Origin of the sequence: Daejeonella sp. (assembly GCF_030684675.1) — a bacterium.
In the GTDB taxonomy this organism is placed as follows: domain Bacteria; phylum Bacteroidota; class Bacteroidia; order Sphingobacteriales; family Sphingobacteriaceae; genus Daejeonella.
Genome location: NZ_JAUXXZ010000009.1, coordinates 115,343 through 173,013 on the forward strand (window position 1 = coordinate 115,343; position 57,671 = coordinate 173,013).

General features: G+C 41.5%; 37 protein-coding genes (2 of these 37 running past the window's edge). 34 read left to right on the top strand and 3 right to left on the bottom strand.

Translation table 11 applies throughout. The annotated features are described in order from the left end of the window. From Q8M41_RS01600 to Q8M41_RS01750, 31 genes are all read left to right on the top strand, one after another. Positions 1–167: the final stretch of a D-TA family PLP-dependent enzyme gene (locus Q8M41_RS01600; protein ID WP_305363484.1), read on the top strand. The gene continues 946 nt to the left of window position 1, outside the view; only the last 167 of its 1,113 coding nucleotides appear in the window; its start codon lies off the left edge, out of view; the stop codon is at positions 165–167. Positions 168–194: 27 nt separating this feature from the next. Beyond that, a complete protein-coding gene (locus Q8M41_RS01605) occupies positions 195–3,191 on the top strand; it encodes a hypothetical protein (protein ID WP_305363485.1) in 2,997 nt (998 codons plus the stop codon). 438 nt (positions 3,192–3,629) lie between these two features. After that, entirely contained in the window at positions 3,630–5,732 is a 2,103-nt protein-coding gene (locus tag Q8M41_RS01610) for a PQQ-binding-like beta-propeller repeat protein (RefSeq protein ID WP_305363486.1), read from the top strand. Positions 5,733–6,217: 485 nt separating this feature from the next. Then, positions 6,218–7,219, top strand: coding sequence for a ThuA domain-containing protein (locus tag Q8M41_RS01615; protein WP_305363487.1), 1,002 nt, complete (start codon positions 6,218–6,220; stop codon positions 7,217–7,219). A gap of 520 nt (positions 7,220–7,739) precedes the next feature. Continuing rightward, positions 7,740–10,775: a TonB-dependent receptor gene (locus Q8M41_RS01620; protein ID WP_305363488.1), complete on the top strand. Its 3,036-nt coding sequence runs from the start codon at positions 7,740–7,742 to the stop codon at positions 10,773–10,775. A gap of 18 nt (positions 10,776–10,793) precedes the next feature. Beyond that, positions 10,794–12,416 carry a RagB/SusD family nutrient uptake outer membrane protein gene (locus tag Q8M41_RS01625; protein WP_305363489.1) on the top strand — a complete coding sequence of 541 codons (1,623 nt, stop codon included), beginning with the start codon at positions 10,794–10,796 and terminating at the stop codon, positions 12,414–12,416. A 195-nt stretch (positions 12,417–12,611) separates the two neighbouring features. Further along, positions 12,612–13,652 (top strand): SUMF1/EgtB/PvdO family nonheme iron enzyme, encoded by a 1,041-nt coding sequence (locus Q8M41_RS01630; protein WP_305363490.1) that lies wholly within the window; start codon positions 12,612–12,614, stop codon positions 13,650–13,652. Between the two features lie 230 nt (positions 13,653–13,882). Further along, complete coding sequence (locus Q8M41_RS01635) at positions 13,883–14,905, top strand: Gfo/Idh/MocA family protein (RefSeq protein WP_305363491.1); 1,023 nt, start codon at positions 13,883–13,885, stop codon at positions 14,903–14,905. An 81-nt stretch (positions 14,906–14,986) separates the two neighbouring features. After that, a complete protein-coding gene (locus Q8M41_RS01640) occupies positions 14,987–16,009 on the top strand; it encodes a Gfo/Idh/MocA family protein (RefSeq protein ID WP_305363492.1) in 1,023 nt (340 codons plus the stop codon). A 19-nt stretch (positions 16,010–16,028) separates the two neighbouring features. After that, on the top strand, positions 16,029–16,808 hold the full coding sequence (locus Q8M41_RS01645; RefSeq protein ID WP_305363493.1) for a PIG-L deacetylase family protein: 780 nt from the start codon (positions 16,029–16,031) through the stop codon (positions 16,806–16,808). Between the two features lie 46 nt (positions 16,809–16,854). Then, positions 16,855–17,787 (top strand): hypothetical protein, encoded by a 933-nt coding sequence (locus tag Q8M41_RS01650; RefSeq protein ID WP_305363494.1) that lies wholly within the window; start codon positions 16,855–16,857, stop codon positions 17,785–17,787. Between the two features lie 47 nt (positions 17,788–17,834). Beyond that, positions 17,835–20,930: a PVC-type heme-binding CxxCH protein gene (locus Q8M41_RS01655; protein ID WP_305363495.1), complete on the top strand. Its 3,096-nt coding sequence runs from the start codon at positions 17,835–17,837 to the stop codon at positions 20,928–20,930. A gap of 75 nt (positions 20,931–21,005) precedes the next feature. Next, entirely contained in the window at positions 21,006–22,025 is a 1,020-nt protein-coding gene (locus Q8M41_RS01660) for a Gfo/Idh/MocA family protein (protein WP_305363496.1), read from the top strand. Positions 22,026–22,238: 213 nt separating this feature from the next. After that, entirely contained in the window at positions 22,239–23,078 is an 840-nt protein-coding gene (locus Q8M41_RS01665; protein WP_305363497.1) for a class I fructose-bisphosphate aldolase, read from the top strand. A gap of 65 nt (positions 23,079–23,143) precedes the next feature. Then, positions 23,144–24,268 carry a Gfo/Idh/MocA family protein gene (locus tag Q8M41_RS01670; protein ID WP_305363498.1) on the top strand — a complete coding sequence of 375 codons (1,125 nt, stop codon included), beginning with the start codon at positions 23,144–23,146 and terminating at the stop codon, positions 24,266–24,268. Between the two features lie 384 nt (positions 24,269–24,652). After that, the gene (locus tag Q8M41_RS01675) at positions 24,653–25,678 is read left to right on the top strand and encodes a carbohydrate kinase family protein (RefSeq protein ID WP_305363499.1); all 1,026 of its coding nucleotides are present in this window, start codon (positions 24,653–24,655) and stop codon (positions 25,676–25,678) included. A 609-nt stretch (positions 25,679–26,287) separates the two neighbouring features. Beyond that, the gene (locus tag Q8M41_RS01680) at positions 26,288–27,025 is read left to right on the top strand and encodes a (Fe-S)-binding protein (protein WP_305363500.1); all 738 of its coding nucleotides are present in this window, start codon (positions 26,288–26,290) and stop codon (positions 27,023–27,025) included. After that, entirely contained in the window at positions 27,022–28,386 is a 1,365-nt protein-coding gene (locus tag Q8M41_RS01685) for a lactate utilization protein B (protein WP_305363501.1), read from the top strand. The genes Q8M41_RS01680 and Q8M41_RS01685 overlap by 4 nt, the downstream gene beginning before the upstream one ends. Before the next feature lie 2 nt (positions 28,387–28,388). Continuing rightward, positions 28,389–28,964 (top strand): LUD domain-containing protein, encoded by a 576-nt coding sequence (locus Q8M41_RS01690; protein WP_305363502.1) that lies wholly within the window; start codon positions 28,389–28,391, stop codon positions 28,962–28,964. 158 nt (positions 28,965–29,122) lie between these two features. Then, on the top strand, positions 29,123–30,394 hold the full coding sequence (locus tag Q8M41_RS01695) for a Gfo/Idh/MocA family protein (protein WP_305363503.1): 1,272 nt from the start codon (positions 29,123–29,125) through the stop codon (positions 30,392–30,394). 52 nt (positions 30,395–30,446) lie between these two features. Next, a complete protein-coding gene (locus Q8M41_RS01700; RefSeq protein WP_305363504.1) occupies positions 30,447–31,937 on the top strand; it encodes a hypothetical protein in 1,491 nt (496 codons plus the stop codon). A 94-nt stretch (positions 31,938–32,031) separates the two neighbouring features. Further along, a complete protein-coding gene (locus Q8M41_RS01705) occupies positions 32,032–33,510 on the top strand; it encodes a neutral/alkaline non-lysosomal ceramidase N-terminal domain-containing protein (protein ID WP_305363505.1) in 1,479 nt (492 codons plus the stop codon). After that, positions 33,507–35,033 (top strand): hypothetical protein, encoded by a 1,527-nt coding sequence (locus Q8M41_RS01710; protein WP_305363506.1) that lies wholly within the window; start codon positions 33,507–33,509, stop codon positions 35,031–35,033. The genes Q8M41_RS01705 and Q8M41_RS01710 overlap by 4 nt, the downstream gene beginning before the upstream one ends. A gap of 201 nt (positions 35,034–35,234) precedes the next feature. After that, positions 35,235–36,704, top strand: a complete 1,470-nt coding sequence (locus Q8M41_RS01715) for a neutral/alkaline non-lysosomal ceramidase N-terminal domain-containing protein (RefSeq protein ID WP_305363507.1) — start codon at positions 35,235–35,237, stop codon at positions 36,702–36,704. A gap of 26 nt (positions 36,705–36,730) precedes the next feature. After that, complete coding sequence (locus Q8M41_RS01720) at positions 36,731–38,299, top strand: neutral/alkaline non-lysosomal ceramidase N-terminal domain-containing protein (RefSeq protein WP_305363508.1); 1,569 nt, start codon at positions 36,731–36,733, stop codon at positions 38,297–38,299. A gap of 205 nt (positions 38,300–38,504) precedes the next feature. Next, on the top strand, positions 38,505–41,480 hold the full coding sequence (locus tag Q8M41_RS01725) for a PVC-type heme-binding CxxCH protein (protein WP_305363509.1): 2,976 nt from the start codon (positions 38,505–38,507) through the stop codon (positions 41,478–41,480). A gap of 326 nt (positions 41,481–41,806) precedes the next feature. Continuing rightward, a complete protein-coding gene (locus tag Q8M41_RS01730) occupies positions 41,807–43,402 on the top strand; it encodes a N,N-dimethylformamidase beta subunit family domain-containing protein (protein WP_305363510.1) in 1,596 nt (531 codons plus the stop codon). Positions 43,403–43,479: 77 nt separating this feature from the next. After that, entirely contained in the window at positions 43,480–46,635 is a 3,156-nt protein-coding gene (locus Q8M41_RS01735) for a PVC-type heme-binding CxxCH protein (protein WP_305363511.1), read from the top strand. An 18-nt stretch (positions 46,636–46,653) separates the two neighbouring features. After that, positions 46,654–47,478, top strand: coding sequence for a DUF1080 domain-containing protein (locus Q8M41_RS01740; RefSeq protein WP_305363512.1), 825 nt, complete (start codon positions 46,654–46,656; stop codon positions 47,476–47,478). A gap of 380 nt (positions 47,479–47,858) precedes the next feature. Beyond that, on the top strand, positions 47,859–49,220 hold the full coding sequence (locus Q8M41_RS01745) for a DUF1080 domain-containing protein (RefSeq protein WP_305363513.1): 1,362 nt from the start codon (positions 47,859–47,861) through the stop codon (positions 49,218–49,220). Positions 49,221–49,421: 201 nt separating this feature from the next. Continuing rightward, entirely contained in the window at positions 49,422–50,708 is a 1,287-nt protein-coding gene (locus Q8M41_RS01750) for a Gfo/Idh/MocA family protein (RefSeq protein WP_305363514.1), read from the top strand. Positions 50,709–50,815: 107 nt separating this feature from the next. Here the strand turns inward: Q8M41_RS01750 and Q8M41_RS01755 are convergent, their stop codons facing one another. After that, positions 50,816–51,814, bottom strand: a complete 999-nt coding sequence (locus tag Q8M41_RS01755) for a Gfo/Idh/MocA family protein (protein ID WP_305363515.1) — start codon at positions 51,812–51,814, stop codon at positions 50,816–50,818. A gap of 100 nt (positions 51,815–51,914) precedes the next feature. Beyond that, positions 51,915–53,150, bottom strand: a complete 1,236-nt coding sequence (locus Q8M41_RS01760; protein WP_305363516.1) for an MFS transporter — start codon at positions 53,148–53,150, stop codon at positions 51,915–51,917. 340 nt (positions 53,151–53,490) lie between these two features. On the opposite strand from Q8M41_RS01760, the gene Q8M41_RS01765 reads away from it, so the two are divergent. Next, on the top strand, positions 53,491–54,426 hold the full coding sequence (locus Q8M41_RS01765; protein WP_305363517.1) for an AraC family transcriptional regulator: 936 nt from the start codon (positions 53,491–53,493) through the stop codon (positions 54,424–54,426). Positions 54,427–54,554: 128 nt separating this feature from the next. On the opposite strand, the gene Q8M41_RS01770 is transcribed toward Q8M41_RS01765, so the two are convergent. After that, the gene (locus tag Q8M41_RS01770) at positions 54,555–55,940 is read right to left on the bottom strand and encodes a LutB/LldF family L-lactate oxidation iron-sulfur protein (protein ID WP_305363518.1); all 1,386 of its coding nucleotides are present in this window, start codon (positions 55,938–55,940) and stop codon (positions 54,555–54,557) included. Between the two features lie 258 nt (positions 55,941–56,198). On the opposite strand from Q8M41_RS01770, the gene Q8M41_RS01775 reads away from it, so the two are divergent. Continuing rightward, entirely contained in the window at positions 56,199–56,825 is a 627-nt protein-coding gene (locus Q8M41_RS01775) for a hypothetical protein (RefSeq protein WP_305363519.1), read from the top strand. Positions 56,826–56,960: 135 nt separating this feature from the next. Further along, positions 56,961–57,671, top strand: the 5' portion of a protein-coding gene (locus tag Q8M41_RS01780) for a hypothetical protein (RefSeq protein WP_305363520.1). It continues 489 nt past the right edge of the window; the window shows 711 of its 1,200 coding nt (coding positions 1–711); it begins with the start codon at positions 56,961–56,963; its stop codon lies beyond the right edge, outside the window.

Below are 57,671 nucleotides of genomic sequence, written 5' to 3' on the forward strand. Positions count from 1 at the left end.
TTGAGGTAGCTAAGAATCATAATTTTAAGATTGGAGATATTTTATATGCGCTCCCGATTCATATATGCCCTACAGTCGCACTTTACGACCGCGCGGTAATTATAAAAGATGGAGAAGTGTGTGATACATGGAAAGTGGTTGCCAGAGACCGACAGATTAATTATTGACAATTTACACGTCCTAAAATAATTATTATGGTTGCAGCCATCTTGCTGAATACAAGGTCTAAGATTTTGTATTCCTTTCTCCGGTCTTTACATTCCGGGCTTATCCTTCTGCCAAATGCTTTTTTCAAAATATTCCTGATCACATTATTGGGATTAATTTTTGAATCTGCCGATCCTTTGTTTGCTGCTGATATCATTATTCAGAATGATAAAATCGAATATGCCATTGATGATCAGGGAAAGAACCTGCGTTTTATCGATAAAGCAAGCAAAACGGATTATCTCGATAAAAAATCAGCTTCTTATATTGCCTCCATAAAAAAAGATGGCAGGGAGTTTCCTGTTAGTGCTGTTTCCTTAAGAGGCAATCTTTTAAAACTGGAGTTTAAAACTGCTGGACTGACTGCTGATCTTCTTTTGGATATTGAAAAGGATCGTTTCAGACTGGAAGTTGTGAATGTAAGTGGTTCTGTTGAATCCCTTACCTTTATAAATATTCCGCTCAAGCTGGAAGGAATGCCTTATGAACCTTTTGCTGCTTGCGTGCTATCCATGAATCCGCAGACTCATGTTTTTGCACTTCCCGCTTTACAATCTCATATGAAAGCCACTGCTTACGAGCGTTTTGGGATGAAAGGTGCAAAGGTGACGGTTTTGGGTGTTCCTCAAAAAGAGATGCTTCCTCTGATTCGGGAGGTGATGATTAATGCCACAGATATTCCACATTCCAATGCCGGTGGAGCCTGGGCACAGCAGTCGAAGGAAGGTTTCGGCTCTTATCTGATGAATTTTGGAACACTCACTGAAGATACTGTGGATGAATGGATTAAAATGTGCAAAAGCCTTGGCTTTACTCAGATTGATAATCATGGTGGTGGGAAATTTTTCAGGTTTGGAGATTTTGAACTTGACCCTGAAAAATGGCCGGATGGATGGGATAATTTCAAGCGAATCAATAAGCGCCTTCATGATGCAGGGATCTCTTCCATTTTTCATACTTATGCCTTTTTCATCGATAAGAATTCAAAATATGTGACGCCAGTCCCTCGTGAGGATCTGGGCTATTTTAACTCTTTTACCATCGCTAAAGCAATAGGTGAAGCGGATACTGAAGTTGAAGTTCAGGAATCGACAGCGGATATTTCATTGATTACCGGATTTTTTGTTAGGAATAGCCGTACTATAAGGGTGGGAACCGAATTGATTGAATTTGACGGCATAAGCAAAAATGCCCCATATAAATTCACCGGACTCAAGCGTGGGGCAAACGGAACAAAAGCATCAGCACATACGGTCAATGAAAAGGCCTACCATCTGAGGGAAATGTTTGGCAGGTTTGCACCTGGTGTTGAAACACCCTTATTTAGTGAGATCGCTAAAAGAACCGCTGAAATTGTGGAACAGGCAAATTTCGACGGAATTTATTTTGATGCGATTGATGGGAGCGATATTCTTGCCGGGCCTGAAAATTTCTGGTATTATGGAGGTAAGTTCGTTTTTGAAGTTGCTAAAAATTTGAAACGCCCGGTAGGCATGGAAATGAGTTCCATGATTCACCATTGGTGGCATTATCGCTCCAGGTGGCAGGCATGGGACCGCCCTACACGGGGTTATAAACGCTTTATTGATATTCATTCATCTTCCATTAAGTCGGATGAGTATGAGCATGGTTTATGGCGCGGAAATGTAGCCCAGATCAATAAAATTGCACCTGCAGAGAATGGCGGGCTTTTACTTCCGCTGCAGTTGGGCTGGTGGGCACATCAGACCTGGAATCCTCCGCAGGTAGAGCCGACTTTCTCAGACGATATTGAATATTTGGGAAGCAAAATGATCGGAAATAATGCCGGTTTGGCGATGCTGGGTGGTTTCGATGAGAAAGCCCTGAATGAAAATCCGGCATTCAGGAGGTTGAATGCAATCATCAAGCAGTATGAGGAATTGCGTCATCAGAATTATTTCAGCGATAGTATTAAGCAACAGCTGAGAGTCCCGGGCAAAGATTTCTCTCTGTTCCAGTCGGCCGATGGGGCCTGGAAGTTCAAACCCATGAGTTACCAGAAGCACAAAGTTTCAGGTCTTGACCATCCTTCTGCTATTTGGAAGGTTAAAAATGAATTTGCAGCACAGCCTTTGCAATTAAGAATCGAGCCGCTTATGTCTGTCAAATCATACGATGATCCCGAAAATATGGTTTTGTCCGATTTCTCAGGTATATCTGAGTTCAAGCAGGATTCTACAGCAAAAGGAATCAGCGGGGGATTAAAGCCCGCATTGGAGAAGACACTTGCTGGTGAATCGGCGATTTCTTTTACTGCTCAAAGCACAGGGGCATCAGCAAGGGATGCATCCTGGATCAATATGCAGAAACAATTCGAATCAATCCTGGATCTGAAAAACAATAAAGCTTTAGGCGTTTGGGTAAAGGGAGATGGTAATGGGCAGCTTTTAAACCTGAGGATTGAGAGCCCACATCATATCTCACATGGTGCCCGCGGTGATCATTACATAAAAATCGATTTTGTCGGCTGGAAGTATTTTGAGCTTGTAGAAATTGAATCTTCCGAATTCAGCAATTATGTATGGCCGGCACCCTATTCAAGTGCCAGCTTCTATGTGTATGATTCATACCGCCATGAAGTGGCATTCGATAAAGTTGATAAGCTGCAAATATGGTACAACAACCTGCCCGCGGGTAAGCAGGTTGAAACGCTGATCGGTCTGGTGAAAGCTTTACCCATCGTTTCAAATACGATTGTCAATCCTTCGATTATGATCGGTACTGAAAAGATCATTTTCCCGGTCAGCATGGAATCGGGTATGTATCTGGAATTCAAGTCCGAAACAGATTGTAAACTTTACGGACCTAAGGGCGAATTTATAAAAGAGGTTCAGGTTCAGGGCAAAGTTCCGGCGCTTAGGACAGGGGAAAATCAGATATCATTTGGTGCTGAACCCAATAGTGGAGTTAAACCCCGGGTGCAGCTGACGATTATTACTGAGGGGAAGCCTTTGTTGAATTAAGTGCCCATTATCCAAATAACCGCTTGTTTCTTGTGATTGCTAGCGCATGCGTGTCGCGTGTGCTCTTTCCATTATGTTTTTAGGGACGATGGAACACGCGGCACGCGTGCGCTAACAGCGAACATCCTTAGCCGCAATTGTGAAAACCTTTCCCTATAAGATCATTTTTAATCCAAATCAATTTCTGTAAAATAGTATTACTAATGTAAAAGGAAGTATCAGCTTGTCCTCTTGCTCCAGCTTATTTTTGAATTAATTCCTGTCTTTTAAGCCAGAAAGAAGATTAAAACAGTATTTTTTTGATTTACAAGCTTCAGACATTTGCAGATGATCTGTACAGGTACACGGCATGGGATTTAATCTTCCCTATCATATACTCCCTGTCTGATATTCTTCATAAGGGAGAAGAATCATCTCTAAAAAATTTTAAATATTGATATGAAAAAATTGCTGCAGTTTCTCTGTATTCCATTATTTGTTGTATTTGGAATATTCGCATTTACCAATCAGATTGATGATGGGGAAGATTGGCCTTCATATCTCGGAGGACCAGAAATGAACCACTATTCTTCGCTTGATCAGATCAACAGATCGAATGTTAGCAGGCTTGAAGTGGCATGGCAATATAATACACTTGATTCAGGGGTATTTCAGTGTAATCCGATAATTATTAAGGGGGTTTTATATGGGATCTCTGCGGCTGGAAATGCATTCGCATTAATTGGAGCCACCGGAGAAGAGAAATGGCGATTTAATCCGGACACTGTTAAAAGATTCCTTGTAAACCGTGGAGTAACTTTTTGGGAGGATGGGGAAGATAAGCGCATTTTATTTAGCTATGATCAGTGGTTGTATGCTCTTGATGCAAATACCGGAAAACCGGTCAAGGAGTTTGGTATCGATGGCCGGGTGAGTTTAAAATCTGGTTTGGGGAAACCTGAAGCACTCGAAAAGAAATATTTAATGTCTAGAACACCGGGCACCATTTATAAGGATCTTCTCATAATGCCTACGGTGATGATGGAAAGTGCCGGAGCAGCACCCGGTTTTATCCAGGCCTTCAATGTCAGGACCGGGAAGATAGCATGGGTTTTTCATACGATACCCTTGCCGGGGGAGTTTGGCTATGATACCTGGCCTGTTGATGTACATGACAGGGGAATTGTTGGTGGTGCGAATAACTGGACCGGAATGGCGATTGATAAAAAGCGGGGCATAGTTTATGCGCCGACGGGAGCAGCGGCCCCCGACTTTTTTGGCGGAAGCAGAAAAGGAGCAAACCTATTTGCCAGTACACTGCTTGCTTTGGATGTTAATACAGGCAAGAGGATATGGCACTATCAGTTCGTAAGACATGATATCTGGGACCGGGATATTCCTTCACCACCGAATTTGATGACCATCAAAAGAAATGGCAAAAGTATTGACGTTGTAGCCCAGTTTACAAAATCTGGTCATGTCTTTGTTTTTGACCGGGAAACAGGGAAGCCAATTTTCCCAATCAGGGAAGTTTCAGTGCCAAAATCACCTGTTGCAGAAGAGGAGGCCTGGCCTACCCAGCCGCTTCCAACTATGCCGGCTCCAGTCTCAAGGAATTTAATAGCTGAATCTGACCTGAATACAGCGTCCCCTGATTACGATTCTTTGCTTCAGGTATTCCGTGGAACCTTGAAGGGTATATTTCAGCCTTTCAGTGATAAACCTACGCTAGTAGTGCCGGGATTAAACGGTGGTGCAGAATGGGGTGGCGCAGCAGCAGATCGGGATGGTATTTTATATGTCAATTCTAATGAAGTACCATGGATTGTGACCATAAAGTCTAACACAGGCTTTGGCGAAATGAGTCGCGGGCAGGCGATGTATGTACAAAACTGTAGTCCCTGTCATGGTGTAGATAAATTTGGGAACCTGGCAAGTGGTTTTCCAGCTCTGAGCACTATCAAAAACAAGTTGAAAAAGTCTGAAGTTCATGAGATTATTGCCAGTGGTAAAGGAAAGATGCCCGGCTTCCCTCAAATTTCGGATGATGACAGAAAAGCGATCTTAAACTATTTATTTGATGAAGAGAGTGAGAAAGATAAGCTTGCTTCAGCAAAGAATGTGTTCGGTGCAGTTGAGCCCTGGGATCTGAAGGGTTACAGCAAATTTCTGGACAGCAATGGAGATCCGGGAATAAAACCGCCATGGGGAATCCTTACTGCAGTTGACCTGAATACCGGCTTGCATAAGTGGAAGGTACCATTGGGGGATGTTAAAAAATATAAGGATCAGGGGCTTGCTACCGGGACTGAGAACTATGGTGGTCCGATAGTTACAGCAAGTGGTTTATTATTCATTGCCGCAAGCAAAGATGCCAAATTCAGGGTATTTGATAAGCTAAACGGAAAATTGTTATGGGAAGCTGATCTTCCAACGGCAGGGTATGCAACTCCGAGTACCTATATGGTTAATGGTGTACAATATGTTGTGGTATCATGCGGAGGGGCAAGATTAGGGGCTCAAAAAGGCGATCATGTTGTTGCATTCAAGCTGCGTAAATAAGAATCACCAGTGTCCGTGGAAAGCTTGAAATGGAATTTCCTAAAAATTTAGGAGGTTCCAGCTTTCGCTGAATGACAGCCTATGGGGTGGGATTGGGAATACGGCCTTCGCCGGAATCTGATTGGTATCAATTTCTATTTTTAATGCAGGGGCTTTTTCAGGCACTACGATCCTGACGAATTCAGGATCTCCCCAATACTAAAAAAATGCATGTCATTCCCGAAAGCTGGAACCTCATTTTGCTTATCCTATAATTTTGATAAAACAGGAGGGCATGCTTTTAAAAACGTTAATAAATTTTTCTGCTGTTCGGGATGTTAGCCTGCGCATCCCGTACTCCAGATAAAAGCGGGTTTAAAACCCGCATCATCTGAAATTCGACATGCCTTGCAGAACATGTCGAACAGCGGTTTCTCATATCTCATATCTCACATCTCAACATGAATACACCAATGAACACAACTTTAAATAGAAATTCAATTCTGATGAAATATTTCTTAACCAGTATTTTAATTCTTTCAATGCATTTCTCCTTCGCTCAAAAGGAAGGCCCATGGCTTCATTTTTCTCCTCCTGCCGGACAGTCTAACGGGAAATATATAGTTCTTGTTGGCGGGGATGAAGCTTACAGATCTGAAGAATCATTGCCGATGCTGGCTAAAATTTTAGCTGAGCGTCATGGGTTCCGCACCACGGTATTATTTGCTATTAATCCTGAAACAGGATTTATTGATCCGAATTATCATCAAAATATTCCCGGTCTTCAGTTTTTGGCTAAAGCTGATCTGATGATAATTGCGACCCGGTTCAGAGAGTTGCCGGATGATCAGATGCAGCACATTCATAATTATTTTGTTGCGGGGAAGCCGGTAATCGGCTTGCGGACTGCCACGCATGCATTTCATTATAGCCGAAATCCGAATAATAAATACGCGAAATATGGATTTAAAAGTAATGAGAAAGGCTGGGAGGGTGGTTTCGGGAAACGTATTCTGGGAGAAAACTGGGTGAATCATCATGGAGCCAGTGGAAAGGAAGGCACCCGGGGATTAATAAATGGACTTGAAGTGGCGGATGCTAACCCGATCTTAAATGGAATTAATGACATCTGGACAACAACAGAGGTTTACGGTATTAAAAGTCTTCCTTCAAATTCTAAGGTTTTGCTTTGGGGCCAGGGAACAGAAGGCGTATCTCCTGCAGGGCCGGGAATCTGGAAAAGATCCATTATGCCGGTTGCCTGGACGAGAACTTATTTAAGTGAATCGGGTAAAAAGGGCAGAGTGTTTACAACTACCATGGGCGCCGCAATTGATTTTACCAATGAAGACCTTCGGCGCTTAGTTGTGAATGCATCATACTGGGCTGTAGGTTTAGAGAAAAATATTCCTGCGAAGGGCAATGTTGATTATGTCGGAAAATATGAGCCTACAATGTTCGGAATGGATGGTTTTCAGAAGGGTAAAAAGCCGCTGGATTATAAATAATTAGGTATCATGTGCGATAAGTTCGCCTTTGCTTTCGAAAGAGCGAGGACTTACGAACTTACTTAGGCGACATGCAAGATAAGTTCGTCAGTCGCCTCCCAGATATGTGACTAACGAAATCTACTTTCCACTCGTTTAGGTGATTTCGCGAGTCTGAGAGTAAAAACTCTGCTGTTCGGGATGTTAGCCTGCGCATCCCGTACTCCAGATAAAAGCGGGTTTAAAACCCGCATCATCTGAAATTCGACATGCCTTGCAGAACATGTCGAACAGCGGAGTTTCGCGAGTCTGAGAGCGAATACTTAAGCCCCCGTCTCTTCCCGATTTGGATTGATTTCTATGGGATAGTTAGTGTCAAATAAACACTCTAAAAGGGAATCTATGAAGGAAATGTTATGAAATAGGGTAATTTCTTAATTAGCTGACTTTTTGGAATATAGTATTATTAATGTAAAGAGAAGTACTGGATTGAGGCTTATACGAGAGTTAAATTTGATTTCACCTTAAACAATAATTAATTATGAAAAGTATTTTACTACTATTTCTCGTGTTGTTTAGTACCTCGTACTATGCAAGTGCGCAAAGCCGAACCGTTACAGGGAAGGTAACTGATACGAAAGGGGAAACTCTACCGGGTGTCAGTATTAAGTTAAAAGGAACCTCAGTTGGGGCTACTTCTGGTATGGATGGAAGGTACTCGATCAATGTATCGGGTAACAACAGTGTTCTTGTAGTTACTTACATCGGTTTTGTAACTCAGGAAATTGCCGTAAACAATCAAACTTCACTTGATATTGCTTTAGTTAGCGATGTTCAGGGACTGGAAGAAGTCGTTGTTGTAGGTTATGGTACACAGAAGAAAGTGAATCTAACAGGTTCAGTAGCTTCGGTAAGTTCCGAGCAATTGGAGAAGAGAGCGGTAACAAAATCTTCTCTTGCCCTGCAGGGTCAAATGAGTGGTATCCAGGTGCGTCAGGGGGGAGGAAATCCTGCAAGCAACGGAGCTTCTCTGGTTATCAGAGGACAAGGTACATTTAGTGGTGCGGGCAATAGTCCACTCGTCCTAGTTGATAATATCGAAGCTTCCCTGGATCTCGTGGATCCTAACGATATTGAGAGTGTTTCAATTTTGAAGGATGCTGCTTCTGCTGCAATTTTTGGTTCAAAAGCTGCAAACGGGGTTATCTTAGTTACAACAAAGAAGGGAATTGCAGGGAAGCCGATATTTACCTATAATTCCTATATAGGTAAGACAGAAGCAACCATGGTTCCTGAGATGATTAATTCATGGGAATATGCAGAAGTTATTAATCAGGTTTTTGTTGATGCTGGCGCAGCAAAGAGGTATTCTGACGCTGACATTGAAAAGTTCAGATCTGGAACAGATCCGGTGAACTTTCCAAATTTCGATCACATTGGTAATTTATTTAATTCAGGTAATGGTATTTCAACCCGGCATGATATTTCTGCCCGTGGTGGATCGGAACAAACACAATATATGTTTTCTTTAGGTTATTATAATGAAAATGGTATAATCACAAAAAATGATGCAAACCGCTATAATATTCGTGTAAACCTTGACAGCAGATTAAACGATAAGCTAAAGTTTAGTCTTAAGATGGCAGGAAATTTAAGCAGGAATAACCAACCTTCCGGTGTAAATGGCCTGGGCCTTGGAACTATCGTAGGGGGTGCTATGCGTAATGCAAATTCTATCCCTGGAAGAATGCCCGATGGGTTTTATGGAAGAAATGAGACACTTCATCCGGAAGCAGATTTAGAAAGCGCTTCATTTCTGCAAAACAGAGGCACTAATTTTTATACCAATGGTAGTGTAATATGGGATGTTTTTAAAGATCTTAAAATTACCGGACAAATTGGTCACACTTATGGTTTAGATCAATCTAAAGCTTATGTAGCTAAATATGCAATTACCCCTACTTATGGGAATGCTTTAAATAGTTTAAATGAAAATTGGTATCAGGGAACTGCTTTGACTCTTCAAACTATAGCCGAATACAATAAAAAGGTAAAAGATCATAACTTCTACCTGCTTGGGGGTGTTTCAGGTCAGACATATGATGACAAAAGTCTTGGTGCTTTCAGGGATGCATTTCCAAACAATAGTATTTATGAAATTAATGCAGGATCAACAAGCCGTGGAAGACAATCAGGAGGTGCATCAAGAAATACATTGCAATCCTATTTTGGAAGATTTAATTACAACTTCCGTGATAAATACCTATTCGAGGCAAATGCCCGTTATGATGGATCTTCACGTTTCCCACAGGACAGCAGATGGGGCTTATTTCCTTCATTCTCAGCAGCATGGAGAGTATCACAAGAGAGCTTTTTCAAGGATGCAAAGGATGGAATGCCATGGTTAAGTGATCTTAAATTCCGTGCTTCATGGGGTAAATTAGGTAATCAATCGATCGGAAATTATCCGTATCAGGACTTGCTCTCTCTTGCGCCGGTTTACCCATTTGGCAGTACACTAAGTGCCGGTGCAGCCGTAACTACACTAGCTAATAAAAACATTACCTGGGAGACTACAACAATTAATAATGTTGGCCTTGATTTGGGTCTCTTTAATGATAAATTATCCCTTTCAGCGGATTACTTTGTTAAAACTACAGATGATATTCTTTATAGTGTTTCTGTATCCAATATGTTGGGAGCTACTCCTGCACTAACCAATGCAGGTTCAGTTGAAAACAGAGGATGGGATTTCAATCTGAATTATAGAAATGTTGTTGGAGAGTTTTCCTATGGGGTCTCCGCTATTGTTTCATTTGTTAATAATAAGGTAACTAAATTATCAAAGATCGATCGGGATATTGCCAGGGGACTTTTCGTGGGATACCCTATTGGTAGTGCTTACGGATTTAAAAGTGATGGTTTATTCGGAAGCAATGCAGACGTTGCCGGTTATGCAACCCAACCATTTGCAGATCAGGCTCAGGGTGGAGGAATTAAGTATTTAGATATTAGCGGCCCAAGTGGTGTGCCTGACGGTGTTGTGAATGCAACATACGATAGGACTATCATTGGAAAACCACTTCCTACATCAACCTATGCTTTAACCTTAAACGGAGGATTTAAAAATTTCGATTTTAATTTGATGGTGCAGGGAGAAGGCGGAAGAAACGATCAGGTCAATCTTGGCCAGTTCTTCTTCCCGCTTGAAAACAATAGTAATGTGCAACGGGATGCTTATGAAAACAGATGGACACCTCAAAATCCAAATCCGAATGCAGCATATCCTAAATTGCGTAACATAGCTTCCGGATTTTTTAACACCAACCGTGTTGATTTCTGGTATCGCGATGCTACCTTTTTAAGACTTAAAAATGCTCAGATTGGATATACTTTGCCTAAGAAGCTAATAAGCCGTGCAGGTATGAGCAGTTTACGTCTTTATGTTAGCGGTGAAAATCTATTTACTCTTTCAGATTTCTATAAAGGTTGGGATCCTGAAATGCAAACAGGTGGTTCTGCCTGGTATTACCCGCTAAGCAAATTGTATGTTGCAGGTATAAGTTTGAAATTTTAATCAATTAAGATAATGATTATGAAAATATATAATAGAATAAGGATAGTAAGTGCATGTGTACTGATTTCTTTAGTCAGTCTATCCGGATGTCAAAAAGATTTGCTGGATCAGCAGCCATTAACAGAACTATCAGAGGGTGCTTTTTGGGAAAGCGAAGGGGATGCGATGCTGGCCCTGACCGGAATATACAACGGAAGTAGTGTTGGTAATAATGCTTATAATAATGAGCTGCTTATTTTGGCAAGTATGACCGATGATTCAGACTATAAAAATAGTAAAGTAGGACTCATTTATAGTGGTTATGTGGTTTCAAGTGATGGGCAAGTAGTGGGCTCCATCTGGCAAAGGGCTTATCGTACGATTTTTAAAGCCAATTATTTTCTTGCGAATGTTGACAAAGTAAAAATGGATGCTGCTAAGAAAGCTGAGGTGATTGCTGAAGCCAAATTCTTAAGAGCTTATGAGTACTGGCAACTTGCTATGTATTATGGGGGTGTTCCATTGGTTAAACAGGTTTTAAGTATTGATGATTCGAACAACCAGGTTCGTGCTACCCTAGCTGAAGTTACTGAATATGCTAAAACTGAACTTGTGGCAGCATCTAAAGATTTACCAGCAAGTAGACCAGAGAATCAAAAGGGCCGTGTTCTAAAGGCTGCAGCACTTGCTGTTAAGGGAAGGTTAGATTTAATGGATAAAAAATGGGCAGATGCAGTTAAAACCTATAAAGAAATTATCGATCTGAATGCTCATATTATTGATCCCCGTTATAAAGCGATTTTTGAAGAAAGAGGAGAAAATAGTAAGGAGATTATTTTGTCTACTAACTGTATAGCTGGCCTTTATGGAAATCCTCAGAATCAATTGGGTTATCATCCGGATGTTTATGGTGGTTACCAGGAAGATGGTGCATTGGAAGAGTTGGTTAGTAGCTATCTGATGAAAGATGGATTGCCTATTGAAACATCACCGTTATATGACCCGGCTAATCCTTTTGCAAATCGTGACCCTCGTATTTATGCTACTATCTTTCTGCCAAATTATACTGTATTTAACGGTGTAAAATTCACAACAGCAAATAGCGGAATAGGTAAGCTGGTCGGTGCTACAGGATATGGCTGGAAGAAGTATGTTACTGAAGGTTATGCAGGAGCTAATAATTCTTCTGGTGATGACATTATTCATATACGTTATGCAGAGGTGCTTTTAAGTTATTTAGAAGCTAAAATTGAAAATAACGAAGCTATTACACAGGCCCTGCTTGATGAAACAATTAACAAGGTTAGAGGTCGGGCTGAAGTAGCTATGCCTAATGTTACTGAAACAGATCGTACAAAACTACGGGAAATAGTTCGAAGGGAAAGAAGGATTGAATTCGCTCTGGAACGTGTTATCAGATACATGGATATTCGGAGATGGGGTATTTGGTTTGATGTTATGGAACAACAATTTCATGGTATGAAACTTACCGATGACCCTGCTAACTATACTGCTTCAAAGGTTGAACTTACAGGAAAATATAAAGGTCACTTGATGACGATTAATAAAAAGGGAACCCATAAACGAGGCTGGGCACTGCTTCCTATTCCTTTAACTGAAATACAGTTAAACCCAAAGCTAATCCAAAATCCTGATTATTGATTTGTTAGCTTAACTATGCTTTTTTAAAAAATATTATAGAATTTCCGGCCTGCATTTGCAGGCCGGAAATTCTATAATATGATTGTTTAGCAATTTACTCCTACTATCAAAGTCAATATTATGAAAAGGACATTGTTGTTTATTTTATTTTTTGGAATTATTGTCTTTTTGAGTCCACAATCCATAACGGGGCTTATGGCAACAGCTCATGGAAACAGTAATAGTTTCCGTTCGGATCTAAAACCCAAACAGAATACTGTAAAAAAGCTAGATTTAGGAGGAGGCGTTTCACTTGAAGTGCTATATATCCCACCCGGAGAATTTAAGATGGGCAGTACAGCAGCAGAGAAAGCCTGGGCAACTGGCATTGAAGGCGGAGCAACACCAGGAACTGCACGAGAATCCTATGAAGGTGAAAATCCACGCCCAATGCGTGTAAAGGATGGTTTCTGGATGGGACGTACAGAAGTTAGTGTTGGTCAGTTTAAACGTTTCGTTGAAGAAAGTGGTTACATTACAGATGCAGAGAAACCGGGCGGTAAAACCCAGGTTTTTGATCCTGAATGGAAGATCACTGCCAAGGCACCACCTCATCCCTGGATCTCAGTAAGTGGCAAGAGCTGGCGCGATCCCAATTTTGGTTTCCCGCTGAGAAATGATTATCCAGTAGTTTGTGTGAGTTGGAATGATGGTAAAGCATTTTGTGAGTGGCTGACTAAACGGGAGAGGGCCGCAGGCCGCCTTCCAAAAGGACTAGAATATCGTCTGCCTACTGAAGCGGAATGGGAATATGCAGCCAGGGGAGGTCTTGAAGGTACCTATTACTGGTGGGGTAATGATCTGAGTGATGGCGAAGGTCGTTTAAATATTTCTGCTATTGACTTTTTGCCTGGCCGGAATAAGACATGGCCATTAGCTAAAGCACCCTGGAGTGATGGTTTTGCATTCGTATCTCCCGTTGATCATTTTGGAGAAAGAGGAAGAAATGGTTTCGGATTGGCGGATATGTGTGGCGGTGTATGGGAAATTGTATTAGATCATTTTGATCCCAAAGGGGGCCATGAGGAGCCTCTTTTTACTGATCAGAACTATCGTCCTGTCTGCCGTAGCGGAAATTATTTTGACGTTCCGGGGAATGCACGTATAGCGGTTCGCCTGGGACTTCAGGGGGTTAGTTATTCCGATTCCAGGGATGGTTTTCGAATCGCTTTAGGAGTAGCACGCGACAAAAAGTAACAGGTGCTTTTTGGGGATACCGATCCTGAACTTTAATGAGATTAAGCAATCCAAAATAGCCGTATTGCTTAATCTCATTTTATAAATTAGAATTATATTTAATTACAATAAATGGTACAATCTTCTATGTCGATAAATTTATAGAAAAAAGTATCATTAATGTAAACAGGAGTATCTGATTAATTTGTCAAAGAAAGTGAAATTTGATTTCCCTTAAATCCATTTATTAAATGAAGAACAGAATTCAACGTCGTGATTTCCTTAGGACCGCAAGCTTAGCAGGAATTGGTATTGGACTGAGCAGTATGTCCCAAATGTTATTTGCAAATGATGCTTCTCAGAAAAAGATCAGAATAGGTATTATCGGACTATCAGTACATACTGAGGCTTTTTCAGAAATGCTTAATGCGGAGGTAGTTGATGCGGATATCGCGGGCTTCAGGGTTGTTGCTATCTATCATCCCAAAGGTAATCCTGATGTCGAGTTCAAAGCTGAGATGCTGGCCGACTGGGCCGCAAAGGCTAAAGGACGGGGAATTGAACTTGTTGATTCTGTAGATAAGATGCTTGCTATGTCGGATGTGGTGATGCTTGAAACCAATGATGGAAGACCACACATGGAGCAGGTATTGCCGGTTTTTAAAGCAGGGAAACCGGTATTTATTGATAAACCAATCGGAGCGAATTTAAAGGAAGTTGTGCAAATATTGAACGCTGCAAAAAAATACAAGGTGCCTGTTTTTTCTTCCTCATCGCTGAGATATGTTAGCGGAGCACAGGAAATCCGAAATGGGAAAGTGGGTAAGGTCCTTGGTGCAGAGGCCTATAGCCCTGCCTCATTGCAGGCATCTCATACCGATATGTATTGGTATGGAATTCACGGTGTTGAATCACTGTATACAATTATGGGAGGTGTAGGTTGTCAGCAGGTTACCCGTACATCCACTCAGGATACTGATGTGATCGTTGGCACCTGGGAGGGTGGTCGGATTGGGGTATTCAGAGGATTGAGGGCAGGTACCAGAGGTTATGGAGGAACGGCTTTTGGAGAAAAAGGGATAGCCAATGTTGGGACATTCGAAGGTTATCGGAGATTGCTTGTTCCGGTTGCAGAATTCTTTCGGACCCAGAAATCTCCGGTTGATCTCGCAGAAACACTTGAGATCTATGCTTTTATGGAAGCGGCTGATGAGAGTAAAAGACTTGGGGGTGTTCCGGTGACTTTAGCAAGTGTGCTGGCAAAAGCCAATTAACCACTAAGAAATATTTTAACCACACTATTAATAATTTTTAAATAAAACAATAATTTCTAATTTTTTAAACAATAAGCATTTATGAAAAAGTATAATGTAGGTATAATTGGGTATAGCTGGGTTGCTACTGCACACATCACAGCTATTAATAAAAGTCCAAATGCTCAGGTTACAGCTATTTATTCATCGCGCCCGCATGACGATGCAGCTGAAAGTGAAAAATGGGGTTCACCAATCAAAACCTATACCGATTTAAGCGCAATGCTATCCGATAAGAGTATTGACGCAGTATCAATTACCAGTTATTCTGATCAGCATGCCGCTCAGGCTGTTGCCGCTGCCAGAGCTGGCAAGCATATCATTCTTGAAAAGCCTATGGCACTTTCATGGGAAGACTGTTTACTGATTGAATCTGAAGTTAAAAAGGCAGGAGTAAAGGTTTGCATCTGTTTCGAGTGCCGTTATTCCAATCAATTTATGGTTACTAAAGCACTTGTCGATACTGGTTTGATTGGTGATATTCATTATGCTGAGGTTGATTACCTCCATGGACTTGGTCCATGGTATGGTCAGTACCACTGGAATATTAAAAAGGATAAAGGCGGTAGCTCTATTCTTACAGCCGGCTGCCATGCATTAGACGCTATGCTTTTATTCATGGGAACTGACGTTGAGGAAGTTACCAGCTATGAAACAAAATCTAAAAATCCAATTTTCCAGGCTTATGAGTATACCACCAGTAGGGTAAGTATTTTCAAATTTAAAGATGGAAGAGTTGGTAAATCTTCAGCTATTATTGATTGTATTCAACCTTATTATTTCCATACCCATCTTTTTGGCAGTGAAGGAAGTCTTCTGGACGATAAGTTTCACTCTGAGAAACTCGGAACAGACCATCATTTATGGAGTTCATTAGCCATGAAAATGCTGGATACCGGAGATGTGGCAGATCATCCTTATCAGGCACAGTTTGATAAGTTTTTTGAATGCCTGCTTGAAGGAGCAGATATGCCACTTACAAGTTTGAGCGACGGGATAAAAACTCATGAAATCATTTTTGCTGCCGATAAATCAGCTGCAACCGGAAAACCAGTGAGATTATAATATTATTTGATAGGGCTAAATGAAGAAGACAGCACTGGCAGTAGCCGCGCATCCTGATGATATTGAATTCATGATGGCCGGAACATTGGTCTTATTGAAAAATCAAGGCTATGAGATTCACTACATGAATCTTTCAACTGGTAATTGTGGAAGCATAGAATATGATTCTTTAACTACTACTGAAATAAGGTTCAAGGAAGCCCAAAATGCAGCCGATATTTTAGGCGCCCAATTCCATGGTCCCATTTGCAATGATTTCGAGATATTCTATGAACTTGATTTACTCAGAAAGTTAACAGGAGTTATTCGTATGATTAAGCCTTCGGTGATTTTAACACATTCGCCGTCTGATTATATGGAAGACCATATGAATACGAGCCGTTTAGCTGTTACAGCTGCTTTTATTCGCGGCGTTCCCAATTTTCCTGCCGATCATGCTGCGGTAAATAATTACGATTGTGCCGTTTATCATGCCCTGCCTCATTCACTTTTAGATCCTTTGAGACGTAAGGTAATCCCTGAGATTTTTATAGATACCAGTGCTGTTCACGCTAAAAAGCGTGAAGCTCTTGGGGCTCACAAAAGTCAGCAGAATTGGTTAGAAGACAGTCAGAAAATGAATTCCTATATCCAGTCAATGGAAAATTTCTCTTTAACAGTTGGCAGCATGTCCAATCGCTTTGAACATGCAGAAGGATGGAGGAGACACCTGCATTTTGGCTTCTCTGAAGGTGGATTTGATCCTTTGAAAGAACTGGGGGCATGTTATTTAACAAATGAAGATTACAAATTCGAATAAAAAAACAATAAACAACAAAATACTATAACAATTTTAAAAGAATATTATGCGTAAGAAAAGTTCTATTGCTCCGGGTTGGTGGGATTATACCACTTTGGATTTAGGTCAGAAAGTAACAGATAAAATAGCAGCCTTGACTCCTGAAGAAATGATTAAGATGTCTAGACCAGGCTTCAAAGTAGTTTTTTATGATACCATAGAAGAGTTTTACTTAGCTGAAGCCCTTGAGTTTATTAGTTCATGGAAATCAGCTACAGCTGCTAATCCTGTAGGCATTTGCGGGCCAATCGGTCCAACTGAGCAGTTGCCCCTGGTTGCTATGCTGGTTAATGAAATGGGCTTATCGCTTAAACATGCACACTTCTGGTGCATGGATGAATGGGTAATTGATGGTAAGGAAGTGTCAGAGAGCCATCCTTTATCGTTTAAGAGAGCTTTCAAATCATTATGTCTGAACAGAATCCGTAAGGATTTAGTGATGCCTGATGAGAACGTTCATTTTGCCCAGGCAGATACCGCAGAGTACATCAATAGCTGGACAAAAGCTAAATGTGCGATTATGCAGGGTGGACAGGGTGATGTTAAGCATTGGGCATTCAACGAGCCGCCTATGCGTGAAGGAAAATACATCGACAATCCGCCTACAGTTGAAGAATACAAACAACTGACTACGCGTGTTCTTGATCTTCACCCAATAACTATTGCACAAAACTCAAGATTACATTGCGGCGGAAATGCACCAACAATACCAACACAGGCAGTAACAGTAGGCCCTAAGGAAACCTGGCAGGCAGATAAAATTTCAATCTGGCATGCAGGTGCTCACGATAACCCTTTTGGACAAAGGTTAACGACTTATATGATTTCAAACAATATTCCTGATGTATCTGTTCCGATGTCTGTTCTTGCAGATCATCCAAATGTTCAGTTCAACTTTTTGAGATCAGGTTTGGGTACATGTTCAGTGGAAATGCACTAATAAAAAGCAGGTATCTTACATAAGAAATAACGATTAATAAAGAAAAGATGAATAAACTCAAAGAACTAAGAAAATTACTGGTGCGACCTATTTTTCTTAATGGCAGTAATGTTTTAAAACTGGTTGCGCCAGCTCTCTTAATCCCTTTGATAATTTTTTTGGCCAGCTGGAGACAAAGTCCAAAGTTTGAACTCAGGGCAGGTGATAGAATTGCTGTTATTGGTAATGGACTTGCCGATCGAATGCAGCACGATGGCTGGCTCGAAACCTATCTGCAATCTGTTTATCCAAATGGAAAGTTAGTTTTCAGGGAATTGGGTTATACCGGCGACCAGGTTCACTATCGTCCACGTGCACACGAAGGTTTTGGAGATAGCGACACGCATTTAACAAATGTTGGTGCTAACGTTATCTTCGCCTTTTTTGGTTATAATGAGTCGTTTGAAGACAAACCTGCAGAGTTTAAGAAGCAGTTAGTTGCTTTTATAGACTATACCCGGAAGCAAAAGTATGATAAGAAAGCTGCTCCACGTCTGGTACTGTTTTCGCCAATAGCTCACGAAAACCTGAACTCCAAAAATCTACCTGATGGTAAAGAGAACAATCGTCGATTAGCGGCCTATACGCTTGCCATGTCGCAGGTAGCCAAAGAAAAGGGCGTTCCTTTCCTTGATTTGTTCAGCGCTACACAAAAAATGTATGATAGTACGACTGAGCCTTTAACTATTAACGGGGTTCATCTGAATAATGAAGGAAACAGAAGATTGGGACTTTACATAACTGAAAACCTGTTTGGTAAAAAAGTAAGTATGGCCAAGGTTGGATTGGATTCCTTAAGAAGTTCTGTTGTAGATAAAAACTGGCATTGGTTTAATCGTTATCGTTCAACCAGTGGAAATGATGTATGGGGTACACGTACTATTCAGGATGGTAACCATGTTACACTGCAGAATGAATTGAAAATGTTTGAAGCCATGACTGCCAACCGTGATAAACGTGTTTGGGCCAGAGCACAGGGTAAAGATATTAAGGTTGATGACAGTAATGTTCCAGAGCCATATCCTGTTGGCACGCATATTACGCGTGACATAAAATATTTGAGTGCTGAAGAGGCGATCGGGCGTATGACTATACCTAAAGATTTTAAAGTTACCGTATTCGCTTCTGAAGATAAGTTTCCCGAGATCGCCAATCCTGTAGCCATGCAGATTGATACTAAAGGTCAGATCTGGGTAGCTTCATGGGCCGATTATCCGAAATGGGAGCCGATGAAACCAATGAAGGACCGAATTGTTACCCTGAAAGACGAGAATGGAGATGGGGTAGCGGATAAAGCCACAACCTTTGCTTATGTAACAAATCCAACAGGTTTTGAATTATGGAATGGTGGTGTGATTGTGGTTTCAGCTCCTGATATTTTATTCCTCAAGGATACCAACGGAGATGGTGTGGCTGATGTTCGGTATCGTATGTTAGGTGGTTTGGGTTCTGATGATACCCATCATACCGCAAACAATCTTATTTATGGTCCCGATGGCAATATTTACTATCAGAGAGGGATTTTCATCCTGGAGAATATTGAAACGCCATGGCGCAAGAGTGCTGAATCAGGTGAGTCAGGTTTGTATCGCTTCAATCCGCGTACTTTTGATTTTTCACTCGTAGTGGATAACAGCCCTAATCCACATGGGATTAGTTTTGATAAATGGGGGAACCAATTTATCACTGATGGAACCACAGGGAAGGCTTTTCAGGTATATTTCAAGCGTACTGTGACGTCTACTACTGACAAAGGCGATTTTGAGAAGCGTCCATTATTTAAACAAACCATCAGGCCTTATACCTCTAGCCAGATATTATCCAGTGGAAATTTTCCAGAAGAATACCAAAATAACTTATTGGTTTACAATGTTATTGGTTTTCAAGGGATTAAAAGGTACAAATTGAATTACCTGGATGAAGGTGTCATTGAGGGTGAAGAAGCCGGGAACCTGATTTTCACCGGAAGCAATCCTGCATTTGCTCCAAGTTCAGAAGCTACTCCCAGAGTCATCGGTAAGGATTATAGCGGAGATCCCAATTTCCGTCCTAGTGATGGTGTGGTGGGATTTGATGGAGCCCTTTACTTTGGAGACTGGCATCAGGCAGTTATTACACACTCTCCATATAATCTGAGAGATTTAAGTCGTGACCACGAGCATGGCCGTATCTATCGCATGGTAGCTACTAACAGACCTCTGCAGAAGCCGGTTTCAATTTATGGCGAGCCAATTGAAAATCTTTTGGAGCTGTTCAGACATCCCGTTGATGGAATACGTCATGCTGTACGTGTTGAGCTGAGTGCCAGAAACACGGATGAAGTGATCCAGAAAGCACAGGAGTGGGTTGCTAAATTGGATCCAAAGAAAAAAGAAGATGCATTACCTATGCTTGAGATTCTTTGGTTGCATCAGCAGCACAATGTCATAAACAGACCATTGCTTGTTAAAGTACTTAGTTCACCTGAGTATCAGGCAAGACTGGCAGCTCAAAGGGTAAACTTCTTCTGGAGTGGCAAGGACACATTCAAACCTGCTAAATCCGAAGCTAGTGTTACCGGGATGCAAAATAGAACTGGTTATGAGAAATTCTGGAAAGTTCCCGGATCCATGGATCCAAGTACAAACCATCAGGATCACAAAACGACAATTCCAAAGCCTGCAACACCTGCAAGTTCAACAGCTATAAGTACTAAGGGTCCGGAATTGCAAAATGAAAAAATTGCAATCCTGACAATAGAGGCTACTGATGAATTGCGCTTCAATCTTAAGGGACAGCTTTTGGCGGAGTTTAGTGTTAAAGCAGCACAATCTGTAGAATTAACAGTGGACAACCAGGGATTAATGCCCCATAATCTTCTGATTACAAAACCAGGAACAGCCGATGATGTTGCGCTAAAGGCCATAGAATTAGGAGACAAAGGTATGTTAAAGAATTATGTCCCTGATGGTGATATGGTACTTTATGCAACTAAACTATTAATGGGGGGAGGCAAGGAGACCATCAAATTTACGGCTCCTACTGCGGCAGGAGATTACCCTTTCGTTTGTACATTCCCTGGTCACTCCTTCACGATGCGTGGGATTATGAAGGTGGTAAAGTAATTGTGAATTAAGGTATTCAGCATTAACACTTGAAAAAACTACAGATATTCTGCACTAATGAGTTCGAATTCAAAAATGGGAAATAGTGAACGGCATAATCTTCTAATGAAGTCTCTTGGAATGGGCGCAGGTATCGGAATACATGCTTCAGCCTTTGCAGAGGCCATTCCCCAGGAGGAGATTAAAGTTGGAGTTATTGGGCTTTCAGTTCATAGTGCTGCTTATACAGAAATCATTAATTCCGGTGCTTCGAGTCCTGAGTTTACTGGATGCAGAGTAGTAGCGATTTTTCATCCCAAGGGTAATCCGGATGTGGAATTTTCCGAAAAACAGCTGCAGAGCTTCACTGATACGATTAAAGGACAGGGTGTAGAATTTGTAAGTTCTATTAAAAAGCTACTTAAAAAGGTTGATGCGGTGATGCTGTTAACCAACGACGGGCGACCTCATTTGAAAGAGATCATTCCGGTATTGAAGGCAGGGAAACCGGTTTATGTGGATAAACCACTTGCGGCAAGCTTATCGGATGTATCGGCAATCTTCAAAGTGTCGAAAAAATATAATGTGCCTATGTTTTCCTGTTCACCGCTTCGCTATGTTAAAGAAGCTCAGGATATCCGTGAAGGGAAAATAGTAGGTAAGGTTTTGGGAGCAAATACCTTTGGCCCTGCACCTTTGCAGAAATCGCATGTTGATCTCTTTTGGGATGGTATTCATGCGGTTGAATCTCTGTATACCGTATTAGGAGGAACAGGATGTAAAACTGTCAGCAGGACAACTGCAGATGATGCCGATGTCGTTGTCGGAACATGGGAAGATGGCCGTATTGGTGTTTTTCGTGGAATACGTAAAGGAAGAAGCGGTTTCGGAGGTACAGCATTCGGCGATAAAGGTATAGCTTCAATCGGAGCATTTAATGGCTACCGCCCACTGGTGGTAGCCATTGTAACGTTTTTTCGCTCAGGTATAGTACCGGTAAGTGATGAAGAAACGATAGAAATTTATGCCTTTATGGAGGCTGCGGATGAAAGTAAGAGGCTTGGAGGAATTCCGGTTAAGCTGTCTGATGTTTTATCGCAGACAAAAATGAAGTAAATAGTGCTGGTGCGATCCTGAAGGATCGTAGTTTTGAATTTCGCACAGAGGTTTTTACCCTTCTCTGATTAAGATTGATATAGGTTCAAAATATATGTGCCGGATAGCTGGCAGGATATTGTATTTATAATTCTGAAGGATCCCCCGGTCTTTAGGTAAAAGAGAATATTGAATTAAAATAAAATAATTAATTAATAAATAAAAATAAGAAAGATGAAAGCGAGTAGATTAAATAGATTATTTAATGAAAAATCAGGTAAGTGTTTTGATGTAGCTCTTGACCATGGTTTTTTTAATGAATTAACATTTTTAGGTGGGATAGAAAATATTGAAAAGTCTGTTAAAATTCTGATTGATGCAGATCCTGATGCGATTCAGTTAACGGTTGGACAGGCGCACCATTTACAGTCTGTACCAGGAAAGAAAAAACCATCATTAGTTCTTAGAACAGATGTTGCCAATGTTTATGGTCTTGAACTTCAATCCGTATTATATAGCAGAATGATTGAAGAGCCGGTGCTTCAGGCAATTCGTCTTGACGCTACCTGTGTGGTTGTCAATCTGTTTCGTATCCCGGGAGCCCCTGAGGTAACTGATCAGTGTATTCAGAATATTTTGAAGCTGAAGCCAATGTGCGACTTTTACTCTATGCCATTAATGATTGAGCCATTGGTGTTCCGCCCAAATAGCGAGGCAGGAGGTTATATGGTTGATGGTAATATAGATATTATCTTACCTCTTGTTAGGCAGGCTGTAGAATTGGGAGCTGATATTATTAAGGCGGACCCTTGTGAAAACGTAGAAGATTATCATAAGGTTGTTGAGGTAGCCGGATCTGTTCCAATTCTGGTAAGAGGTGGTGGGCGTGCTGATGACGAAGAGTTATTGGATCGTACCTATAAATTGATGAAACAGGGTGTAAAAGGTATTGTGTATGGCAGAAATGTAGTGCAACATGCTAATTCTGGTGGAATGACAAGGGCATTAATGGCAATTGTTCATGATGGTGCAAAACCAGAGGATGTAATAGGTTGGGTTAAGGGGAATAAATAAAAAAATATGTGTGCAGGGCAGTATCGGCAGGCTGGTTTATTATCATTTAAAATATTAAATACAATATGAAAGTTGTAAACGTTGGTATTATTGGTGGTGGTTTAATGGGTAAGGAAGTAGCCAGCGCTTTTGGACGCTGGTTTTCATTAAACGATTATCCTGTTAAAGTAGAGTTAAAGGCTGTCTGTGATCTGGATGCAAATACCTTAAAATGGTACGAGCAAATTCCTTCAGTTGAATTATTGACTACAGATTATAAAGAACTATTGGCCTCATCCAAGGTTGATGTAGTTTATGTTGCCCTTCCTCATTTTCTTCATGAGCAATATTACATCGAAGTAATTGAAGCAGGTAAGGATCTGCTGGCTGAAAAGCCCTTTGGAATTGATCTCGAGGCAGCAAAAAAGATCAATGAAAAAATTGCCAATTCAAAGAGTTTTGTAAGATGTTGCTCAGAGATGCCCTTTTTTCCAGGCCCTCAGCGAGTGATCAGCGAAGTCCTTTCTGGAAGAATCGGAGAGATCATTGAAATAAATGCAGGTTTTTGTCATTCAAGTGATTTGGATCCTCTTAAACCAATTAACTGGAAAAGACAGTCAAAATTCTGTGGTGAAATTGGTGTAATGGGCGATTTGGGTATGCATGTTATGCACATCCCAATCAGAATGGGCTGGATACCTGATAAGGTTTATGCTCATCTGCAAAAGATAATTACTACCAGACCTGATGGTAAAGGTGGTTGGGCTGAAGGCGACACCTGGAATAATGCAACACTGTCAACTTCTGTGAAAATTGAGGAAAATGATATTCCAATGTCTCTTGAAATGAAGCGATTAAAACCTGGTGAGACTAATTCCTGGTATATTGAAATCCTTGGGACCGAGGGCGGGGTGCGCTATAATACGAAGGATACCAAGGCATTATGGACATTTAGGCGTGAAAAGGAGCAGTTATGGCAACGAGTGGATCTTGGATTTCAAGTTCCCTTTCCGGTCAGCACCGGTGGAATATTCGAACCTGGCTTCTCTGATTGTTTTTTTCAGATGCTGGCGGCATATTTTGCTGAGCGCGAGGGATTTTTAAATGGCCGTTTTGGCTGTGTTACTCCTGAGGAAGCACTCATTAGCCATAAGTTATTTAATGCTGCTTTAAAATCTCATAATACAAAATCTGTTGTTGATATAGGGTGACTTAAATTTTAATAATTATAAAAAAAGCGATCGCTAGTGTCTGGGTAAATATTTTTGCTCGTCGACCCCGAAGGTGGTCGTATGTTTATAGTTTATTGATATACCTAACCAATCGACCCCGTAGGTGGTCGTATGTATTTGAAACTTTCACATACGACCACCTACGGGGTCGGGAAAACGGTTAGAATTAATTTTTCTATAAACATGTGACCACCTTCGGGGTCAAACTTGCATGTTCTTTTATAGGGAATTCATTTGAAAACCGGCTAAAAACGTTCAATGCAAAACACAAAAGTATATTTTATTAAGAAGTCAATGAATTCGATTTTAATCATTAAAGGTTACATACCGCACGCGCGGGATAAGAAACAATAAAAAAAACGGATGAAAGAAAATACCGGAGTGGGAATTTTGGCTGGGGGCAACTGGATCATTGACAATGTGAAGATCGTAGATGTCTACCCAAAAGAAGAGAAACTGGCTAATATCCTCAAAGAGAGCACCAGTAATGGTGGTGCGCCATACAATGTTTTAAAAGCCATAAGTAAGATGGGATTCCAATTTCCTCTAAAGGGGATTGGAGCAATCGGAAATGATGAAAGAGGGGATTATATTTTAAATGAATGCAGGGAACTACAGATTGATTCCAGTCAGGTGATGAAGGTTGAGAACAGTAATACTTCGTATACTGATGTTATGACTGTTAAAGGTACCGGCAGACGTACTTTTTTTCATTCCAGGGGCGCAAATGCCTTTTTGGATGAGTCTTATTTTAATTTTACCGGCTCTAAAGCGAAGATATTTCATTTAGGTTACCTCCTTCTGCTCGATAAATTAGATGCGGTCGGTACAGATGGCCTGACAGGGGCAGCAAAAGTCTTAAGTGAAGCCAGCCAATGCGGGATGATTACATCCGCAGATCTGGTTAGTGAGCAATCTGAACGATTTAAAACTGTTATTCCATTAGCATTGCAATTTGTTGATATCCTGTTTGTTAATGAATTTGAAGCCGGTATGTTAACAGGTATTGAAATTTGTGATGATGACGGAAGATGCTCAATCGATATTGCATATCAGGCAGCCGATGCTATTTTAAATGCGGGGGTTCGGAGATGGGTAATTATTCATTTCCCTAAAGGTGCAATTGCACTAAACAAAAGCAGGGAGAAAATATTTCAGCCAAGCGTCAAAATGCCGGTAGAGAAGATTAAAGGATCAGTGGGTGCAGGAGATGCGTTTGCCGCCGGTGTTTTAGCAGGAGTTCACGAAGACTGGACAATGGCAAAAAGCCTCTTATTGGGTGTAAATGTTGCTGCTGCAAGTTTGATGGATGCGAGTTCTTCAGAAAGTATTGTATCCTGGCAGGACTGTTTAAAGCTTGGGGAGAATTCAGGATTTAATGAAGTTTGATTCGATTTTGATTTGCATAATATATTAATGGACACCCGATAGCTATCGGGTTGATAATCACTAGTGTCTGGGGAAAGTTTTTATTAAGGTTTAGCCCGGCAGCAGAATTGAAACTCTTGCCATATTTAGGAAAGAGGGTATTTTATTAATGATTGAGTTATTTTAATCTCGGGAATAGGCGTACCGCTCAATAGGGCTCGCCTTTAGGCGGGTTGTAATCGGCGTGATTCAATTCGGGCTTCAGCCCCACATATAGCAGGTTAGGAAATAACGTAAACCGGTGCTTCAGCGCCGACAACATTTAATCGGGCTGAAGCCCGATGCGGGTGTTCCGGTATAAACGGATTATTTGGGCTGAAGCCCGGAATATCCCCCTTGTATACCCCGCTTAAAAGCGGGGCCTATTGAACGAGTGCGCTAACAGCGGGGCTTGCTTTTTGAAATCAGGAAATAAAATCGTTCACGATACTTTTTAAAAGGATATTTTTAAACATTTAATTTTAACCGGACAGCAATAGTTGTGAATTAAAAGCTGACAATGTTTCTGATATTGAGATATTTACTAAATATTAGTGCCAGTTTAAAAATAAAAAAGAGGAGTTATTTTAGATGAAAGTAGGCTTATTCATTCCCTGTTATATTGACCAGTTTTATCCTGATGTTGCCATAGCCACTTATCAGCTTCTAAAGAAGTTGGGCTGTGAGGTAAGTTATCCGATGAACCAAACCTGCTGTGGTCAACCTATGGCCAACAGTGGTTTTTCGGACCTGACAAAAGGCTGTGATGTGAATTTTGTAAAGAACTTTAAGGATTTTGATTATATCGTTGCTCCATCGGGGAGCTGTGTTCTTCATATTAAGGAACATTTAAAGGAAGGCGGTGACAAGGCTGAACTTGACAAAATCCGGCATAGTGTTTATGAACTTTCTGAATTCCTTGTTGATATTCTTAAAATTAACCGACTGGAAGCGTCTTTCCCTCATAAAGTAGGAATGCATGTCAGTTGTCATGGGCAGAGAGGTTTAAATCTTTCATCAATGTCAGAACTTGTTTCTCCTGAATTTTCAAAATCCGAGCACTTGCTAAACATGGTCGAAGGCCTGGAACTTTTAAAGCCGGTAAGGGTAGATGAATGTTGTGGATTCGGAGGTACATTTTGCGTATTTGAAGAGGCTGTGAGTGTGAAGATGGGAAAGGACAGAATCAAAGAACATCTTGTCAACGATGTGGAATTCATTTGCGGCGGAGATACCAGTTGCCTGATGCATCTGGAAGGAATATTAAAGAGACAAGGGATTGGCGTGAAAACCATTCATCTGGCCGAGATCTTGAACAGCACGATATGAGTGTTAAGCAACATGCAGAGGCTGCACAGGAATTTATCAGGGACGAAGCACGTACCGATTGGCACGATGAAACACTTTGGTTTGTCAGGCATAAAAGAGATAAAGCAGTAAATACCCTTCCTGAATGGGAAATCCTTCGCGATTGGGCCTCCCGGATAAAAAATCATACCCTCTCCAATCTTGATTATTATTTAAGAAACTTCGAGGAGAAAGCGGCTTCGAACGGAATCATCGTTCATTGGGCCTCTGACACAGAGGATCATAACCGGATCATTCATAAGATCATTGCTGATAACAAGATTGATAAAATTGTTAAGAGCAAAAGTATGCTCACTGAAGAATGCCATTTGAATGAGTATTTGCAGAATAAGGGTATACAGATTTTGGATACTGATCTTGGTGAGTACATCGTACAATTAAGGAAAGAATCGCCAAGTCATATTGTGTTACCCGCCATTCACCTGAAACGTCAGGATGTGAGTGAAACCTTTCATGAGCATCTGAACACAGAGAAAGGGAATTATGACCCACAATATCTGGCAGGCTCTGCCCGTCATCATCTAAGGGAACGTTTTATCGAGTCAGATCTCGCAATTACCGGGGTGAATTTTGCGATCGCCGAGTCTGGAAGCTTTGTGGTTTGCACCAATGAAGGTAATGCGGATATGGGAGTACATTCTGCGGGTATTCATATTGCCTGTATGGGCATTGAGAAACTGATTCCGAAAACCGAACATCTTGGGGTATTTCTTCGTCTTTTGGCAAGAAGTGCAACCGGACAACCCATCACAACTTATTCCAGTCATTTCAATAAACCCCGTCCCTGGCAGCAAATGCATGTGGTGATTGTTGATAATGGCAGGAGCAGGCAGCTGGGAAGAGCTGATTTCAGAAATTCCCTGAAATGCATCCGCTGTGCGGCCTGTTTCAATACCTGTCCGGTGTACCGGAGGAGCGGAGGGCATAGTTATCACTCAACAGTGGCAGGTCCAATCGGCTCAATCCTCAATCCTAATTTGGACATGGAGGCTAATTCAGATTTGCCATTCGCCTCAACGCTCTGCGGATCCTGCAGCAACGTTTGTCCGGTGAAAATTGATATCCATGAGCAACTCTGGAAATGGCGACAAGTTATCGTTGCTAATGGATATGTTGATAAAGGTAAGAAAGCAGGAATGCAGGGAATGGCCTGGGTTCTTTCAAATCCTCAGGTTTACCGCATGGCCGGAAAAATTGGCCGCTGGATTATGCGAACCTTTCCCTTCATGCTGAATAATCGCCTGAATGTCTGGTACAAGCAGCGGGAAATGCCTCGTGCACCTGAAAAAAGTTTTAGAGACTGGTTTAAAGAAAATAAATAATAATGAATGCCAGAGAAACAATTTTAAAGACTGTGGCCATGAATAAGCCGGAACTCACTGAGCTGCCGGATATGGATCTCTCCCTGACTATTCAATACCCTGATCTTATTCAGCAATTTATCGGCATAATGGAAGCTGCAGGGGGTAAGGCATATTATGAAAATAGCAGGCAAGACTTGCTTAATGACATAGCCGAGGTAAAAGCAGAAGGAAAATTTATGATTAATCTTCTGGAGGATTCGAATGCTGAGGAATGGGCAAGCCTGACAGCATCCGAATTAGAAGCATTGGACACTTGCTACCTTCGGGCAGAACTTGGTGTTGCAGAGAACGGTGCGATGTGGATTTCTGAAAAGCAAATGTCCAACAGACTTCTGCCCTTCATTTGTCAGCATCTTGTGATTGTATTAGATCCGGGGGATGTTGTAAATAACATGCATGAGGCTTACCGGCAGATTGATGCCACAGCAGAGGGCTTCGGAGTATTTATCGCAGGACCTTCCAAGACGGCAGATATTGAACAGAATCTGGTAATCGGGGCGCATGGGGCAAGAAGTTTGAGGGTATACCTTTTGTAATTGATAGTTGAAAATTGACAGTTGATAATTGATAGTGGAGCTAAAATGTCATAATAGTAGTTCATTGTCCTGGTTCTTGGCTCTTGACTCCTGATACTTATCACCATTTGATTATTAACATAAACTCGGTATATTAAAGCATTAGATTAAAAAATGATATGGAAAGAAGGAATTTCATAAAAAGCGCAGCTTCATTATCGGCGGTAACAATTTTAAGTCCGGATGCAGTTTTTGCCTCAGGTGCAAAGCCGGCAATTCGTTTAGGATTTATTGGTTGCGGAGGCAGAGGGACAGCTGATATAAGCTCCATGTCGCGAAATGCCAATGTGCATATTGTCGCTATTGCTGACCTATTTCAGGATCAGTTGGATGCGGCCAAACCAAAACTTGACCAGCTTAACGCGGCAAAGGGTTTTTCTGCTATTCCCAAATCGAATATTTACCAGGGATCCAATGCTTATCTTAAATTATTGAATAACAAAGAGGTAGATGCAGTCCTGATTTCGTCCCCTTGCTATACCCATCCTGAATTCTTAGAGGCAGCAGTTTCTGCTGGTAAACATGTTTATTGTGAAAAGCCCGTAGCTATCGATGTTGAAGGTTGCAGGCGCATGGAGCAATTAGCTGAGCGGATCAATGGTAAAGTGAGTGTTGCCATTGGTTTTCAGGTTCCGCATGCGAGCCCTTATGCTGAAATGATTAAACGTATTCACAGAGGAGATATTGGAAAGATTGTGAATGCCCAGGTTTATTATCTTGCCTCTGAAATTCCTCTGAAGCCTTATAAAGGACATATCTATGATGAGGCAAGAATCAGGAACCAATTTCATTTCCGGGAACTATCGGGAGGAACATTGGTAGATCAGGGAATCCATATGATGGATATCTGTAACCGTGCCTTGCAATCTCACCCTTTAAGTGCTTCCGGCTATGGCGGACTAAATTCGGGAGTGGAATTTGGGAATGCGTGGAATCACTATCAGGTAATCTATAAATATCCAAATGATGTCAATGTTTCTTATCATTCTATTCAGATTGGAAAACAATTTGGAGATGTATGTGCCAGATTTATAGGCACAAAAGGTATTGCTGAAGCACATTATAGTGGTGGTGTTTTCATTAGCGGTGAAAACCAATGGGACTCTGGTGTTGCGAGGAGCCCTACGGAGCTAAGTGCTGAACAAAAGGCTGCCGGGGTTTTTCTTTCATCATTACATGATGCCGATGCAAACAAGCATAAGAATTTCATCAACAGTATAGAGAGCGGTAATTATCTGAACGAAATAAAGCAGGCAGCTGAGTCAACCCTGACAGCTATTCTGGGGCGAAATGCAGCAGAGGCTCAGGAAGAGTTAAGCTGGGACAGAATGCATTTTTCAAATGAGCGGATTGATCCGGGATTGAATTTATCTCAATTTAATAAAGTTTAGTATAGCACTCACTTCCTAAGATGATTAATAATGTAAAAAGAAAATTGAACTGATGAAAAGAGCATTGATCTTTCTAAAATTAGAGGGTTGTTTTATCCCGCTGAGATTTCTCAGCATTATTATCATGCTACTTTTCCAGCTTTCTTCTTTTGCACAACAAGTAGTATTTCGTGCCGGAGCCTCGGCTGCAAATATCAGTCCTTCTCTTGGAGAGGGAATTGCAGGCGGCTGGATGCCATTGCCCCTGGCTACCCATATTCATGATGAATTACATGCCCGCTCCCTGGTTTTGGACGACGGTAAAGTTCGTCTGGTGATTATGGTTGTGGATAATGTGGAGCTCCCCCGCGAAGTGTTTGATGCAGCTAAACTACTTATTACTGAAGAAACATCAATTCCTAAAGAGCGGATAATGATGTCCTCAACACATACCCATTCTTCCACCTGGGTGGGTCATGAAATCAATCCACCGGAGCCTTCAATGAGCACCCGCATCAATTCTACCGGACAGTATCCTAAACCTCTTGATGACTATCAACGCTTTGTTGTCCGTCGTATGGCTGACGGAGTTCGGGTAGCTTTGAATAATCTGGAACCTGCCCGGATAGGCTGGGGTGCAGGGAGTGTCCCACAACATGTTTTCAATCGTCGCTGGAAATTGAAAGCACCAGTTATCAATCCTTTTGGAGTAAGTGAAAAGGTTCAGATGAATCCGGGTATTGCTAACCCCAATTTATCGGAACCTGCAGGCCCAACTGATCCTGAAGTTTCCTTTATATCGGTTCAATCTCTAAAAGGAATCCCTATTGCCATACTTGCAAATTATTCTCTTCATTATGTTGGAGGGGTTCCAAAAGGTCATATTTCTGCAGATTATTTTGCACTGTTTGCCGACCGGATTCAGGAATTACTAAAAGCCGATCGTCAGGATATTCCTTTTGTAGGCATCATGTCAAATGGTACAGAGGGAGATATTAATAATATTGATTTTCGGGGACCGGCTGCCCAATATCCGCCTTATGCCAAAATGAAGCTTGTCGCAAACGATGTGGCTCAGGAGGTATTCAGGGTTTATCAGAACATCCAGTATAAGGAATGGGTGCCGCTTGGTGCCGCAGAAATGGAACTTACACTAAATGTAAGGAAGCCAGATACACAAACGCTTAGCTGGGCTGAGAAAGCAATGCAGAAAGCAAAGCCTGATCATCCGATAGAAAAGGTCTTTGCTGAACGAACCATACAAATGAAGGAATGGCCTGAAAAGATAGATGTTATACTCCAAACATTCAAGGTTGGAGATTTGGGAATAGCCGGAATCCCATTTGAGGTATTTGCCGAAACAGGTTTGGAGATCAAAGCCAGAAGTCCTTTTGAAAAGTCATTTACCATAGGATTGGCAAATGGAGGATATGGTTATCTCCCGACTCCTGAACAGCATCAGATGGGGGGCTATGAGACATGGATGAGTGTCAATAAGGTCGAAAAAGAAGCTTCCCGAAAGATTGTGACTGAAGTTCTTAAGCTTTTCAATCAGGTAAAGTGATGAATGGTTTTTGGGAATCAGAATAAAATAATTTTAGCAATATAATTTTTCACCTGCATGTTTTTAATTAAAACAAGGCAAAACAAGGATAACAATGCAAAGAATAATTAAATTTTATGTTTATGGCCATTATGTGAGGCTTTTAACACTGATTTTCGGTTTTATTCTGATTTTCAGTTTTGATTCCCGGCTTTATGCTCAGAATGCTACTTTCAGGGCCGGTGCATCTACTGCAAACATAACCCCACCCCTGGGCTCAGGTTTGGTGGGAAATTTTGGTGTACCACCTCCTGCAAATTATGTACATGACGAATTGCATGCGCGCAGCCTTGTTCTGGATGACGGGAAAACAAAACTGGTTTTTGTAGTTGTCGATAATGTGGGTATTATTCGTGAAGTATTTGATGAGGCTAAGCGATTGATCTTTGAAGAAACAAAGATTCCAACGGCTCAGATTCTTATATCTTCTGATCATACACATTCTGCCAGCAGTGCCAGTGGAGTTGGGGAGATTAGAGGAGGATGGAATGCCGGAAGACCTCTTGATGATTATCAGCGTTTTCTTGTCCACCGTATAGCAGATGGGGTGCGTATTGCATTGAATAATCTGGAACCGGCCCGCATTGGCTGGGGTGTGGGAAATGTACCCCAACATCTTTTTAACCGCCGCTGGAAAATGAAAAATCCGGTAGTAAACCCTTTCGGAGGGAAGGATCAGGTTCAGATGAATCCTGGGGTTGCTAATCCTGATTTAGTTGAGCCGGCCGGTCCTACAGATCCTCAGGTTTCATTCATTTCAGTACAATCTCTTAAGGGGCGTCCGATTGGTTTACTTGCCAATTATTCCCTCCATTATGTAGGTGGAGTACCCAGAGACCATATTTCAGCAGATTATTTTGCAGTCTTTGCGGACCGTATTCAGGAATTATTAAAGTCAGATCGTCAGGATCCTCCTTTTGTAGGTATTATGTCTAATGGAACGTCGGGAGATGTAAATAATATCAATTTTCGCGGCCCGGCAGAAAAGCATGAGCCCTATGCCAAAATGCGTATTGTTGCTAATGATGTAGCCAACGAAGTTCTAAGGGTTTATCAGACCTTACAATACAAAGACTGGGTGCCCTTGCGTGCTGCACAGTCAGAACTGAATTTGAAGGTTCGCCGTCCTACTCCTGAAATGCTTGCTTATGCCCAAAAGGTTCTTGCAAAACCTGAGACAGAAACGCCGGTACACCGTCTTGAGAAAACCTATGCAGAGCGGACCATTCAAATGAATGGATGGCCTGAGAATATTGATGTGCTTATGCAAACCTTTGGTATCGGAGATCTTGGCGTAACCGCTATTCCATTCGAGGTTTTTACAGAAATCGGCCTTGAGATCAAAGCAAAAAGTCCTTTTAAATCTTCCTTTACCATTGAACTGGCAAATGGCAGTTATGGGTACCTTCCTACACCCGAACAACATCAAATGGGTGGATATGAAACATGGTTGGGTACAAACAGGGTGGAAACTGTAGCTTCCAGGAAAATTGTAACTGAAATCCTTAATCTTTTTAATAAAGTAAAACAATGAAATATTTTTTAATAATCTTCTATTCTTGTCTTCTTGCCTTGTCGACCATGGCAGCAGACGGACCAAAACCTGCAGGTATTTTTAAAGCTGGATTTGCTGAGCAAGATATTACCCCCGATATTGGTATGGAATCACCTGGTAACTATGGCAAGGCTCACCATAAGTCTTTTCATGATCCTTGTAAAGTTCGTGCAGTAGTATTTGATGATGGCCAGAAGCGTGTAGCTCTTGTTGGAATCGACCTGCTTTTTATAACCCGGCATCTGGTACAGGAAGTACGTGCTGAGATCCAGAAACGTTGCGGTATCCTGCCTTCTGATGTAATGATTGGTGCTTCTCATTCCCATTCTTCCGGCCCGATCGGCATGGGTGAACCGGGAGATTTTGATAAGGCCTCTCCTTTGGTTAAAGATCTTGTGAATAATCATTCAATAGTTTCTGATCCAGGATATACTCAAATCCTTAAGAAACAGATCGTTGATGCGGTTGTGCTGGCAAACGAGAACCGTGTGGATGCTAAACTCGCTGTTGGGAACGGGCATGAGGACAAAGTTTCTTATAACCGTCGCTTGCGAATGAAGAACGGATTGAGTTACTCACATCCTGGTGCCGGCAATCCTAATATTATTGATTATGCAGGTCCGATTGATCCGCAGGTAGGTACTGTTGGTGTATGGGATTTAAAGGGTAATTTGCTGGGAACTGTAGTGAATTTTGCATGCCATGCCACTACCAGTCCCGGGGGTATTTCAGCAAGTTGGATTGGATCAATGGAAAGGACAATACGCGGGGCAACCGGAAATGCTGCTTTACCTGTCGTTTTCATGCAGGGCGCTTGTGGTGATATCACCCAGGTTGATAACCTGACTAAATTTCAGAATCCGGGAGCAGAAGAGTGGTGGGATATCGTTGGTGGCCGCGTTGGTGCCGAGGCTTATAAAACCCTCCTTTTAATTCGTCGTGGTGCAGGAAGTGAAATTCCGCTTGATAGCAGGCAGCGGGTGTGGACAGTTAAACGTCGCATCCCAACACCCGAGAAAGTTCAGAAGTCGTTGGAACTTGTAAAGGCAGGCCCTGAAAAGTCAGGTACCACTGAATGGACTTTTGCAAAAGAGATTCTCGTTTTGGATGCGATCATAAAAGCCAGGCCATTAGTGGAAGTTGAAGTTCAAGCCATACAGGTTGGTCCGATGGTGTTCGTATCAAATCCAGCGGAATATTTTGTTCAGTACCAATTGGACATCAAAGCAGGAAGTAAATTTCCTTTCACGTTTGTGGTTGAACTGGCTAATGGTATCACAGGATATGTGCCGACTGAAGAAGCATTAGGTCCGAATGGAGGTGGTTATGAAACCCGCCTGACTTCTTATAGTAATCTGGAAGTTTCTGCCGGAAGACAGTTTGCCAATACAGGAATTGAACTGACGAATCAAATGGTGCCGGGTAAAGTTCCTTTGCCGCCACCACCACCACCTTTTAAGGCTCCATGGGCTTATGGTAACCTGCCACCGGAATTGAAATAATAGGGTGCTTGTCATTGTGAGGAGGTACGACGAAGCAATCTTGTGAGAGTTAGTATTAAGAGTGTTGTCATTGCGAGAGAAAAATTTCGCTCCTGTAGTCGGTGTTTTCGCCGACCAGAGAGCTAGTGGTACGGTGATAACACCGACCACATGATAATATTCAGTGTATGCGGGGTGTAAAGACATTTTAAACCGGTTTAAATGACAAAAAAATATCTTCTTTCATCTACTTTCCTATTGCTTCTGATGATGGATTCTGTACTATTATCAGCTAATTCATCATTTCAGACTGAGGAATTCAAACTTGGAGCCACTAAAACCAGGATGACACCTCCTGTGGGGAGTATAATTGGAGATTCTTATGGTATACGCGTTGCTGAAGGGGTACATGATGAACTTTATATCAAAACACTGGTATTTGAACAGGGTGATGAGAAGGTTGCATTTATCACCTTGGATGTGGTCAGCCTACCGCATTCGCTCGTGATGAATAGCAGACAATTAATTCATCGGCAAACCGGAATAGCATTAAGCAATATTATTCTCAATGCCACTCATGCACATGCCGGTCCCCAGATGAATCCTCTTTTTTGGGATGTTGTGGGAGGATCCGCAAAGTTAAAAAGTCAGGAGTTTACTCGAAGTCTGCCTGAACTCATTTTGGTAAGTGTAAAATCGGCAGTTTCAAAAATTCAGCCGGTTCGGGTTTCAGTCGGAAGCGTTCAGGAAACTACAATAAGTTTCAACAGACGCTATTTGATGAATGATGGGTCTTTCAAAACCAATCCTGGAAAATTGAACCCGAATATAGTCAGGCCTGCCGGACCAATTGATCCGGCATTATCTATAGTTTATTTCGAATCTCTGGATAAGAAGCCGGTGGCTATTTTGGTTAATTTCGCTTTGCATGTTGCTATTGTTGGGGGGAACCGGTTCTCATCCGATTTCCCCGGTGTAATGTCTGAATTGATTGAGAAGGTAAAGGGGGAGGATGTCGTGACCATTTTTACGAATGGAACCTCAGGGAACATCAATCATGTAAATGTTTCAAATCCCGATCAGTCAAGTGGATTTGATGAATCCAGACGCATAGGGACTATTATGGCTGGCAGGGTACTTTCTACACTTCCTTCATTGCATGCAATTTCAATTAAGTCCTTAAAAGCTAAAGTTCAAACTGTCCATTTACCGGTTTTTCGATTTGTTGAACAAAGTGAAGCAGAGTGGGCAAAGGGAGTTATTTCAAAATTTGGGAAGCCGGATAGTCACGGATTTGCAGATGTAGTAAGCGCCTGGAGAATTCTTGATCTCGTAAAATACGAGGGCGGACTGGAGTCAAGACATAAATCGACCACAACCGTACCGCTTACTGAGGATGGTAAAGCACTGGAAACTGAAGTTTCTGTTATAGCATTCGGCGATCAAATGGCGCTGGTTGGTTTCCCCGGTGATGCTTTTGTGGAACTAGGCCTTGGTATAAAGCTAAACTCACCTTTTCCGTTTACAATAGTGAATGAACAATCCGGGAATGGAACGATAAGCTATATGCCAAATAAAAAGGCATTCCCTGAAGGTCAATATGAGGTTAATAGTGTGCGCTATAGCTCAGGTGGGGGGGAAGCTTTGGTTGATGCTGCACTGGCGGCTTTGATTTCAATATTTTACAATTAAGAAAACAATAGATAAATAAAAAATATATGAAAAGTTTAAAAACTCAATCGGGTATTCTAATAATATCTGATAGTTCTGACGTGCATAGATCTGTGTCCGAAGTAGCTAAAAATACATTTTTAGTAAAAACTGTTAAGTCAAGCTTTTCTCTCCTGTGCATCCCAATATTATTATTAAGTAGCATCTTGATTAATGCCCAAACTGGACTTGCGCAACCTGCCAAAGTTTTCAGGGCAGGTGCAGCAACCAGTAATATTACCCCTAAAATAGGGACATCCATCAATGGAAACATGAAGGACGGTACAATTAAACAGATACATGATGAAACGCATGCCCGTTCGATAGTATTGGATGATGGCCAAACGCGCCTGGTTTTTGTAACTGTAGATCTTTGTATGATTTATAAGGAGGAGTTGGATGCAGCCAAACAAAGAGCCCATGAAATAACCGGGATTCCTGTTGAGAATATGATGATGTCGGCAACTCATGCTCATTCGGGTGGAACGGCATGTTCTGTTTTCCAAAGTGATCCCGACAAAGACTATCTTAAATTTCTCAGGGAAAGAATCGCTGATGCGGTGGTAAGAGCCAATAATAATCTTGTCCCGGCCCGTATTGGCTGGGCAGTTGGTAATGAGCCAAGTCAGGTGTTTAATCGTCGCTGGAAAATGAAACCCGGCAAACCATTAATGAATCCTTTTGGTACAGAAGATCAGGTAAAGATGAATCCGGGGGTGGGTAATCCCGATCGACTTGAGCCATCCGGTCCCACAGATCCGGAACTTCCTATTATTTCAGTTCAGACTCCTGAAGGAAGACCGATAGCCTTGCTTGCCAATTACTCGCTGCATTATGTTGGAGGAACAGGCCCTGGTGAAATATCAGCTGATTACTTTGGAATGTTCGCCCAACAGATGAAAAGATTGCTGGAGTCGGATAATGACGGATTTCCTCCATTTGTAGCGATGCTGTCTAATGGAACAAGTGGCAATATTAATAATATCAATTGGTTTGCAAATGAATCTCCCCCAAGCATGCCTCCTTATGAGAAAATGCGGCAAGTCGCTAATATTGTAGCTGCCGAAGCCTATAAAACTTATCAGAATATAAAATACCAGAACTGGATTTCCCTGAGTGCTGCTCAAAAGGAAATTTCATTGAGGGTACGTCTTCCGAATCAAAAAGAAATTGAACGGGCAAAAGGAATCATCGCTAAGACAAATGACCCTGTTATGAATACGATGGAAGAAATTTACGCTCGTGAGACTATGCTGATTAAGGATTTTCCAAAACAAGTTCCTCTTATTATTCAGGCTTTCCGTGTCGGAGATTTAGCAATCGCCGCAGCGCCATGTGAAATATTTGTTGAAATTGGATTAGATATCAAGGCGAAAAGCCCTTTTAAACCAACTTTTACAACTTCCCTGGCCAATGGTTATAATGGCTATTTACCAACTCCAGAGCATCATAAACTGGGAGGATATGAAACCTGGAGAGCACGTTCAAGCTATCTGGAAGTTGATGCCTCTACCAAAATTAGCAATGTGCTTTTTGAGCTCTTGCAAAAGCTTAAATATGAACAACTTAAAAAATGAGCCAGGAACCAAGAGCCAGGAATCAAGACAAGGAAATAGGAAATGGAGAATAGGAAATGGAGTATGTAGCTCATATTTTACATCTCACATCTCCGATCTCATAAAATAGTATATTACATCTCAAGAAAAGTACCATATTAACATTGCATAAGCCATTATATTTGATTAGTACATTTTGTCTTCCAGTATTTTATATAAAATAAACATGAATAAATTTTCTTTCAGACGATACCAGATTTTTGGATTGTTATTGATAGTTCTAACAGTTACCATAGCGGCCTTACAGCCTGATCCGCGCACTGTCAGACTAAAGAAGGCATTGGATAGTTTTCAGATTGAGCCCGGGATGCGTATCGACCTGATCGCCGCCGAACCGCTTGTCATCGATCCGGTAGCACTTGCTTTTGATGAAAATCGTCAAATGTATGTTGTTGAAGACAGAGGTTATCCTGATCCGGTTGAAGGGGGTTCTACGACCACACTTGGACGGGTAGCACTTTTAAAAGACACCAACGGGGATGGCATCTATGATAAACGAACTGAATTTGCCACGGGTTTGACTTATCCGAATGGCCTGATGCCATGGAAGGGAGGAATTTTTGTAACCTGTTCCCCTGATATTTATTATTTAAAAGACACTGATAATGACGGTATTGCAGATATTAGAAAGGTAGTCCTTACTGGTTTTTTTGCAACTCAAACCGCTCAGATCAGGATGAGTCATCCTACTATGGGTTTAGATGGCTGGGTCTATGTAACAGCTGGACTGAACGGAGGGAATGTGACTTCACCAGAGCACCCTGATCGCCCTGCAGTATCATTTAAGCAGACTGATGGTCGCTTTAATCCGGAGACTTTCGAGTTTGAGGTTACAGGTGGAAAAAGTCAGTTTGGATTGACATTTGATGCTTACGGACGGCGATTCGGTTGCTCAAACAGGCATCCGATTATGCATTCTGTCATGGAACCCTGGTTCCTTCGCCGGAATGCTAATCTTCTGTTCAACGAAACCGTACAAAATGTTTCAAAGGTTGAGGCTGAAGCAACAGTCTATCCAGTTAGCAGGTCGGTTACCAGTGCCGATTTTATCCCAAAATTGATCGGTCGTTCGCATGCGGGTACCTTTACTGCCGCCAGTGGATTGATGGTTTTCAATGGCAGCGGACTTACAGCCGCTCACAAGGGTAATATTTTTATCTGTGAATCAGCCCAGAATCTAATCCAAAGACAGATTGTTTCTCCTGAAGGGGTCTCCTTCAAATCTAAAACGCCGTATGAAGGCAGAGAGTTTCTCTCTTCAACAGATGAATGGTTCCGTCCGGTATCCCTGCAGCATGGTCCAGAGGGAGGATTATATCTGGCTGATATGCATCGTAAGGTTATTGATCATCCGGCTTATATTCCCGAGGAAGCCCGACCAGGTTTGGATTGGGAAAGTGGAAAGACCGATGGAAGAATTTATCGGATTGTTCGGAAGGATTTTGTTTCAAAGAAATATAATGCTGCAACAGGATTGAGCTCTAACTCAAAAACAGCAGCTTTAACCATGTATCTGGCTTCCGGAGAGGAGTGGGAACGAAATACTGCTCACAGGCTTTTGCTGGAGCGAAAGGATAAGAGTTCTGTTCCATTGTTGAAGAAGATTGCTGTCGAATCTGTTTTTCATGAAAGTCGTGCCCGTGCCGTTTGGTTACTTAATTCACTCGGATCCCTGGATTTGCTTACCCTGAAAAAGGTATTGGCAGATAAAGAAGGCGGAGTGCGTGAACAGGCTGTTTTATTGGCAGGGAGTATGTTTCAAAAACACCCTGAACTGGTACAATCGATAGTTTCTGCCTCAAATGATGCAGCTATTCGTGTTCGTTATAACAGCACCCTGGTTCTGGGCTCAATGGAAGGGCCACAGGTTGTACAGGCATTAGCAAAATCAGCAGCAAGGGATGGGGCCGATAAGTGGTTTCGTGCAGCAGTATTAAGCGGTATCGAAAAACGTATGCCCGAATTTTTAGCAGCTTTCAGGGATCAGAAAAATGCAGAACCGGTAGCTTTTGCTTCAGTTATGAAAGATCTTGGGCGCTTGTTTGGGAATGGTGCATCTGCTGAAGCCTGCCGTGTGCTTTTGCAGGAGGTTTTGGCATCCAATGCTGATCCGGAATGGAGAATCGCTACGATGCTTGGCTTAGCCGAGGGGATCAGTGGCAGAGCAAAGGAGTTTGGCACATCTCCAAAAGGTTTATTATATGCCATTCTGGGGAATAATGCTTCAGGTTCTGATATTTCTGCACTTGATAATTTTGTTAACAGAGCACTTGATATAGCGGGAAAACAGACTGAAAGTACCAGACTAAGAATATCGGCAACTGCTTTACTGGGCTATACAGACTTTGAACGAAGTCATTCTGCACTTCAGAAAATGATGGTTCCAAGTACTCCACCAGAATTATTGCTGGAAGCTATTTCCGCTTTAGCGCGATTGGATGATCCACGCGGAGCTGCAATCTTATTAGAGAAAAAGGCATGGTCGGCATACACCCCAAGAATAAAATCAGCAGTAGTGGCTGCCGTAGTATCAAAACCCTCATTTATCAATGAATTGTTTCTGGCAATTGAAAAGGGTATAATAAGCGGAGCCGAATTGTCATCTGCTGACAGAATGCGACTGATATCAGATAAAAATGCACAGATCAGTGACCGCGCAAAGATATTGTTCAAGGAACTTGAGGGAGGCGACCGGATGACGGTATATCAGGAATATAAAAAAGCTCTCACAGCACAGGTTGATGCTAAAATGGGGAAAGCAGTTTTTCAGAAAGCCTGTTCAGCATGTCATACCTATCAGAACGTGGGAGGCAAGGTCGGCCCGGATCTGACCGGTGTAAAGAATCAGCCTGCTGATGCTTTATTACTTCACATCCTGGTTCCAAATTATGAAGTATTACCGGCATATCAATCAATATCCATCAGTACAAACGATGGCCGATCATTTTCCGGCTGGCTGGTTTCAGAAAATGAGAATAGTTTAACACTTCGTACAACTTTTGGTACTGATGAATCAATTCTCAGGAGAAATATTTCATCACTCAGTAATTCCGGACTTTCGCTGATGCCTGATGGACTGGAGCAAGGTATTAGTAAAGATGAAATGGCAAAATTGATCGCCTACCTGAAGGGAGGGGTATAAGGCCTGGAATTTAGCTTCTTTTCTATATTTTGCGATATGGGATTCAGTAGTGTCCGGTAATTAGATTTTTTCTGATGTATAATAATATTAAATGTTGCTGGTAATTACGACCCAAAATGGGTCGCATGTTTATAGAATATAATCTTTGACGTGATTTTCGACCCCGAAGGTGGTCGTATGTGACAAATTCAACCACATGTGACCACCTATCGGGGTCATTTAATCCGGGCTTAAATGGAGATTTGCTGTTAGAATTATTGTATAAACTTGATCAAAGGAACTGAAAAGAAAATTTTAACTGGGTTTAGATTTTAGCCAGAAACAGGATGAAGAAATCAAAGAATAAAATAAGTCGCCGGGATGTTCTTAAAGGGGCTGCACATGCAGGATTGGCGGCTGCACTGCTGCCATTATCTGGTTTTTCGAATACTGAGCCGCAAAAAAGCGGACTGATTGTAGTAGAGAATAAAAAACCAGGGACTACGGACTGGCAGCTCACTTTTATTAAATCAGAGCAATTCCGCTCGAAACTTATTGAAGGTTATTGCTCAAAAACAAGTGTCCGCTCAGGAGAGACCCTCGATATATTTTTAAACGCGGCTTCTCAAACAGATATTAGTATTGATATCTACAGGATGGGCTATTATGGTGGTAAAGGTGGCCGTTTTGTCCAAAAATTGGGACCCTTCCCTGTGAGTCCTCAAGTTGTACCACCAATTGCTGAAAATCGCTTACGCCAATGTGAATGGGAGAGTGCAACATCTTTCAAGATACCCCAGGACTGGCTCAGTGGCGTATATCTTGGAAAATTATCCTGCTCTACACATCGCTATGAGAGTTATATAATTTTCATAGTACGTGATGACCGTAAGGCAGATGTCATGTTTCAAACCAGTGATAATACCTGGCAGGCCTACAATAAATGGCCTGATACCTTTTCACTTTACGATAGTGACCCACCTCAGCAATCCCTTAGCGGCAGAACATGGGTGAGTTATAATCGTCCTTATGCCAAATATCCCCAGGTTGTAGACCAGCCATTGTCTCAGGGATCCGGAGAGTTTTTGCTATGGGAATATTCCTTATGTTTTTGGCTGGAACAGCAGGGATACGATGTTACCTATTGCTCCAATATTGACACACATACAGATCCCTCAGGTCTTGACCGTGTGAAATGTTTTCTTTCTGTAGGCCATGATGAATACTGGACATTACAGATGTTCGAAAACGTTAAAAAGGCGGTTGATCGGGGACTTAATGCAGCATTTTTATCCGGAAATGCTTTGATGTGGGTTATCGATCTTAAACCTGAAGTAGCTGTAGATACTGCAAATCTCGATCTGGCTTCAGGCTTGAGTAAGGCCGGTGTTGGACGTTTACCTTTGAAACCTGATGCATCGGGAGCTCCTTACCGGACAATTCAACGTATCGGGCGTTTCGGCGGTTTTTCTGAAGCCGAGAAGAAACTTGGAATTATGGGTCCTTTTGCGAAGGATGACTGGCCAAATGAAAATACCCTGATCGGTGCCAGAACTGTGTATCCGTTCAATGGCTCAGCTGATTGGATTGTCACAAAGCCCGATCACTGGATATTTGAGGGTACGGGAATGCGTAAGGGGGATAGGATACCCGGACTTGTGGGTTGGGAACATCATGGCGATCCGGCGAAAATTCCAGGTTTGGAAGTTGTTGCTGAAGGGACTACAACGAACGGTGCAGAACAAAAATCCTATTATACTGCAACAATATATCCCGGACCAAAGGGTAACTGGGTTTTTAATGCAGCAACGATTTATTGGTCATTTGGGCTTGCAGTCCCTCCCGGAGTAATTACTCCAAACTCCCACTTTGGCCGTCCGCATGGTGCTGACGAGCGGGTGCAGAAAATAACTGCCAATTTTTTGAAGCGATGTGGGATTTAAACTTTCTCAAAGGTCATAAGATTGTATAATACAAGGATTACAGCAGAGATTATTTATTTTTTATTTAACAATTACCCATGAACTATTTTTCATTAAGCTTGAAAAACAAATACAAAAGCACAATAGGTTTTATTATAGTTTGTTGTACTGTTTTGTTTTTCATTGCCAGTAAAGAAAAGACCATTATTGCAACAGAATTAGATGGACTAAAAGTGCCTGAAGGCTTTTCAATCGAACGTGCAGTTGATCCTTCTATGCTTTCCTATCCGATGTTTGCCTCCTTCGATGGTCAGGGCAGGCTCTTTGTTTTCGAGTCGGATGGCAGTTCACCTACTAACCAGGAAATGTTAAAAAAACCGCCGTACCATATCCGCCTTCTTGAGGATTCGGATGGTGATGGTATTTTTGATAAGAGTAAGATCTTTGCCGATTCCCTTACTTTTCCGAAGGGTGGTGTATTCTACAAAGGCAGTCTTTATGTAAGTTCTTCTCCTGATTTGATACGCCTTACGGATACCGATAATGATGGTGTTGCTGATAAACGGGAAGTAATTCTGACCGGTTGGGTACTGAATTCCAACGCCGCTTTACTGGGCGGACCGTTTATGGGCCCCGACGGATGGTTATACCTTACTGATGCGAGGCGCGGATTTGATATTACAACTAAGGAAGGTCAGAATCTTAAAGGTGGTTCTGCACGGATCTGGAGATGCAGACCTGATGGTTCCGGTTTGGAAGCTATGGCTGGTGGTGGTTATGATAATGCAATCGAATTAGCATTTATGCCTTCGGGTGAAACGGTTGGTACAATGACCTATTTTGTGAATCCGGAAGGTGGAATGAGAGATGCATTGATGCACTGGGTTGAGGGTGGGGTATTCCCAAAATCGGGACCAGTTATCCAACAGGATAAATTCAAAATGACAGGTGATCTGATGCCCGTAATGACTAAAATGGCCAGGGTGGCTCCTTCCGGTCTGATGCGTTACCGGGGATCTGCATTGGGCAAAGAATACAGCACCAATATTTTTAGTGCTGAATTTAATACCGGACGAATTATGCGTCATCAGGTAAGCGCTGAAGGTGCTTCATATAAAACGGTAGATGAGCCATTTATTACTTCAACGGTTCAGGATATTCATCTTACCGATGTACTTGAGGATGCCGATGGGAGTATGCTGGTACTAAATACCGGAGGCTGGTTCATTTTAGGATGCCCATTGTCGAGAGTGGCTAAAATGGATGTAAATGGCGGCATATACCGGATCAGAAGAAATGGAACACCAAAAATTGCTGATCCATGGGGGAAGAAACTGAATCTCAAATCTATGCCTGTTCAGACTCTGGCGGCAACGATCAAAGACCCTCGTCTGGCAGTCCGCGACAATGTGCTTGAAGGTCTGGTTGATAAGGGCGAATCTGCTGTTTTACCAATAAAAAATACCCTGCTCCGTTCAGAAAATGAAGAGATACGTGCCGCCGGCATATTTGCACTTTACCGGATTGGCACAACCAATGCGATAAAAGAAGCACGTTTAGGTCTGAGCGATGCCAGTATGGTCGTGAGAACCTCTGCAGCCCGTGTTATGGGCCTTGCAAAAGATAAGGCCTCCATAGATAAACTGATGGAACTTGTGCAGAAAGACAAACCTTCGGTTCGTCGGCAGGCAGCAACTGCTCTGGGGCAGATTGGAGATCAGCGTGCTGTTATCGCTCTTTTAAATTCGGCAGCAGCAAATAAAGATCGTTTTGTAGACCATGCTATCATCTATTCACTGATCACGCTCAGGAGTACTGCACCTTTGATCGCTGCATTAAAGAGTCCCTCATCAACCGTGAGGAAATCTGCACTTATTGCTCTTGATCAAATGGATGGCTCCATTCTAAGCAAAGAAAATCTGGTTCCTTTTTTGAATAGTAATGATCCTGAATCAAGGAAAACAGGTATTTGGGTGGCTTCCCATCGTCCGGAATGGTCGGATATAGTAATCAGCTTCCTGAAAACCCGCTTAGGCAGTTCAAACCTTTCAGAAACTGATATCACAGCAGTTCGGGATCTGATGATCACCTTCAGTGAAAATAAACCTTTGCAGCAGTTTTTGGGAGAACAACTTGGAGACCCGTCAACCACGGCAGCAAGGCAAGCTTTATTAATTGATGTGATAACCCATTCACCTGTAAAAGTAATTCCTGATATCTGGATCAAGCAATTAGGTAAATTGCTTGATAATGGGACTGTAGAAATTAAATCACAAATACTCGGACTTATTGAAGCGAGAGGAATTAAGGCCTTGAATGAACAATTGAAAATGATTGTTCAGAATCCGGCTACTTCAGCCGACTTCAGACTGAAAGCACTCAGTTCAAAACTTCTTTCTGAACCAAATCTTTCTGATGGGGAATTTCAGATGGTGCTCAATTATTTAGATAATAAGAACGAATCACCAATCCGACAAATGGCTGCTCGTTTGCTCGCAAAAGCGAAGTTAAATGATGATCAGCTTATTAAATTAGCAAAGGAGCAGGTTGCTAAAGCTGATGTTTTCCTAATGCCAAATCTGGTGGCGGCTTTTGGGGCAGGTAAAAATGCAGATGTAGGTGCCGCTCTGGTAGCTGCACTTGGAAGTTCTGCCGACCGATTAGACAACCTCTCAGAGCAGGATTTAAAGTCATTGCTCAATAAGTATCCCCAGAACATCAAAACTTCTGCCGAACCTTTGATTGCAACTTTAAGTGAACGGAATGCCGCCCGCTTAACAGAACTTCATGCAGTAGAAGCTCGTTTATCCAGAGGTGATGTAGCACAGGGGGCAAAATTGTTCTTCGGAAAGGGAATCTGTTCTTCATGCCATGCGGTTGCAAATGAGGGCGGAAAATTTGGACCTGATCTGACAAATATTGGCCAGATCCGTTCAAGTCATGATATACTTGAAGCTATTTTATATCCTGGGGCAAGTTTCGCCCGGGAATATGAGACCAGTAAGGTGATTACGAAATCAACCACTCATGTTGGTGTGATTAAAGAACAATTTCCCGATGCAATTACAGTTGAAATCGGGCCGGGTATAATTGTACGTGTTCAGCGTTCTGAAATTACAGGAATTGAACCGATGAGCATATCGATGATGCCACCGGGACTTGATAAACAATTAACATCAGAAGAACTGTCAGACCTGATGGCTTACCTTAACTCGCTTCCAGATGGATTGGGAACGATCAGAACTAAGAATTAAACTATATAAAAAAATAAAATGAAAAGAACACTTCTGTTTTCTATTGCCCTGCTTTCCTCCCTGATATTCATTGGGAGCTGCGGCACCGTAAAAACAAATTCAAGTCAGGTTAAAACCGACCAGTCTAAGGCAATCAGCCTGTTTAATGGTAAAGATCTTAGTGGCTGGTACACCTTTGTTAAAGGCCGCGGAACGGGCATTGACCCTAAAAATGTCTTCACTGTGAGTGACGGTTTGATTAAAATTTCAGGTGAGGAGTACGGTTGTATCACCACAAATGAGGAGTACAGCGACTATAAACTGATCGTTGAATTCAAATGGGGCCCAAGAACTTTTGCACCACGGGTAGATAGGGCAAGAGACAATGGCATACTGCTGCACTCAACTGGTGAGGATGGGGGTTATTCAGGAACCTGGATGTATTCTATAGAATGTCAGATCATTGAGGGTGGTACAGGAGATTTTCTGGTGGTAGGTGATGGTACTGATAAGTTCTCCCTGACAAGTAATGTTGCTCCTAAAAAACCTGGAGGTGGCAATGTTTATATGCCCGGTGGCCAGCCTTTGACTATCAATAAAGGCCGGATTGATTGGTTTGCACGTGATCCGAACTGGAAAGATGTTTTAGGCTTCAGGGGTGAAAAGGATGTTGAAAAAGAAGTGGGTAAATGGAATAGAATTGAATGTATTGCTGATGGAGATAATCTGACAGTTTACCTCAATGGGGTACTTGTTAATCAGGCTTATCGTGTAAAACCGAGCAGAGGGAAGATTCAGATTCAGTCTGAGGGTGCCGAAATGTTTGTCCGGAAGGTTGAAGTTATTCCTTTAGCTGCGAAATAGTAGGATTCAGACATACCTTTAGATTAGCAAATTAGAGAATGAGCAAATGAGCAAATGCGCCCTTAAATTCGCCATTCACTTATTAGATATAATTGATAGATAGATTAGTTTTAATTAGCAATTCTGAAGTTCTTAAACCCGATTGGAGCGGATACCGGCCTGTGGTTAAGGCCTGTGTAGTATGAGCGAAAAGCGGGACTGCCTTTAAAAAATGCGCTTCAGTATATTTCAAAATGATAAAAACTAATTTACAACTACAGAAAAGCAAGTAAAACCAACTCGTTAAATAAAATTGTATCGAACTCAGATTAATTTAATTCTTAGGATAAATTGGCTGATATAATTCTTAAATTCAATTCAGAAACTCAAACTATAAAAAAATGAATCTTTCAAATAAACTCAGGTCACTCATTCTGCTGGCATTGATTCTTCCGGTGTTGGTATCATTTAAGGAAGATCCAAAACGCACGGAAAATAAGGCAGAAATGCTGCAAAAGGCGGGCTTTGTTCCTTTATTTAATGGGAAAGACCTTAAAGGATGGAAAGGCTTAGTAGGCGACCCGATAAAGAGGTCGAAGATGGATGCCAAAACTTTGGCAGAGGAACAAAAAAAGGCTGATGCAGAAATGCGTGACAGTTGGAAAGTGGTCGATGGCGAATTGCGGTTTACCGGCCATGGAAACAATATTACCACAGTTAAGAAATATGGTGATTTTGAAATGATGGTCGACTGGAAAATTATTGATGACGGGAAGCAGGAAGGTGATGCCGGGATCTATCTTCGCGGTACGCCACAGGTGCAGATCTGGGATAATGCCCGTGTAAAGGTCGGAGCCCAGGTTGGATCAGGTGGTTTGTACAACAATAAAGTGAATGAAAGCAAACCTCTTCAAGTTGCTGATAAGAAATTGGGGGAATGGAATACCTTTCATATTATCATGAAGGCTGACCGGGTTACGGTTTATCTGAATGATGTTCTGGTAACTGATAATGTGATCCTTGAAAATTACTGGGACAGAAACTTGCCTATTTTTGCGGAAGAGCAAATAGAATTGCAGGCACATGGTTCTCCTGTTTACTACCGGAATATTTACATCAAAGAACTTCCACGTGTAAAACCATTCCAGCTTAGTGCACAGGAAAAAAAAGAAGGTTATAAGGTATTGTTTGATGGAACCAATATGCACAGCTGGATAGGTAATACCCGGGATTATATCACCGAAAATGGCAATATGGCTGTCATCCCGAAACCGGGCAAAAGTACCCTGGGTAATAACTTATTTTCAAGGGAAGAATTCAGTGATTTTGTATTGCGTTTTGAGTTTCAACTGACTCCAGGTGCGAATAATGGCTTGGGTATCAGATCTCCAATAACCGGTGATGCGGCTTATGAAGGAATGGAATTGCAAATACTGGATAATGATGCTCCTGTTTATAAGGATTTGAAAGTTTATCAGTATCACGGTTCTATCTATGGTACTATACCTGCAAAAAGAGGCTATCTGAAACCTGTAGGGGAATGGAACTATCAGGAGGTAATTGTCCAGGGACCAAAGATCAAGGTCATCTTAAACGGTACGGTAATACTTGATGCAGATATTACGGATGCCAGGAAAAATGGTGCCGCAGATGGGCAGAAACATCCCGGCTTATTACGTGACAGCGGTCATATCGGTTTTCTTGGGCATGGAAATCCGTTGAAATTCAGGAATATCAGGATTAAGGATTTGAGTGGGAAATAGGGAATAGGTAATAGGGAATGGGGAATTGAGAGTGGAGAATTGAGACCCGATAGCTATTGGGTGGGCATAGGATTTGAGAAAACAGCAATAATTTGAGTATTGGCTAAGATTTGATAGCTGAAACCTGATACCTGATACCTCACAACCCACAGCCCAAAGCAAAAATCACCATTGTTTATCATAAAATACAATACTTAGTTTATGAAACTGAATTCAACCCGTAGGGATTTTATCAGGAATACAAGCATTGCCGGTATGGGAATGTTGATGTTACCTGGAATGTTGCGTAAAGTAGCAGCCAGTGATCGTTTGCGAATCGCCCATATTGGTCTGGGTGGAATGGGCAATGCACATATGAAGTGGTTTGCGGCAATTCCGGAAGTCGAAATCGTAGCTTTATGCGACGTGGATCAGCTTCATTTAGATTCAACTATGCAAACCCTGAACACCCTTCGTCCGGGGCATAAAGCACAGGCCTATAAAGATTTCAGGCATATACTGGATCGCAAGGATATTGATGCGATAAGCTGTGCGACTCCTGATCATTGGCATAGTCAGGTTGCAACTCTGGCATTTAAGGCCGGTAAAGATATGTATGGTGAAAAGCCTCTTTCTTATGATGTTAAGGGAGGCGAAGAAATGCTTAAGAATTTAAAGCGTTACGATCGGATTTTCCAGCTGGGCACACAGATTCATGCCGGCGATAATTATCATCGTGTGGTGGAACTTGTTCGTTCGGGAATCCTGGGTAAAATTCATACCGTTCGTTTATGGAAAACCGGTGTTCCTCCCGATTTTGGTCCTGCAGCCTATCTGCCTGTTCCAAAGAATTTGGATTGGGATATGTGGCTTGGCCCGGCTCCTGTATCTGAATATGATCCTCAACGCTGTCATTTTAACTGGCGTTATTTTTCTGATTACGGACATGGTGTCTTCGGTGATTTCTGGTCGCATATCGCTGATGTTGCTTATTGGGCACTCCAGCCTCAGGGCTTAAAAAGCATCCACTCCAGAGGCGAGCAAAATACCGGCATTTCCAATGTTCAGCGTTGGATTGATGTGGATTATGAGTATGAAGACTTAAATATTTACTGGACGAGCACAGTTCCAAATGTTTCGGGAGCTGCCACTCGTTCTAATATTGGGGCTTATTTTGAGGGGGATAAGGGTACTTTGATTTGTGATTATAATACCCATGAAGTCAGAATAGGAGGAGAGCTAATGCCTGATTTGACCCATGTACCGATCACAATTGAACGTTCACCGGGTCATCAGCAGAATTTTGTGAATGCAGTTAAATCACGTACACAACCCGAGTCTAATCTGGAATATGCCCGTAAACTTACATTGCCTATGCACCTCGGAATAATATCTTATAAATCAGGCAGAAAGCTGGAATGGAATGACAGAAGAGAGCGGTTTGTAAATGACAGAGAGGCTAACCAGCTATTATCCAGGGAAAATCGGAAGGAATGGGATTTGACTTAAATTGCTTATGGTACGGTGAGAACACTGACCAGAGGAAAAATATAAAAATCTCTTAAAAAGAAATTATATTAATTAAAAAGAAATTAATTATCTCAAAATAATTTAGGCTACAGGCTTATCCATTTGCCACTTTCAGAACTCTTAAAAACCCCCTCAATCACCAGCATATTATTAAGGGCATCTTCAAGTGGGGTAGGAACTTTTGTATTGTCAAGAATTGCTTTTGAAAAGAGATCACCCTGAATTGCGTATTGGTCACAAATATCGAAAGTGAATTCCTCTGTTCTATCTGTGGTATGAAGCCACAACCTGGTGGCCCTATCACATGGAGCATTAAATGGAATCTCTATTTCAATACGACCGGTATCTCCAAATATATTAACCCGCTGATATGGGATCAATTGTATAGAACAGGTAAAAGTTGAAGTGCCGGTAGAAAACTCAAGTATCCCCGAAGCCATGCGGTCTATTTTAAATACCGGATCAATTTCTGTTAAACCGATAACCCTTTTTGGCTCCTGATTAAAAAGGTATCGTGATAAGGAAACACAATAACAGCCAATATCCAATAAACCTCCTCCACCATATAATGCCTTGTTACAAATGTTATCCGGATTGATATCATAATAGGAAAAAAATGTATGGATAGATTTAAGTTTTCCAATTTGACCATCTTCCACCAGTTCTTTTGCTTTTTGCCACTGAGGATGATGACGGTACATAAACGCCTCCATTATTTTTAGTTCTGGCTTTCCCTGCGAAGCCACTATTAATCTTTCGGCCTCCTTAGAGGAAACGCCAATCGGCTTCTCCAGCAATACATGTTTATTGGCTTCCAAGGCCTTGATTGCCCATTCTACATGCATATGGTTCGGTAGTGGAATATAAACTGCGTCAATTTCCGGGTCAGCCAAAAGCTTATTGTATGAATTGTAAGCTTTCGGAATTTCCAGCAAAGTGGCAGCATTAATTGCTTTATCAGCATTCCTCGAGGCAATGGCAACAATTTCACTATATTGTCCCTGTTTCATAGCCGGGATAACATTTTCTAATGCGATGGTCGCAGTGCTAAGTACCCCCCAGCGAATTTTAGATTTCAAGGCCATAGTTAATTTCTAATTACGAATTACGAATTACGAATTACGAATTTCCCACCCGATAGATATCAAGTCCCTATTCACTATTTCCCATTTCCCCTTCTCATTTCTATTTATTATCCACCTCCACTTTCACAACTTTTTTAGGTTCACGGAAGAATATAAGAAACACTACAAGTACAGCAACAGACCCCCAGGCCGGGTAGATCCATATACTGCTCCAGTCATGGGCAATTGTCCCAATCGGCTGAGCAAGGGTATTGGCTTGCTGAGAAATACCTGCCAGGTTTGTCCCAACAAAGGCACCTACCCCCCAAAGTATGAAAGCAATTAGTCCCTGAGCGGCACCGCGCATCCTTTCATTGGCTTCTTCATCAACATAAAGTTGTCCTGCAATGAATAGAAAATCATAACAAACACCATGTAGTAAAATTGCACTAAAGACCATCATTGTTTGCATTGAAACTGCGTCAACACTTCCGGCTAAAAGGAAATAACGTGCTGCCCATGCCAGAATACCGATGAAGATGGTTTTCTTATAGCCCAATCTGCTAAGCATTACTGGCAGCAGAATCAGGAAAACAACATCCGAAACCTGGGCTAATGACATTTTAGCTGCACTAAACTCCCATCCCAACTCGGTCACATACTGGTTCATGTTCACAAAGTAAAAATAGAGCGGGATACAGATCAGGAACATACATAAAATGAATATGGCGAAAGATGGCTTTTTGAGTAGAGCCAATGCATCAAGCCCTAAAATTTCACTCATACTCACATCCTTGCCGGTTTTCATTGGTGGTGTGTGCGGTAAAGTGAGTGAGAAAAGCCCGAAAATAATTGAAGTTGTTCCTGCAACGTAAAACTGAACAGCCGACTGTTCACCTTTAAAGACCACACTAAGGGTTATACCGGCAGCAATCCAGCCGATTGATGCAAGGGTTTTAACCAATGGGAAATCCCGCTTTTGGTTATCCAGATGACGGAGAGAGAGAGAATTACCAAGAGCCAGTGTAGGCACATAAGTACAGCAATAGATAATCAGCATTGGATAGAACGAGCTGAATGTTGTCATCATTGGAAGAGCGAACAGCATTAATCCACCCGTAATTCCAAGAAATGCCAGAAGCTTCTCAGAAGCAAAATAGCGATCAGCAAGTAATCCAACCAGGAATGGGGCAATCATTGCACCAATAGCAAAGGCACCATAGGCTAGCCCAATCTGTGCTCCCTCAAATTGAAGCGTTTTGCTAAGGTATGTTCCCATACTTACATACCAGGAGCCCCAGATGAAATATTGCAGAAACATAAATAATGCTAGTTTAGTTTTGAGTTGTGCTTGCATGACGGTTTTTTTATTTTTTTGTGTAGGATTCTCTTAAATCAAGAATTAATTAAAAATTATTTATTCTTTAACTAAAATAACATTTATCATTAAACTTAAAGACATTATAAATTCTAACTGATAAATTTATTCCTGATTAATAATTATCAAACCAAAGCCCTTTTCTTAATCCGGAATTTTCAATAATAAAGTATTATCCTCCCAACTATTTATCAAAACTATCTTACCTGAGGCCATTTTTCTGCTACTTTTATTTACATTTATGATACTATCTTCTATTAATTCAATTTCTATTGATTTTATAGTTTAAATTAGTTTAGGTCATTAAAAGGATTTTATCATGAAAGCTTTACAGTATCACATCCCGCTAGAGTTAGATAAATCGTTCATTATTTTCAAGGAGGAAGGGCCGTTTTTCCCTTGTCCATGGCATTATCACTCTGAATATGAATTGGTCTTAGTCAATAAAAGTACCGGTGTGCGCCAGGTTGGAGATCATATCGGATATTTTATGGAAGGTGATCTCGTTTTAATGGGGCCATCACTCCCGCACCTCTGGACTAATGATCCGCAATATTTTAAAGGAAAGGCTAATTTAACTGCAGAGGCAACTGTTATTCATTTCGTTGAAAATTTTTTGGGAAAAGAATTTTATAACCTCCCCGAGATTGAACCTATAAATAACCTTTTAAAGCTATCCAAACATGGGATGGTAATAAGAGGAAATACAAGGAATAAAATTGCCGCTTTAATGCAGGAAATGCAGACAATGAGTGGAATCCAGCGGCTTGCTTCCTTGCTGTCGATCTTCGATATTCTGTGTGCAAGTAATGAATATGAGCTTTTGGCAAGCCCGGGCTATCTGAAACACGGACTTTTGGATTGTTCGGATAAGTTCAGTAAGGTTAATGCTTACATCCTGAGAAATTTTGATCATGATATAACCCTTAATGAAGTCGCATCTGTTGCGAATATGGCAGTCAGTACTTTTTGCAACTATTTCAAAGAGCATTATAGGGTTACTTTTGTTGAGTATTTGAATAAGGTAAGAGTTGGACATGCCTGCAAATTATTGGGTGAACTGGATGAGAATGTTGTTGAAATTGCCTACAAATGCGGTTTTAATAACCTGGCCAATTTTAACAGACAATTTAGGAAGATCAAGAATATGACACCAAGTGAATATCGAAGGACATCAAATGTCAATGTCCCTCAGGTAGGTAGTACAGGTAGATGGCTCGTAATTTCAAACAGAACGTCGGTTGAGTGTGCGTGAGAGGAGTATTGAGTATTGAGTATTGAGTACCTGGTGCCAAGAACCAGGAATCAAGACAAATAGTACTCATTTGACAATTAGTAGTATTTCTCCAACCAACTAACAACTAACCAACTAACAACTATCAATTAACCAACCAATTTATCTTTCTCCTTCCACTGCTTACTGAATGATTTTTCAGCCACCTTTGGAAGTTCACGGTGTTTACCCCAGCTTTTCTTAAAGAAAGTACGGAGCATTAAATTTTTGAATTTACCCCCGAACATATCCATCGTTTTGCGTTTCAACATACCCGTTTTCCATCCTTTCCATCCCATGTTTTCTGAAAATGGACTTAATCCCTGCTGAACAGAATCTCTTCTGTTCAATAATAGCATTTTATGGATGTCGATCTTTACAGGGCATACTTCTGTACACTTTCCACAGAGGCTTGAAGCATAACTTAAATGTTTGAATTCTTTCATGCCGGCCATGTGTGGGGTGATGATCGAACCAATCGGACCGCTGTAAGTAGTTTCATAGGTATGACCGCCTATATTTTTATAAACAGGGCATGCATTAAGGCAAGCACCACATCGTATGCAGTAAAGTGCCTGGCGTTGCTCTTTCTGGGCAAGCAGGTTGGTACGGCCATTGTCCAGTAAGATTACATACATTTCCTCTGGTCCATCACTTTCATTTCCTTGTCTTGGACCACCCAGAATCGTATTGTAAACAGTCAGATTTTGCCCGGTACCATGGCTTGACAATATTGGCCAAAACAGATCCAGGTCATTCATTGTAGGAATTACCTTTTCAATACCAACTATAGCGATATGGATTTTTGGGAAAGTGGTCGTTAATCTAGCATTTCCTTCATTTTCTGTCAGGGCAATGCTACCACTATCAGCAATCAGGAAATTTCCGCCGGTAATACCAATATCGTACGAAGTGTATTTCTCTCTCAATAGCTCGCGGGCTTTCATGGTGAGCTGTTCCGGAGTAGAATCTATCGGAGTTCCGAATTTTTCGTTGAATAATTTTGCGATATCCTCCTTGCTCAGGTGCATTGCAGGAGTAACAATATGATAAGGCTTCTGACCTAATAGTTGAACGATGTACTCACCGAGGTCACTTTCCAATGCCTCAATATGATTTTTTTCAAGAAATTCATTTAAATGAATTTCTTCAGTAGCCATTGATTTGGATTTGATGACCGTTTTTGCCCCTGCTTTTTTGATGATCTGGAGGATTTCATTCTGGGCATCTTCTATATCATTCGCCCAAATTACTTTGCCTCCTTTTCTCTGGAAATTTGACTCAAACTCTGGAAGAAGTTTGTCAAGATTTTCCATCACCTTCCATTTTATGGTATGAGCTTTTCGTTTAGAATTTTCAAGATTGGCAAGTTTTGACAATCCCCGTTCAACAGCTACATGATATTTACCAATATTATAATTTATGATACGGCGATGATCCAGATCAAAGGCTTTTGTATCGGAGGTATGGATGAAATCGGTGGCTAACTTACTCATTAGGCGAATTTAGTTATTTTGAACTTAAACTCTATTAATGTTCGGTTTTTTGCTCAAAATGAAATATTTGAAGAGAATTTTAACCTGCTTGTAACGAAAAGCGATTCCTCAACGTCTATATAAATGTGACAATCGGATATTTGCAGCCGAATTCCGATGTTACATGTTCAATACTCCGGATTATTGAATATGCAATATTTATTAAGACTGGCTGTTTTTATTATTTTTTACGAGATGAAATATTTTATTAAATTTTTAATGCCAGGCCTCTTACTATTGGCCTCATGTAGTTCAAAAGTCTATATAGACAAAGCATTTTTTTCAAAGCCTGAACCTGGTACCCAGATTTTGGCAGTACTTCCTGCTGAAGTAATATTTACAGGCAATTTGCCAAAGAATTGGGGACCGGATCGTGTTTCCAAAATGGAAATTGAGCAGAGCAGCAAAATTCAGGAATCTATTTATGATGACCTTTTATTCCATGCTACAAGCGCTGATCTGCGAAATAAATGGAGTGTTAAGCTTATGGATTATCGTTTAATCAACAGTAAACTTCAGGAGAATGGAATTTCGATAAAAGATTCCTGGAAACTTCCATCCGACGAATTAGCAAAGATTCTGGGTGCAGATATGCTCATCCGTACAAGGGTGCAGAATAGGCGCATAATGTCAGAAGCGGCTGCAGCCGGTATTAATGTTGGTGCTTCAGTATTGCGTGGGGTATTAAATAACGGTTCTTCTGCGGGTTATGTGCCAGGAGCACGTGCGAGTGAGAATGATATGAGTCTTTCTTTATACCATTCTTCAAAATCAGAAGCAGTTGCGAGAATCAGCTCTGAGCGAAAGTTAAGAGCGAGAAAATTGCCGGTGTATGTGAAGAATTAAAATCTACCGGATCAGGCTTGCCGGAATATTTCATATCCGGTCTCAATTAACAAATCATCTATTTTTTAAAGAACACCATCCGGTGCAGGAATCCTATTGACCGAAATCTGCACCTGATGGTACAATATCAATCAAATGAAATCACAATATTTTAATTTTATTTACCTATTGAGCCTTCTAATCGGCTTAAGTTCATGTGTGAAAGAGGAGAGTAACCTGCAGTTGCCGGCTCCGCTTGAGATGAATACATTCAGAATCATGCTCGATCCCCTTCCTGATGGTTCTGCTTATGACACTTCTGATTTATTTGCATTCGTAACGATTAAGAATGATAAGGACGAAGATGTATTGAGCAATAAAAAACTGGCCATTAGCTTCAACGGAAAGTATGTCACAGAGAAAATTAAACTTGATCCCGGAAATTATAAAATAAGCAGTTTTATAATCAGCAATGGGGATAGTTTCACCCAATTTGCTGCACCAAAGGCCAATTCTGCTAAAGCTTCAGAAGTACAAAAGCCTTTGAACATCAGTTTTAAACTCGAGAATGCTGATATTTTTGACCTTCCTGTTGAAGTTGCAAAAGTTCTGAATCAAGATAAAGCAGAGAACTTTGGCTATCAGACTGCTGATTTCAAAGTCCAAATTATGGATGAAAATAAATTTATTAAGGTGAAACTTCAGGCTGTAATTACGGTAGGGGATATTAACTATGATAATATCCCCGCTTTATTCAAACTTAGCAGATGGGATTCAAGGGGGGATTTGAGCGAGAAGGATACTTTGCTTGCAGGGGGAGTAAATGAGGTGTTCCTGCCAAAATCTGGCGTAAAATATCAGTTTAAA

Bases quoted from the DNA above. Each gene is read 5' to 3' on its own strand.
- Q8M41_RS01610 (WP_305363486.1), top strand. From the start codon at position 3,630: ATGAAAAAATTGCTGCAGTTTCTCTGTATTCCATTATTTGTTGTATTT.
- Q8M41_RS01630 (WP_305363490.1), top strand. From the start codon at position 12,612: ATGGCAACAGCTCATGGAAACAGTAATAGTTTCCGTTCGGATCTAAAA.
- Q8M41_RS01720 (WP_305363508.1), top strand. From the start codon at position 36,731: ATGAAAAGTTTAAAAACTCAATCGGGTATTCTAATAATATCTGATAGT.
- Q8M41_RS01775 (WP_305363519.1), top strand. From the start codon at position 56,199: ATGCCAGGCCTCTTACTATTGGCCTCATGTAGTTCAAAAGTCTATATA.
- Q8M41_RS01705 (WP_305363505.1), top strand. From the start codon at position 32,032: ATGCAAAGAATAATTAAATTTTATGTTTATGGCCATTATGTGAGGCTT.
- Q8M41_RS01650 (WP_305363494.1), top strand. From the start codon at position 16,855: ATGCGTAAGAAAAGTTCTATTGCTCCGGGTTGGTGGGATTATACCACT.
- Q8M41_RS01730 (WP_305363510.1), top strand. From the start codon at position 41,807: ATGAAGAAATCAAAGAATAAAATAAGTCGCCGGGATGTTCTTAAAGGG.
- Q8M41_RS01750 (WP_305363514.1), top strand. From the start codon at position 49,422: ATGAAACTGAATTCAACCCGTAGGGATTTTATCAGGAATACAAGCATT.
- Q8M41_RS01625 (WP_305363489.1), top strand. From the start codon at position 10,794: ATGAAAATATATAATAGAATAAGGATAGTAAGTGCATGTGTACTGATT.
- Q8M41_RS01760 (WP_305363516.1), bottom strand. From the start codon at position 53,150: ATGCAAGCACAACTCAAAACTAAACTAGCATTATTTATGTTTCTGCAA.
- Q8M41_RS01640 (WP_305363492.1), top strand. From the start codon at position 14,987: ATGAAAAAGTATAATGTAGGTATAATTGGGTATAGCTGGGTTGCTACT.
- Q8M41_RS01645 (WP_305363493.1), top strand. From the start codon at position 16,029: ATGAAGAAGACAGCACTGGCAGTAGCCGCGCATCCTGATGATATTGAA.
- Q8M41_RS01745 (WP_305363513.1), top strand. From the start codon at position 47,859: ATGAATCTTTCAAATAAACTCAGGTCACTCATTCTGCTGGCATTGATT.
- Q8M41_RS01685 (WP_305363501.1), top strand. From the start codon at position 27,022: ATGAGTGTTAAGCAACATGCAGAGGCTGCACAGGAATTTATCAGGGAC.
- Q8M41_RS01605 (WP_305363485.1), top strand. From the start codon at position 195: ATGGTTGCAGCCATCTTGCTGAATACAAGGTCTAAGATTTTGTATTCC.
- Q8M41_RS01765 (WP_305363517.1), top strand. From the start codon at position 53,491: ATGAAAGCTTTACAGTATCACATCCCGCTAGAGTTAGATAAATCGTTC.
- Q8M41_RS01740 (WP_305363512.1), top strand. From the start codon at position 46,654: ATGAAAAGAACACTTCTGTTTTCTATTGCCCTGCTTTCCTCCCTGATA.
- Q8M41_RS01770 (WP_305363518.1), bottom strand. From the start codon at position 55,940: ATGAGTAAGTTAGCCACCGATTTCATCCATACCTCCGATACAAAAGCC.
- Q8M41_RS01715 (WP_305363507.1), top strand. From the start codon at position 35,235: ATGACAAAAAAATATCTTCTTTCATCTACTTTCCTATTGCTTCTGATG.
- Q8M41_RS01735 (WP_305363511.1), top strand. From the start codon at position 43,480: ATGAACTATTTTTCATTAAGCTTGAAAAACAAATACAAAAGCACAATA.
- Q8M41_RS01665 (WP_305363497.1), top strand. From the start codon at position 22,239: ATGAAAGCGAGTAGATTAAATAGATTATTTAATGAAAAATCAGGTAAG.
- Q8M41_RS01755 (WP_305363515.1), bottom strand. From the start codon at position 51,814: ATGGCCTTGAAATCTAAAATTCGCTGGGGGGTACTTAGCACTGCGACC.
- Q8M41_RS01725 (WP_305363509.1), top strand. From the start codon at position 38,505: ATGAATAAATTTTCTTTCAGACGATACCAGATTTTTGGATTGTTATTG.
- Q8M41_RS01675 (WP_305363499.1), top strand. From the start codon at position 24,653: ATGAAAGAAAATACCGGAGTGGGAATTTTGGCTGGGGGCAACTGGATC.
- Q8M41_RS01690 (WP_305363502.1), top strand. From the start codon at position 28,389: ATGAATGCCAGAGAAACAATTTTAAAGACTGTGGCCATGAATAAGCCG.
- Q8M41_RS01695 (WP_305363503.1), top strand. From the start codon at position 29,123: ATGGAAAGAAGGAATTTCATAAAAAGCGCAGCTTCATTATCGGCGGTA.
- Q8M41_RS01710 (WP_305363506.1), top strand. From the start codon at position 33,507: ATGAAATATTTTTTAATAATCTTCTATTCTTGTCTTCTTGCCTTGTCG.
- Q8M41_RS01670 (WP_305363498.1), top strand. From the start codon at position 23,144: ATGAAAGTTGTAAACGTTGGTATTATTGGTGGTGGTTTAATGGGTAAG.
- Q8M41_RS01660 (WP_305363496.1), top strand. From the start codon at position 21,006: ATGGGAAATAGTGAACGGCATAATCTTCTAATGAAGTCTCTTGGAATG.
- Q8M41_RS01700 (WP_305363504.1), top strand. From the start codon at position 30,447: ATGAAAAGAGCATTGATCTTTCTAAAATTAGAGGGTTGTTTTATCCCG.
- Q8M41_RS01680 (WP_305363500.1), top strand. From the start codon at position 26,288: ATGAAAGTAGGCTTATTCATTCCCTGTTATATTGACCAGTTTTATCCT.
- Q8M41_RS01615 (WP_305363487.1), top strand. From the start codon at position 6,218: ATGAAATATTTCTTAACCAGTATTTTAATTCTTTCAATGCATTTCTCC.
- Q8M41_RS01635 (WP_305363491.1), top strand. From the start codon at position 13,883: ATGAAGAACAGAATTCAACGTCGTGATTTCCTTAGGACCGCAAGCTTA.
- Q8M41_RS01655 (WP_305363495.1), top strand. From the start codon at position 17,835: ATGAATAAACTCAAAGAACTAAGAAAATTACTGGTGCGACCTATTTTT.
- Q8M41_RS01620 (WP_305363488.1), top strand. From the start codon at position 7,740: ATGAAAAGTATTTTACTACTATTTCTCGTGTTGTTTAGTACCTCGTAC.